Annotated in this window: 56 protein-coding genes and 1 pseudogene (1 of these 57 cut by a window edge); 30 read left to right on the top strand and 27 right to left on the bottom strand. The window is 70.5% G+C overall.

Annotated features, from left to right (window positions below; genetic code table 11):
- The 3 genes from ACTMVF_RS37910 to ACTMVF_RS37900 all read left to right on the top strand — a co-directional run.
- Positions 1-586, top strand: the final stretch of a protein-coding gene (locus tag ACTMVF_RS37910; protein ID WP_441275628.1) for an ABC-F family ATP-binding cassette domain-containing protein. Its footprint begins 1,013 nt before the window's first position; 586 of the gene's 1,599 nt are visible here — the last part of the coding sequence; the start codon falls outside the window, past its left edge; its stop codon occupies positions 584-586.
- 335 nt (positions 587-921) lie between these two features.
- A complete protein-coding gene (locus ACTMVF_RS37905; protein ID WP_019758351.1) occupies positions 922-1,140 on the top strand; it encodes a helix-turn-helix domain-containing protein in 219 nt (72 codons plus the stop codon).
- A gap of 131 nt (positions 1,141-1,271) precedes the next feature.
- Positions 1,272-2,075 carry an enoyl-CoA hydratase/isomerase family protein gene (locus ACTMVF_RS37900; RefSeq protein ID WP_441275627.1) on the top strand — a complete coding sequence of 268 codons (804 nt, stop codon included), beginning with the start codon at positions 1,272-1,274 and terminating at the stop codon, positions 2,073-2,075.
- A gap of 27 nt (positions 2,076-2,102) precedes the next feature.
- Here ACTMVF_RS37900 and ACTMVF_RS37895 read toward each other — a convergent pair whose 3' ends face one another.
- Positions 2,103-2,825 carry a nucleopolyhedrovirus P10 family protein gene (locus tag ACTMVF_RS37895; protein WP_441275626.1) on the bottom strand — a complete coding sequence of 241 codons (723 nt, stop codon included), beginning with the start codon at positions 2,823-2,825 and terminating at the stop codon, positions 2,103-2,105.
- 87 nt (positions 2,826-2,912) lie between these two features.
- Here ACTMVF_RS37895 and ACTMVF_RS37890 point away from each other — a divergent pair, with 87 nt between their 5' ends.
- The 5 genes from ACTMVF_RS37890 to amaP are packed head-to-tail and all read left to right on the top strand — an operon-like array spanning position 2,913 to position 5,279.
- A complete protein-coding gene (locus ACTMVF_RS37890) occupies positions 2,913-3,392 on the top strand; it encodes an Asp23/Gls24 family envelope stress response protein (protein ID WP_441275625.1) in 480 nt (159 codons plus the stop codon).
- A gap of 57 nt (positions 3,393-3,449) precedes the next feature.
- A complete protein-coding gene (locus tag ACTMVF_RS37885; protein WP_441275624.1) occupies positions 3,450-3,635 on the top strand; it encodes a hypothetical protein in 186 nt (61 codons plus the stop codon).
- Positions 3,632-4,015, top strand: a complete 384-nt coding sequence (locus tag ACTMVF_RS37880; RefSeq protein WP_441275623.1) for an Asp23/Gls24 family envelope stress response protein — start codon at positions 3,632-3,634, stop codon at positions 4,013-4,015. The genes ACTMVF_RS37885 and ACTMVF_RS37880 overlap by 4 nt, the downstream gene beginning before the upstream one ends.
- Entirely contained in the window at positions 4,012-4,695 is a 684-nt protein-coding gene (locus tag ACTMVF_RS37875; protein WP_441275622.1) for a DUF6286 domain-containing protein, read from the top strand. The genes ACTMVF_RS37880 and ACTMVF_RS37875 overlap by 4 nt, the downstream gene beginning before the upstream one ends.
- Before the next feature lie 5 nt (positions 4,696-4,700).
- On the top strand, positions 4,701-5,279 hold the full coding sequence (gene amaP, locus ACTMVF_RS37870) for an alkaline shock response membrane anchor protein AmaP (protein ID WP_441275621.1): 579 nt from the start codon (positions 4,701-4,703) through the stop codon (positions 5,277-5,279).
- Between the two features lie 69 nt (positions 5,280-5,348).
- Here the strand turns inward: amaP and ACTMVF_RS37865 are convergent, their stop codons facing one another.
- The 5 genes from ACTMVF_RS37865 to ACTMVF_RS37845 form a co-directional block, all read right to left on the bottom strand.
- Positions 5,349-6,104, bottom strand: coding sequence for an SDR family oxidoreductase (locus ACTMVF_RS37865; protein WP_441275620.1), 756 nt, complete (start codon positions 6,102-6,104; stop codon positions 5,349-5,351).
- Positions 6,105-6,109: 5 nt separating this feature from the next.
- Positions 6,110-7,897, bottom strand: a complete 1,788-nt coding sequence (locus ACTMVF_RS37860; protein WP_441275619.1) for a glycoside hydrolase family 15 protein — start codon at positions 7,895-7,897, stop codon at positions 6,110-6,112.
- A 189-nt stretch (positions 7,898-8,086) separates the two neighbouring features.
- Positions 8,087-8,431 (bottom strand): hypothetical protein, encoded by a 345-nt coding sequence (locus ACTMVF_RS37855; RefSeq protein ID WP_441275618.1) that lies wholly within the window; start codon positions 8,429-8,431, stop codon positions 8,087-8,089.
- Positions 8,428-9,015 carry a sigma-70 family RNA polymerase sigma factor gene (locus tag ACTMVF_RS37850; protein WP_441275746.1) on the bottom strand — a complete coding sequence of 196 codons (588 nt, stop codon included), beginning with the start codon at positions 9,013-9,015 and terminating at the stop codon, positions 8,428-8,430. The genes ACTMVF_RS37855 and ACTMVF_RS37850 overlap by 4 nt, the downstream gene beginning before the upstream one ends.
- A gap of 17 nt (positions 9,016-9,032) precedes the next feature.
- Positions 9,033-10,571, bottom strand: coding sequence for a sodium:solute symporter family protein (locus tag ACTMVF_RS37845; RefSeq protein ID WP_441275617.1), 1,539 nt, complete (start codon positions 10,569-10,571; stop codon positions 9,033-9,035).
- Between the two features lie 236 nt (positions 10,572-10,807).
- Between ACTMVF_RS37845 and ACTMVF_RS37840 the strand changes: the two genes are divergently transcribed.
- A complete protein-coding gene (locus ACTMVF_RS37840) occupies positions 10,808-12,961 on the top strand; it encodes a carbon starvation CstA family protein (RefSeq protein WP_441275616.1) in 2,154 nt (717 codons plus the stop codon).
- Positions 12,962-13,188: 227 nt separating this feature from the next.
- On the opposite strand, the gene ACTMVF_RS37835 is transcribed toward ACTMVF_RS37840, so the two are convergent.
- The 3 genes from ACTMVF_RS37835 to ACTMVF_RS37825 form a co-directional block, all read right to left on the bottom strand.
- On the bottom strand, positions 13,189-13,977 hold the full coding sequence (locus ACTMVF_RS37835) for an SURF1 family cytochrome oxidase biogenesis protein (RefSeq protein ID WP_441275615.1): 789 nt from the start codon (positions 13,975-13,977) through the stop codon (positions 13,189-13,191).
- A gap of 71 nt (positions 13,978-14,048) precedes the next feature.
- Positions 14,049-14,282 (bottom strand): hypothetical protein, encoded by a 234-nt coding sequence (locus ACTMVF_RS37830; RefSeq protein WP_079051088.1) that lies wholly within the window; start codon positions 14,280-14,282, stop codon positions 14,049-14,051.
- A gap of 79 nt (positions 14,283-14,361) precedes the next feature.
- Entirely contained in the window at positions 14,362-15,372 is a 1,011-nt protein-coding gene (locus ACTMVF_RS37825; RefSeq protein WP_441275614.1) for a DEDDh family exonuclease, read from the bottom strand.
- A gap of 199 nt (positions 15,373-15,571) precedes the next feature.
- Here ACTMVF_RS37825 and ACTMVF_RS37820 point away from each other — a divergent pair.
- Both ACTMVF_RS37820 and ACTMVF_RS37815 read left to right on the top strand, forming a co-directional pair.
- Positions 15,572-15,996, top strand: a pseudogene (locus ACTMVF_RS37820) (VIT1/CCC1 transporter family protein); the annotation flags it as partial.
- 109 nt (positions 15,997-16,105) lie between these two features.
- Positions 16,106-17,149 (top strand): zinc-dependent alcohol dehydrogenase family protein, encoded by a 1,044-nt coding sequence (locus tag ACTMVF_RS37815; RefSeq protein WP_441275613.1) that lies wholly within the window; start codon positions 16,106-16,108, stop codon positions 17,147-17,149.
- Between the two features lies 1 nt (position 17,150).
- On the opposite strand, the gene ACTMVF_RS37810 is transcribed toward ACTMVF_RS37815, so the two are convergent.
- The 3 genes from ACTMVF_RS37810 to ACTMVF_RS37800 all read right to left on the bottom strand — a co-directional run bounded on the left by ACTMVF_RS37810 (position 17,151) and on the right by ACTMVF_RS37800 (position 21,286).
- Positions 17,151-18,158, bottom strand: a complete 1,008-nt coding sequence (locus ACTMVF_RS37810; protein WP_441275612.1) for a CopD family protein — start codon at positions 18,156-18,158, stop codon at positions 17,151-17,153.
- 135 nt (positions 18,159-18,293) lie between these two features.
- On the bottom strand, positions 18,294-19,661 hold the full coding sequence (locus tag ACTMVF_RS37805) for a CoA transferase (protein ID WP_441275611.1): 1,368 nt from the start codon (positions 19,659-19,661) through the stop codon (positions 18,294-18,296).
- A 95-nt stretch (positions 19,662-19,756) separates the two neighbouring features.
- Entirely contained in the window at positions 19,757-21,286 is a 1,530-nt protein-coding gene (locus ACTMVF_RS37800) for a S8 family peptidase (RefSeq protein ID WP_441275610.1), read from the bottom strand.
- Between the two features lie 389 nt (positions 21,287-21,675).
- Here ACTMVF_RS37800 and ACTMVF_RS37795 point away from each other — a divergent pair, with 389 nt between their 5' ends.
- From ACTMVF_RS37795 to moaA, 3 genes are all read left to right on the top strand, one after another.
- Positions 21,676-22,032, top strand: a complete 357-nt coding sequence (locus ACTMVF_RS37795; RefSeq protein WP_403345698.1) for a DUF485 domain-containing protein — start codon at positions 21,676-21,678, stop codon at positions 22,030-22,032.
- Positions 22,029-23,657, top strand: a complete 1,629-nt coding sequence (locus tag ACTMVF_RS37790; protein WP_441275609.1) for a solute symporter family protein — start codon at positions 22,029-22,031, stop codon at positions 23,655-23,657. Before ACTMVF_RS37795 ends, ACTMVF_RS37790 begins: the two co-directional genes overlap by 4 nt.
- Positions 23,658-23,828: 171 nt before the next feature.
- Positions 23,829-24,818: a GTP 3',8-cyclase MoaA gene (gene moaA, locus ACTMVF_RS37785; RefSeq protein WP_441275608.1), complete on the top strand. Its 990-nt coding sequence runs from the start codon at positions 23,829-23,831 to the stop codon at positions 24,816-24,818.
- A gap of 92 nt (positions 24,819-24,910) precedes the next feature.
- On the opposite strand, the gene ACTMVF_RS37780 is transcribed toward moaA, so the two are convergent.
- Both ACTMVF_RS37780 and ACTMVF_RS37775 read right to left on the bottom strand, forming a co-directional pair.
- A complete protein-coding gene (locus ACTMVF_RS37780; RefSeq protein ID WP_441275607.1) occupies positions 24,911-25,126 on the bottom strand; it encodes a hypothetical protein in 216 nt (71 codons plus the stop codon).
- Between the two features lie 214 nt (positions 25,127-25,340).
- Entirely contained in the window at positions 25,341-25,739 is a 399-nt protein-coding gene (locus tag ACTMVF_RS37775; protein WP_441275606.1) for a DUF3099 domain-containing protein, read from the bottom strand.
- A 245-nt stretch (positions 25,740-25,984) separates the two neighbouring features.
- Here ACTMVF_RS37775 and ACTMVF_RS37770 point away from each other — a divergent pair, with 245 nt between their 5' ends.
- Positions 25,985-26,263, top strand: coding sequence for a GlsB/YeaQ/YmgE family stress response membrane protein (locus ACTMVF_RS37770; protein WP_441275605.1), 279 nt, complete (start codon positions 25,985-25,987; stop codon positions 26,261-26,263).
- Between the two features lie 66 nt (positions 26,264-26,329).
- Here the strand turns inward: ACTMVF_RS37770 and tyrS are convergent, their stop codons facing one another.
- From tyrS to ACTMVF_RS37755, 3 genes are read right to left on the bottom strand one after another with little or no spacing between them, the layout of a single operon-like run.
- Positions 26,330-27,598 carry a tyrosine--tRNA ligase gene (tyrS, locus tag ACTMVF_RS37765; RefSeq protein WP_441275604.1) on the bottom strand — a complete coding sequence of 423 codons (1,269 nt, stop codon included), beginning with the start codon at positions 27,596-27,598 and terminating at the stop codon, positions 26,330-26,332.
- Between the two features lie 56 nt (positions 27,599-27,654).
- The gene (locus tag ACTMVF_RS37760; RefSeq protein ID WP_441275603.1) at positions 27,655-29,049 is read right to left on the bottom strand and encodes a metallopeptidase TldD-related protein; all 1,395 of its coding nucleotides are present in this window, start codon (positions 29,047-29,049) and stop codon (positions 27,655-27,657) included.
- The gene (locus tag ACTMVF_RS37755) at positions 29,046-30,602 is read right to left on the bottom strand and encodes a TldD/PmbA family protein (protein WP_441275602.1); all 1,557 of its coding nucleotides are present in this window, start codon (positions 30,600-30,602) and stop codon (positions 29,046-29,048) included. The genes ACTMVF_RS37760 and ACTMVF_RS37755 overlap by 4 nt, the downstream gene beginning before the upstream one ends.
- A 207-nt stretch (positions 30,603-30,809) precedes the next feature.
- Here ACTMVF_RS37755 and fabG point away from each other — a divergent pair, with 207 nt between their 5' ends.
- The 3 genes from fabG to ACTMVF_RS37740 all read left to right on the top strand — a co-directional run bounded on the left by fabG (position 30,810) and on the right by ACTMVF_RS37740 (position 32,801).
- A complete protein-coding gene (gene fabG / locus ACTMVF_RS37750; RefSeq protein WP_441275601.1) occupies positions 30,810-31,514 on the top strand; it encodes a 3-oxoacyl-[acyl-carrier-protein] reductase in 705 nt (234 codons plus the stop codon).
- 5 nt (positions 31,515-31,519) lie between these two features.
- Positions 31,520-32,290 (top strand): enoyl-ACP reductase FabI, encoded by a 771-nt coding sequence (gene fabI, locus ACTMVF_RS37745; RefSeq protein ID WP_441275600.1) that lies wholly within the window; start codon positions 31,520-31,522, stop codon positions 32,288-32,290.
- A 160-nt stretch (positions 32,291-32,450) separates the two neighbouring features.
- Positions 32,451-32,801, top strand: coding sequence for a hypothetical protein (locus ACTMVF_RS37740; protein ID WP_403345678.1), 351 nt, complete (start codon positions 32,451-32,453; stop codon positions 32,799-32,801).
- Here ACTMVF_RS37740 and ACTMVF_RS37735 read toward each other — a convergent pair.
- Positions 32,779-33,471 (bottom strand): FadR/GntR family transcriptional regulator, encoded by a 693-nt coding sequence (locus tag ACTMVF_RS37735; RefSeq protein ID WP_441275599.1) that lies wholly within the window; start codon positions 33,469-33,471, stop codon positions 32,779-32,781. The two genes, ACTMVF_RS37740 and ACTMVF_RS37735, sit on opposite strands and share 23 nt — an antisense overlap.
- A 70-nt stretch (positions 33,472-33,541) precedes the next feature.
- On the opposite strand from ACTMVF_RS37735, the gene ACTMVF_RS37730 reads away from it, so the two are divergent.
- The 4 genes from ACTMVF_RS37730 (at position 33,542) to ACTMVF_RS37715 (ending at position 36,014) form a co-directional block, all read left to right on the top strand.
- Complete coding sequence (locus ACTMVF_RS37730) at positions 33,542-34,837, top strand: CynX/NimT family MFS transporter (protein WP_441275598.1); 1,296 nt, start codon at positions 33,542-33,544, stop codon at positions 34,835-34,837.
- 49 nt (positions 34,838-34,886) lie between these two features.
- Positions 34,887-35,006 carry an SGM_5486 family transporter-associated protein gene (locus ACTMVF_RS37725; RefSeq protein ID WP_441275597.1) on the top strand — a complete coding sequence of 40 codons (120 nt, stop codon included), beginning with the start codon at positions 34,887-34,889 and terminating at the stop codon, positions 35,004-35,006.
- Between the two features lie 217 nt (positions 35,007-35,223).
- Positions 35,224-35,430, top strand: coding sequence for a hypothetical protein (locus ACTMVF_RS37720; RefSeq protein WP_441275596.1), 207 nt, complete (start codon positions 35,224-35,226; stop codon positions 35,428-35,430).
- A gap of 65 nt (positions 35,431-35,495) precedes the next feature.
- Positions 35,496-36,014 carry a SixA phosphatase family protein gene (locus ACTMVF_RS37715; protein WP_441275595.1) on the top strand — a complete coding sequence of 173 codons (519 nt, stop codon included), beginning with the start codon at positions 35,496-35,498 and terminating at the stop codon, positions 36,012-36,014.
- A gap of 73 nt (positions 36,015-36,087) precedes the next feature.
- Here ACTMVF_RS37715 and serB read toward each other — a convergent pair whose 3' ends face one another.
- Both serB and ACTMVF_RS37705 read right to left on the bottom strand, forming a co-directional pair.
- Positions 36,088-37,296, bottom strand: a complete 1,209-nt coding sequence (serB, locus tag ACTMVF_RS37710; protein ID WP_441275594.1) for a phosphoserine phosphatase SerB — start codon at positions 37,294-37,296, stop codon at positions 36,088-36,090.
- Positions 37,297-37,500: 204 nt separating this feature from the next.
- A complete protein-coding gene (locus tag ACTMVF_RS37705) occupies positions 37,501-39,636 on the bottom strand; it encodes a streptophobe family protein (protein WP_441275593.1) in 2,136 nt (711 codons plus the stop codon).
- Between the two features lie 242 nt (positions 39,637-39,878).
- On the opposite strand from ACTMVF_RS37705, the gene ACTMVF_RS37700 reads away from it, so the two are divergent.
- Positions 39,879-42,446, top strand: a complete 2,568-nt coding sequence (locus ACTMVF_RS37700) for an FHA domain-containing protein (protein ID WP_441275592.1) — start codon at positions 39,879-39,881, stop codon at positions 42,444-42,446.
- Between the two features lie 105 nt (positions 42,447-42,551).
- Here the strand turns inward: ACTMVF_RS37700 and ACTMVF_RS37695 are convergent, their stop codons facing one another.
- The 3 genes from ACTMVF_RS37695 to ACTMVF_RS37685 form a co-directional block, all read right to left on the bottom strand.
- Positions 42,552-43,325: a transglycosylase SLT domain-containing protein gene (locus ACTMVF_RS37695; protein ID WP_441275591.1), complete on the bottom strand. Its 774-nt coding sequence runs from the start codon at positions 43,323-43,325 to the stop codon at positions 42,552-42,554.
- Positions 43,326-43,623: 298 nt separating this feature from the next.
- Entirely contained in the window at positions 43,624-44,748 is a 1,125-nt protein-coding gene (locus ACTMVF_RS37690) for an S-adenosylmethionine:tRNA ribosyltransferase-isomerase (protein ID WP_441275590.1), read from the bottom strand.
- On the bottom strand, positions 44,745-45,443 hold the full coding sequence (locus tag ACTMVF_RS37685; protein ID WP_441275589.1) for an SDR family NAD(P)-dependent oxidoreductase: 699 nt from the start codon (positions 45,441-45,443) through the stop codon (positions 44,745-44,747). Before ACTMVF_RS37685 ends, ACTMVF_RS37690 begins: the two co-directional genes overlap by 4 nt.
- A gap of 241 nt (positions 45,444-45,684) precedes the next feature.
- Here ACTMVF_RS37685 and ACTMVF_RS37680 point away from each other — a divergent pair, with 241 nt between their 5' ends.
- The 3 genes from ACTMVF_RS37680 (at position 45,685) to ACTMVF_RS37670 (ending at position 47,878) form a co-directional block, all read left to right on the top strand.
- The gene (locus ACTMVF_RS37680) at positions 45,685-46,830 is read left to right on the top strand and encodes a GAF domain-containing sensor histidine kinase (RefSeq protein WP_441275588.1); all 1,146 of its coding nucleotides are present in this window, start codon (positions 45,685-45,687) and stop codon (positions 46,828-46,830) included.
- On the top strand, positions 46,823-47,464 hold the full coding sequence (locus ACTMVF_RS37675) for a response regulator (RefSeq protein ID WP_441275587.1): 642 nt from the start codon (positions 46,823-46,825) through the stop codon (positions 47,462-47,464). Before ACTMVF_RS37680 ends, ACTMVF_RS37675 begins: the two co-directional genes overlap by 8 nt.
- A gap of 168 nt (positions 47,465-47,632) precedes the next feature.
- A complete protein-coding gene (locus tag ACTMVF_RS37670; protein ID WP_302001738.1) occupies positions 47,633-47,878 on the top strand; it encodes a chaplin in 246 nt (81 codons plus the stop codon).
- A gap of 188 nt (positions 47,879-48,066) precedes the next feature.
- Here the strand turns inward: ACTMVF_RS37670 and ACTMVF_RS37665 are convergent, their stop codons facing one another.
- Entirely contained in the window at positions 48,067-48,855 is a 789-nt protein-coding gene (locus ACTMVF_RS37665) for a hypothetical protein (protein WP_441275586.1), read from the bottom strand.
- Positions 48,856-49,001: 146 nt separating this feature from the next.
- Here ACTMVF_RS37665 and ACTMVF_RS37660 point away from each other — a divergent pair, with 146 nt between their 5' ends.
- The 3 genes from ACTMVF_RS37660 to ACTMVF_RS37650 all read left to right on the top strand — a co-directional run bounded on the left by ACTMVF_RS37660 (position 49,002) and on the right by ACTMVF_RS37650 (position 51,415).
- Complete coding sequence (locus ACTMVF_RS37660; RefSeq protein WP_441275585.1) at positions 49,002-49,799, top strand: ABC transporter ATP-binding protein; 798 nt, start codon at positions 49,002-49,004, stop codon at positions 49,797-49,799.
- 94 nt (positions 49,800-49,893) lie between these two features.
- Entirely contained in the window at positions 49,894-50,325 is a 432-nt protein-coding gene (locus tag ACTMVF_RS37655; RefSeq protein WP_181449778.1) for an NfeD family protein, read from the top strand.
- A gap of 133 nt (positions 50,326-50,458) precedes the next feature.
- Complete coding sequence (locus ACTMVF_RS37650; protein WP_441275584.1) at positions 50,459-51,415, top strand: SPFH domain-containing protein; 957 nt, start codon at positions 50,459-50,461, stop codon at positions 51,413-51,415.
- 137 nt (positions 51,416-51,552) lie between these two features.
- On the opposite strand, the gene ACTMVF_RS37645 is transcribed toward ACTMVF_RS37650, so the two are convergent.
- The 3 genes from ACTMVF_RS37645 to ACTMVF_RS37635 form a co-directional block, all read right to left on the bottom strand.
- On the bottom strand, positions 51,553-52,059 hold the full coding sequence (locus ACTMVF_RS37645; RefSeq protein ID WP_441275583.1) for an HNH endonuclease: 507 nt from the start codon (positions 52,057-52,059) through the stop codon (positions 51,553-51,555).
- Between the two features lie 145 nt (positions 52,060-52,204).
- A complete protein-coding gene (locus ACTMVF_RS37640; RefSeq protein ID WP_441275582.1) occupies positions 52,205-52,744 on the bottom strand; it encodes a YbhB/YbcL family Raf kinase inhibitor-like protein in 540 nt (179 codons plus the stop codon).
- A gap of 43 nt (positions 52,745-52,787) precedes the next feature.
- Positions 52,788-53,570, bottom strand: a complete 783-nt coding sequence (locus tag ACTMVF_RS37635) for a sporulation protein (protein WP_441275581.1) — start codon at positions 53,568-53,570, stop codon at positions 52,788-52,790.
- A gap of 140 nt (positions 53,571-53,710) precedes the next feature.
- Between ACTMVF_RS37635 and ACTMVF_RS37630 the strand changes: the two genes are divergently transcribed.
- Positions 53,711-54,361 (top strand): DNA-3-methyladenine glycosylase, encoded by a 651-nt coding sequence (locus tag ACTMVF_RS37630; RefSeq protein WP_441275580.1) that lies wholly within the window; start codon positions 53,711-53,713, stop codon positions 54,359-54,361.
- Positions 54,362-54,727 lie beyond the last annotated feature (366 nt).

Below are 54,727 nucleotides of genomic sequence, written 5' to 3'. Positions count from 1 at the left end.
GGAGATCTTCACCGACGTCGACCTGGCCATCGACAAAGGCTCGCGCGTGGTCATCCTGGGCCTCAACGGCGCGGGCAAGACGACCCTGCTGCGCCTGCTGGCCGGGGCCGAGCAGCCGGACACGGGCGCGGTCGTGCCCGGCCACGGCCTCAAGCTCGGCTACTACGCCCAGGAGCACGAGACCCTCGACCCCGAGCGCACCGTCCTGGAGAACATGCGCTCGGCGGCCCCCGACCTCGACCTCGTCGAGGTGCGCAAGACGCTCGGCTCGTTCCTCTTCTCCGGCGACGACGTCGACAAGCCCGCCGCCGTCCTCTCCGGCGGCGAGAAGACCCGCCTCGCCCTCGCGACCCTGGTCGTCTCCTCGGCGAACGTCCTGCTCCTCGACGAGCCCACCAACAACCTCGACCCCGCCAGCCGCGAGGAGATCCTCGGCGCGCTGCGCACCTACAAGGGCGCGGTCGTGCTCGTCACCCACGACGAGGGCGCCGTCGAGGCGCTCCAGCCGGAGCGGATCATTCTGCTGCCGGACGGTGTCGAGGACCTGTGGGGCGCCGACTACGCGGATCTCGTCGCCCTGGCTTGATCGAATGCGTGATCACCGGCGTATGGATCATTCGGCCTATCGGTGATCCATCATCTGTGTGAGATCTCCTCGTACCGAGGTGTGTACTACATCGATTTCACGGCCGAGTCCTTTATCGACAAGGGCTCGGCCGTCGCGCGTCCCTGACCTGGCATTTCGCGAAAGAACCCGTTCGGCCGTACGGACAAGTCGCGGCGGAATTGCAGATTCCGCATGTGGGGATGTGCTCCTGTCGTCAAAACCATGTCTCACGGACCTTGCCGAATGGGTGGCCATGAAGGCCCGGAGGGGTGATCATGAGGAGACCAGAGCGCACTTCCCATGAGGAGGCACGGGTGGCCGAGACTCTGAAGAAGGGCAGCCGGGTAACCGGCGCCGCGCGCGACAAGCTCGCGGCAGACCTGAAGAAGAAGTACGACTCCGGTGCGAGCATTCGGGCACTGGCCGAGGAAACCGGCCGCTCGTATGGCTTCGTGCACCGGATGCTCAGCGAGTCGGGCGTCACGCTCCGTGGGCGTGGCGGTGCGACGCGAGGCAAGAAGGCCGCCGGCTGAGACCGGGCGGCCCATCGGCTTCGATGGTGGCCACCCGGTCGGTCGGTTGATCGGCCGGGTGGTTACTGTGCAGTCACTTAGGGGGTGCCCTCCGGGCATCCCGTGATGACCGCACGCATCGGAGGCACCCCATGGCTTCGGCCGACCAGGAACTCGCTCCCCTGCTCGACAAGAACGGCGTACGGCTCACCGTCGACGGCGCGATCGCCACGGTGACGCTGAACAACCCGGCCAAGCGCAACGCGCAGAGTCCCGCCATGTGGCGGACGCTCGCCGAGGCCGGGCAGTTGCTGCCGGGCAGCGTGCGTGTCGTCGTGCTGCGCGGTGAGGGCAAGTCCTTCTCCGCGGGGCTCGACCGGCAGATGTTCACGCCCGAGGGGATCGAGGGCGAGCCTTCGTTCATCGAGCTCGCGCGCAGCAGCGACGCCGAACTGGACGCTGCCATCGCCGAGTTCCAGGAGGGCTTCTCCTGGTGGCGGCGCAACGACATCGTGTCCATCGCCGCCGTACAGGGCCACGCCATCGGGGCGGGCTTCCAGCTCGCGCTCGCCTGTGACGTGCGCGTCGTCGCCGACGACGTGCAGTTCGCCATGCGCGAGACCAGCCTCGGGCTGGTGCCGGACCTGACGGGCACGCATCCGCTGGTCGGGCTGGTCGGATACGGCCGTGCGCTGGAGATCTGTGTCACCGGCCGTTTCGTGCTGGCCGAGGAGGCCGTGAGCAGCGGCCTGGCCAACCTCGCGGTGCCCGCCGAGCAGCTCGACGACGCCGTACGGGATCTGGCGGGGGCCGTCGTGGCCGCGCCGCGGGATGCCGTGATCGAGACCAAGGCGCTGATTCGTGGTGCCGTGGACCGGACGTACGACGAGCAGCGCGGCGCCGAGCGCGCTGCGCAGGCGCGGCGGCTGCGGGACCTGGCCGGCCTCGGCGACTGAGCCATGCGCTGCTGAGCCATGCCCTGATCAGCCGACGGCCGTGACCAGTACCGCCACCGTCGGGCGATCGGCCAGCGCCTCGCCCACCCACTCGCGGACCTCCCGGGCCACCTCCACGGACCGGCGGTCCGCGCTCACCGCGATCTCCACGCGCACGTGACGGCGCGGCAGGGCGGCCTCGTCCTGCCGCTCCTCGATGTGCACGGCACGGCCCAACCCGCCCAGAGCGCCCGTCAGCTCGGTCACGCCTGGTACCGCCAGGGCCGCGGCGGCGACGCGCTCCTCGTCGGGGCTCCCGGGCTCGGCGGCCCGCGTCGGCTCGGGCTGCCGTACAGGAGCGGGTTCCGCGTCCTCGTCGAGCAGGGCCGTCACCCGTAGGTCCACCTCGGTCACTGTCAGGCCAAGGCCTTCCGTGGCCGCGGTGGCCAGCAGGCCACGCAGCCGATCCGCCGTCGTGGGCAGCGCCTCGGCCGCCGTCGCCGCGAAGTCCGCCGTCACCCGTAGGGGCCCGGGCGGCAGTGCGCTCGGCGGCGGCGGTACGGCCGCCTCGTCGGCGTCGTCCGGGTCGATGAGCGCGATCCGGAGCGCGTCCAGCCGTACCCCGCGCATGTCCTCGGCCGCGCGCCGCAGTACCAACTCGGCCGCCTCCTCGGAGATCCACGCGCCGTCGTGCGGGCCGCCCAGGGGCAGGAGCCTGCCGAGGCGCAGCTGTCGTTTCACTGCCTGTGTCCACCGGTCCGTCGTCGTCATTCCTCCAGCCTGCCGCATCCCTGGCGCGCGATCGCGTAACCGCGATTAACGTGGTCAAAGGACGACAACCGAAAAGGATGTACGGCCATGACTGAGACGTCGGAGCAGACCCGGGGGACGGAGGGCGAGGCCCTCAGCACACGAAAGACCCAGGCGCCCAGGCGCGGCGGGGGAGACCCCGGTGCCCGGGGGCGGACGACCATCGCGGACGGCGTCGTGGAGAAGATCGCCGGGATGGCCGCACGTGATGTGGACGGCGTGCACGCCATGGGCAGCGGACTGTCGCGGACCTTCGGGGCCGTGCGCGACCGGGTGCCCGGCGGTGGGCCGAAGTCGGTGACGCGGGGCGTGAAGGCCGAGGTCGGCGAGGTACAGGCCGCGCTCGACCTGGAGATCGTGGTCGAGTACGGCGTGTCGATCGCCGACGTGGCCCGGGACGTCCGCGAGAACGTGATCACCGCCGTCGAGCGGATGACCGGCCTCGAAGTGGTCGAGGTCAACATCGCGGTGAGTGATGTGAAGCTTCCGGAGGAAGAGGAAGAGGAACCGGAGCGCCGGATCCAGTGAGGCATCGGCGACCGACAACTCGGCGGCGGCGGCCGCTGAGGAGCTGAGGAGCGCACCATGAGCATGGCCGTGGTCGGCATGATCGCCGGCATGGCACTGGGCTTCGCCGGATACTTCGGCGGATTCGGCGCCTTCCTGCTGGTGGCGGCCCTGGGCGCCGTCGGTTTCGTCGTCGGGTGGTTCCTGGAGGGCGAGTACGAGCTCGGTGACTTCTTCCGGCGCCGTGACGAACGGCGGCGGTGAGGCCGGTGAGCACGGGGGCCGGTGAGCTCGGCAGACCCCTTCCCGTCGTTCCGCCGGGTGAGCGCGGGGCGACCCGGATCGCCGACCGGGTCGTCGCGAAGATCGCCTCGCAGGCCGCACGCGAGGCGGTGGGCAAGCCGGCCGAGGACGCCAACCGGCCCTACGCCGACGTCGTCGTCGCCCACGACACCGCCCGCGTCCGTGTCCACCTCGAACTCGACTACCCCACCGACATCGGCGCCCGATGCGCCGCCGTGCGTCGGCATGTCGCGGAGCGGGTAGGCGCGTTGGTGGGCATGGAGGTGCCGGAGGTCGCCGTGCACGTGGAGCGGCTGCACCCGGCGCCCGGACAGGGCGCGGCACACGGGAGGACGCGATGAGCGAGTCCCAGGGCTCCGAGGGCACCACACAACGACTGCCGGTCATGGAGAAGACGACCGAACCCGACCACCCCCTCGATCAGTCGGCGTCGGCGGCGGACTACGATCCGCCGCCCCCGGTCGACGACAAGGGCGGCGGCGAGGGCCGCTTCTGGTCCGTACGCCGGATCCCGGCCGCGATCACAGCGCTGCTGCTCCTCCTCGGCGCCGGCGTCTTCCTGTACGACATCGCCGCCGTGCGGGCCGACCGGACCGCCATGCGCTGGCGCCGCGAACTGGCCCACCAGCTCGCCGAACGCCCCCTCGACGACATCTGGGTACTGGTCGGCGCGGGCGTCGCCGCGGCCCTCGGCCTGTGGCTGCTGGTCCTGGCCACCACGCCCGGCCTGCGCTCGGTCCTGCCGATGCGGCGCACCCACCCCGACGTCCGCGCCGGCCTCCACCGCGACCTGGCCGCCCTCGTCCTGCGCGACCGGGCCATGGAGGTCTCCGGGGTCCAGTCCGTACGGGTACGGATGGGCCGCGCCAAGGCCGATGTCCGCGCGGTCTCGCACTTCCGCGACCTGGACGACGTACGCGCCGAACTGGACGCCGCGCTCGCCGACGCGATCAGGGGCCTGGGGCTGGCCCGGCCGCCCTCGCTGTCGGTGCGGGTACGGCGGCACGGACGGAAGGGGTGAGGGCCGTGCTCAGGGTGGTCAACCGGGTGTTGATCGGGCTCGTCGGACTGGTGCTGCTCGTGATCGGCGGCTCCGTACTGGCCGTGGGACTGGGGCTGGAGCCCCCCTCCTGGTGGATCCACGACAGTCGGCACGACGTCCTGCTCAGCGACGCCGAGCGGACCCGCTGGCGAGACGACGGCTGGTGGTGGCCGACCGTGATCGCCGTGCTCGCCGTCCTGGTCCTGCTCGCCCTGTGGTGGCTGACCTCGGTCCTGCGCCGACGCCGCCTCGCCGAGGTCCTGGTCGACACCGGCGACGGCGAGGGCGCCCTGCTGCGGGGCCGGGCCCTGGAGGGCGTACTGGCGGGCGAGGCGCAGGGCCTGGAGGGCGTCCACCGCGCCCACGTCCACCTGCGGGGCAGGCGCAGCACCCCCGAGACTCAGGTACGGCTCCACCTGGAACCGCACGTGGACCCGGGCACCGCTCTGAACGACCTCACGGCCCAGGCCCTGACCCACGCCCGCAATTCGGCGGGCCTCGCATCATTGCCGACAGAGGTCCGCTTGCGGGGCGTCAAGCACCGTGCTGAAAGGGTCAGTTGACGTCCCTGAGGCAAGGGGCGCGCGGAAGTGCGCGACAAGCCCCCACGAACCGTTGGACGGCAACGGCGCTCAGAACCCGTGCCGCATCCCGCCATCCACGGGCAACATGATCCCCGTCAGATAAGACGCAGCCGGAGACAACAAAAACGCCGCCGCACGCCCGAACTCCTCCGGCTTCCCATACCGCCGCAACGGAATCCGCGACTCGTTGGCAGCCCGAGTGGCGTCAGGATCCGCCGACATGCCATCCAGCTCCCGCACGCGATCCGTGTCAATGCGGGACGGAAGCAGTCCCACGACCCGAATCCCCCGCGGCCCCAACTCATCCGCAAGGGACTTGGCGAACCCGGCCAGCCCGGGCCGCAGCCCATTCGAGATGGTCAGCCCCGGAATCGGCTCATGCACCGACCCCGACAGCACGAACCCGATGACCCCGCCCTCGTCCAGTTCCGCCGCTGCCGCCCGGGCAAGCCTCACAGCGCCCAGAAACACCGACTCGAACGCGGTCTGCCACTGCTCATCCGTGTTGTCCGCGACAAACCCGGCAGGCGGCCCGCCGACGCTCACGAGAATGCCGTCGAACCCACCGAACCGCTCACGCGCGGTGGCGATCAGCCGGGCCGCCGCCGCCGGATCGGCGTTGTCGACGGCCACCCCCACGGCATTCGGCCCCAGCTCGGCAGCCGCGGCGACGGCCCGCTCGGTGTCCCTCCCGGTCAGAACAATCTTCGCTCCGTCGGCCACGAGCTCCCGTGCCGCCGCGTTGCCCAGTCCACGGGTGGCCCCCGTGACGACGTACACCCGGTCCTTCAGTCCAAGATCCATGGCCCCTATCCTGCCCCGTCGTCCCCGAACAGGGCGAGGGCGGTGTTCACCAGGCCGATGTGACTGAAGGCCTGCGGGAAGTTGCCGAGCTGGCGTTCGGCCACCGGGTCGTACTCCTCGGACAGCAGGCCCACGTCGTTGGCGAGCCCCACCAGCCGGTCGAACAGCTCGCGTGCCGCCCGCGTACGACCCGTCATGTGCAGCGCCTCCGCGAGCCAGAACGAGCAGGCCAGGAACGTGCCCTCGCCGCCCGGCAGCCCGTCGATCGTCGTCTCGTCGGTGCTGTAGCGGCGCAGGAAGCCCTCATGGCTGAGGTCGGCGCGGATCGCGTCGATGGTGCCGGTGACGCGCGGGTCGTCCGGCGGCAGGAAGCCGACCCGCGGGATGAGCAGCAGCGCGGCGTCGAGTTCGCGGGAGCCGTAGGACTGCGTGAAGGTGTTCCGCTCGGCGTCGTAGCCCTTCTCGCAGACCTCGCGGTGCACCTCGTCACGCAGTTCGCGCCAGCCGTCGAGGTCGCCCTTGAGCTTCGGGTTCTTCTCCAGGGTGCGCACGGCCCGGTCCGCGGCCACCCACACCATCACCTTCGAGTGCACGAAGTGGCGGCGGCCGCCGCGCACCTCCCACAGCCCCTCGTCCGGCTGCCGCCACTCCGAGCGCAGCCACTCCATGAGGGAGGACTGGAGCGCCCACATGTGCGGCTTGATGGGCAGGCCTGCTTCCCGGGCCAGTGCCAGGGTGTCCATGACCTCGCCGTACACGTCCAACTGCAGCTGTTTCACGGCCTCGTTGCCGATGCGTACGGGGCCGGAGCCGGCGAAGCCGGGCAGCCACGGCACCTCGAACTCGGGCAGCCGACGCTCGCCCGCCAGGCCGTACATGATCTGCAGGTCGGCCGGGTCGCCGGCGACCGCGCGCACCAGCCAGTCGCGCCAGGCCTTGGCCTCCTCCCGGTAGCCCGCCGACAGGCCCACGTTCAGCAGGAGGGTGGAGTCGCGCAGCCAGCAGTAGCGGTAGTCCCAGTTGCGCACGCCGCCCAACTCCTCGGGGAGCGAGGTGGTGGGGGCGGCGACGATGCCGCCGGTGGGCCGGTAGGTGAGGGCCTTGAGGGTGATCAGGGAGCGGACGACGGCGTCGCGGTACGGGCCGTCGTAGCGGCACTGCCCCGCCCACTTCCGCCAGTCCCGGACGCTGGCGTGCAACGCCTCGTACGGGTCGATGAGCGGCGGGCGCGGCTCGTGCGAGGGGTGCCAGGTGAGGACGAACGCGACCGTCTCCCCCTTCTCGACCGTGAACTCCGAGTGCGTACCGAAGTTCTTGCCCCAGGTGTGCACATGGGGTTCGCTGCGCAGCCAGACCGAGTCGGGGCCGGCGACGGCCACCCGGTGCCCGTCGGTCTTGCGCACCCAGGGCACGATCGAGCCGTAGTCGAAGCGGAGCCGCAGGGTGCTGCGCACGGTGACGCGGCCGTCGAGGCCCTCCACGATGCGCACGAGGTCGGGGGCGCGGTCACGTTGGGGCATCAGGTCGGTGACGCGTATCGCGCCCTCGTCGGTCTCCCACTCGGTGTCGAGGACCAGCGTGTCGCGGCGGTAGGCGCGGCGGGCGCAGGGGCCTTTGACGTGTTTGGGGGCGATGCGCCAGTGGCCGTTGTCGCTGTTGCCGAGGAGTCTGGCGAAGCAGGCTCCCGAGTCGAAGCGGGGCAGACACAGCCAGTCGACGGAGCCGTCCCTGCCGATCAGAGCGGCCGTCTGTTCGTCGCCGATGAGGGCGTAGTCCTCGATGCGCCGGTGCACGCAATTGCGGGTTCCCCAAGGGCCGGTGGGCCAATCCGGGTGCGGCCGGGGGAGTGATACGCCCGGCTGGGGCCCGGTGACCGACATGCCTGCCCGGGATCCGGTGGCCGAAATGTCTGCCCAGGATCCGGTGGCCGAAATGTCTGCCGGGGATCCGGTGAGTCATGTGCCCGCCGGGGATCCGGTGAGTCATGCGCCCGCCGGGGATCCGGCGAGTGATGCGCTCGCCGGGGCCGAGGTGAGTGACAAGTCCGCCGTGGACCCCGTGCCGGAGAAGATCACGCCGGGATCGGCCGGGGTCTGATTGAGGACCCACAGTCCGATCAGCGTGGCCAGGGCGAACACGACCGCGACGAGGACGGCGAGGACGAGCCGGCGCCGGCGTTCCCGGCGCAGCCACTCACCGCGCGCCGTGCGGTAGGCGTCGGGCGCCGCCTGCACCCCGTCGGCGAGCGCGGAGAGCGCCTCGCGCAGCTCCCGCTCCGTGCGGTCCGCACTGGTGCCACGCGACCCAGTCGCATCTCGATGCGTCATCGCCGGGCCTCCATTGCCTGGGTCAGGGCGGCAAGGCCGCGCGCCGTATGGGTCTTGACGGATCCACAGGAGATTCCCATGGCCGCGGCGATCTCGCTCTCCTTCAGCCCGAGCCAGTGCCGCAGCACCAGCGCCTCGCGCTGCCGGGCCGGCAGCTGCTGGAGCGCGTCGATCAGCACACGCTGGTCGTCGCGCAGGAGCGCGGTGCTCTCGGCGGAGGCGACGAGCTCGTCGGCCGGCTTCTCCACATGTCTGCGGGCCACTTGGAGGTGCCGTATCCGCATCCGCGTCAGATTGCACACGGTGGAGCGCAGATAGGCCTCCGCCGCCTCGGTGTCCCTCAGGCGCCGCCACTTCCGGTAGATCTGGTAGTAGGCCTCGGCGACCACGTTCTCCGGATCGTCGGCGCCGAGCAGGACGGCGAGGCGCAGCATCGAGGAGTAGTGCAGCTCGAACAGGCGGGCCAGGCCCGCCTCCCGCTCCAGGTCCGCGGGATCGCTCACCGTCGGGGCGAGGGGCACGGCCGGCACGGGGGTGCTCGCGGCGGCGGTGCCGCCGAGCGGCGGAGCCGCATTCCGGTGCAGTGCGTCTCGGTGCTGTCTCACGGTTGGTTCGCTCCCGTCTCGGGGCGCCGCCTGACGCTCAGGCGTGACGGCAGGTCGGTGAGGTCGGCGCCGCGCGGGACGCCGAGACGTTCGAGCACCGCGGTACCGGCCACGGCGACGGTCAGGTTGAGGACCAGGGCGGCGAGCCCGGCGTAGATCTCCGGCCCGGAGCCCAGGGGCACGATCGACGAGAACCCCTCCCTTACGACCATGAAGGTCCCCGCCACCATGCCCACGCCCCACCCGGCGAGCAGCGCCCGCGGATGCAGCCGCCCGGTGAACAGCCCCACCGCTACGGCCGGGAAGATCTGCAGCATCCAGACCCCGCCCAGGAGCTGGAGGTTGATGGCGTCCTGGTCACGCAGCCCGAACACGAACGCCACCGCGCCCACCTTCGCGGTGAGCGACACCGCCTTGGCGATGCGCACCTGCCGTTTGGGCGTGGCCGTCGGATGGACGTACTCCACGTACACATTGCGTACGAAGCTGGTGGCGGCCGCGATCGACATCACCGCCGCCGGGACCAGTGCCCCCACGGTGATCGCCCCGAACACCAGCCCGGCCAGCGGGGCCGGCATCAGCCGGTCGACCAGCATCGGTACGGCGGCCTCGGCGCCGCCCGCCGGGGCGCGCACGCCCGTCGCGAGGGCCGCGATGCCGAGGAAGCCGAAGAGGGCGAGCAGCCCGGTCCAGGCGGGCAGCGCCACGGCCACCTTGCGCAGCGTCTGCGGGCCGTCGGCGGCGAAACCGGCGGTGAGCACGTGCGGGTACATCAGCAGGGCGAGCGCGGAGCCGAGGGCGAGGGTGGTGTAGGCGGGCTGCTGCTCGGGGGTGAGGAGCAGCGCCGGGCCGCCGATGCGCTCGGCCGCCCCGTCGAAGACGGCACCCGGGCCGCCGAGCCGTGCGAGGACCAGCCAGGTCACCGCGGTCAGCGAGACGAAGACGGCCACGGCCTTGAGTGCCGAGATGACGGTGGGGGCACGCAGCCCGTGCCGGTAGGTGGCGACGGCCAGCCCCGCGAACAGGGCCACCATCACCAGATCACCGGCCGCGCCCCGCGGATACACGCCCCCGGCCGCCAGCACCGCCCGTATGCCGAGCAGCTGCAGCGCGAGATACGGCATCGTCGCGAGGATCCCGGTCAGCGCGACCACCAGGGCCAGCGGCGGCGAGCCGTACCGGCCGCGCACGAAGTCGGCCACCGTGACGTAGCCGTGCCGGCGGGCCACGGTCCACAGCCGGCTCAGCAGCACGAAGGCCAGCGGGCAGACGATCACCGTGTACGGCACCGCGAAGAAGGCGGGCGCGCCGTTGCCGTACGCCAATCCCGGTACGGCGGCGAAGGTGTACGCGGTGAAGATCGTGCCGCCGAGCAGCAGCCAGGTCCACACCGGGCCGAGGCTGCGGTCGGCCAGCGCCCAGCCCTCCAGGGAGGGCAGCTTCTCGCTCGGGTGCAGGCGCCGCGCGGTCACGGCGAGCAGCGACGCCCCGCCGATCACGGCGAGGAACGTCGCGGTCATGGCGCCGTCGGCCATGGGTCACCGTCCTTGGTGTGCCTGGGCCTGTGACTGTGCCCTTGCGCGAGAGTTGCGCGGGCGGCCCGAACGGATGACAGAAGACGGGCGGGAAATTTCCCGGAAATTCGCTGTCAACCGGTCCGAGGGGGTGGGCAACTCTTGCACAGACCGACAGCGAGCGGGAGGGGAGCTCCGGCCCCCGCCTGCCTGTCGAGCTGCTGAGTCACCTCTGACTCGTCTTCCAAGGAGCCGCCATGCCCACATCAGCCCTGCCCGAAAACGGCCGTCCAGTGCCGGAAAGGTCCGGGATATCCCCGCGCTCGATCCTCCTCTGGACCACCGTCTCCCTCCTCGGCGCCATCGCCTGGGGCGTCCTCGCGCTGGCCCGGGGCGAGGAGATCTCCGCGGTCTGGCTGGTGGTCGCCGCGCTCGGCTCCTACGCCATCGCCTACCGCTTCTACTCCCGCTTCGTCGCGCGCCGCGTACTGAAGCCGGACGACCGCCGGGCGACCCCCGCCGAACGCCTGGAGGACGGCGTCGACTTCCAGCCCACCGACCGCCGGGTGCTGCTCGGCCACCACTTCGCGGCGATCGCGGGCGCCGGGCCGCTGGTCGGTCCCGTCCTCGCGGCCCAGATGGGCTACCTGCCCGGCACGCTCTGGATCGTCGCCGGGGTGATCTTCGCCGGGGCGGTGCAGGACATGGTCGTGCTGTTCCTGTCCATGCGGCGGGACGGCAAGTCGCTGGGGCAGATGGCCCGCGAGGAGATCGGCCGGGTGGGCGGCGCGGCGGCACTGACAGCCGTCTTCGCGATCATGATCATCCTGCTGGGCGTGCTGGCCCTGGTCGTGGTCAACGCCCTCGCCCACTCCCCGTGGGGCACCTTCTCCGTGGCCATGACCATTCCCATCGCCCTGTTCATGGGCTTCTGGCTGCACCGCATCCGCCCCGGCCGGGTCGTCGAGACCAGCCTCATCGGCGTCGTGCTGCTGCTGCTCGCGATCGTCGGCGGCAGCTGGATCCAGGAGTCCTCGCTGGCCGGCGCCTTCACCCTCAGCCCCACGACCCTCGTGCTGTGCCTCGTCGGCTACGGCTTCGTCGCCTCCGTCCTGCCGGTGTGGATGCTGCTCGCCCCGCGCGACTATCTGTCCACCTTCATGAAGATCGGCACCATCGCCCTGCTCGCGGTGGGTGTCGTGGTCGCCGCCCCCGTGCTGCGCGCGGACTCCGTGACCGACTTCGCCTCGACCGGCGCGGGCCCGGTCTTCGCCGGATCCCTCTTCCCCTTCCTGTTCATCACCATCGCCTGCGGCGCGCTGTCCGGCTTCCACGCGCTGGTCGCCTCCGGCACGACTCCGAAGCTGATCCAGAAGGAGTCCCAGGTCCGGCTGATCGGATACGGCGCGATGCTGATGGAGTCGTTCGTCGCGATCATGGCGCTGATCGCGGCGGCGACCCTGGAGCCGGGCCTGTACTACGCGATGAACGCCCCCGCCGGTCTCCTCGGTACGACCGCCGAGTCGGCGTCCCAGGCCGTGGCGGGCCTCGGCTTCTCCATCACCCCCGACCAGCTGACCCAGGCGGCCAAGGCGGTCGAGGAGCAGACGCTGATCGCCCGCTCCGGCGGCGCCCCGACCCTGGCGGTCGGCATGTCGGAGATCTTCTCCGGCGTCTTCGGCGGCACCGCGATGAAGGCCTTCTGGTACCACTTCGCGATCATGTTCGAGGCCCTGTTCATCCTGACCACCGTCGACGCCGGCACCCGCGTCGGGCGCTTCATGCTCCAGGACGTGCTCGGCAACGTCTGGAAGCCCATCGGCCGGGTCAACTGGAAGCCCGGGATCTGGCTGTGCAGCGGCCTCGTCGTGGCGGCCTGGGGCTACTTCCTCTACACCGGCGCCACCGACCCGCTCGGCGGAATCAACCAGCTCTTCCCGCTCTTCGGCATCGCCAACCAGCTCCTCGCGGCCGTGGCGCTCACCGTCTGTACCACGGTCCTGATCAAGTCCGGGCGGCTGCGCTGGGCCTGGGTCACGGGCATCCCGCTCGCCTGGGTCGTCGCGATCACCTTCACTGCGGGCTGGCAGAAGATCTTCTCCGACGACCCCAAGATCGGCTTCTTCGCCCAGCGCGCCAAGTACGCCGACGGCATCGACGCCGGCCAGGTCCTGCCGCCCGCCAAGACCCTCGACGAGATGCACACCGTGGTCACCAACTCCACGGTCGACGGCGTACTGATCGCGCTGTTCCTGCTGCTGGTCGCGGCCGTGATCGTCAACGCGGCGGTGGTCTGCGTCCGCTCGATACGCCGTCCCGGCTCACTGCCGACCACCGAGGCACCGTACGTCGAGTCCCGCATCGACGTGCCCGAGCAGGCGGGTGAGCCGCTGGTGGGGGCACGGTTGTGAGGGCGGTGCGCTGGGTGCGCTGGTATGTACAAGAGCTGGCCGAGGTACTGGGTCGACAGCACCGAGAGGGTCACGGACAGGGGCGCTGCTGCTGAAGCGAGGGTCGGTGGACGTCCTCGAGGGGCGCGGGGCTCTGTCCGATGTGCGGCTCCGCCGCGTGGGCGCGACCAGCCCCCACAACCCGCAGTCGCCGGACTTTCCGGCCAGCCATGGCGAGTAGGCGGACCCTACACACCCACCGGCTCCGCCTCGACCGCCTTCTCCTGCCCCGCCGCCCGGTCACGAGCCTCGCGGCGGGCCAGGATCATCCACCCGACGGGCACCCCGGCAGCGAACAGCCACCACTGAAGGGCATACGCGTAATTCAGCGGAGCGTTCTCCTCGCCGGGCTTCCCGATCAGCTCCGGCGTATCGCCCTTCGGCGCGGGCGCCGTCTGCACCACGTACCCGCCGAGCACCCGAGCGTCGAGCCGGGAGGCCTCCTGCTCGCTGTTGATCAGCATGACCTGCCGGTCGGGGAGCCCCTTGAGGTCCTTGATACCGCTCGCCTCGGTCGTCTCGTCGGGCATCAGCCGCCCGGTGACGGTGATACGCCCGCTGGGCGGCGCCGGGATCTCGGGGAACGCCGTCTGGCTGGGACCGTCCGCGGGGATCCAGCCACGGTTGACCAGCAGCACCTTGCCGTCCGTCAGGACGAAGGGCGTGAGGACGTGGAAGCCGACCTCTTCGTCGGCGTTGACGCGCCGCCTGACGACGACTTCCCGGTCGGTGTCGAAGCGGCCCACGGCGGTCACGGGGCGGTACCGCTCCTTGGTGGTGACCGTGTGCCCCGGGGAGGTCAGCTTCTCCACGGGCACCGGCTTCGCGCCCAGCGCGTCGGCAACCAACTGGTTGCGGGCGGAGCGCTCCTCGTAACGGTGCATCTGCCAGATGCCCAGCCTGATCATCGTGGGGATGAGGACGAGGGCGACCAGCGTGAGGATCACCCACTGCCGGGACAACAGGAAGCGGTACACCCCACGACCGTACAACTCGGTCGTGGGGTGCTTTCAGGCGGGTACGGGTCGGGGCCGGAACCGGGACCGCGTCACACTTTGTCGACGATCCCCACCTTCCCCTCCTCGCGGGCGCAGTGGGCACCGCAGTACCAGTGGCCCTCGACCTCGACGCCCTGCCCGATGATCTGGACGCGGCAGTGCTCGCAGACCGGTGCCATACGGTGGATCGCACAGGAGAAGCAGTCGAAGACGTGCACCGCGCCCTGCGCGTGCACCTCGAAGGTCATGCCGTAGTCGTTTCCGCATACTTCACATGTCGCCATGCGCCACAGGGTGAGCCGTCACCGCGGCCCGGGCGAGGCGGCTCCGGGCGAGTCGCGCGGCAATCACCCGTCCGTACGGTCACGGCTCCGACGCGGGTTCCACGTCCCTCAGCAACTGCCCGAACGCCGCTTCGTCGATCACCGGCGTCCCGTACTGGCGGGCCTTGACCACCTTCGACGTGCCCGCGTCCGGGTCGTTGGTGACGAGCAGGCTGGTGAGCCGGGACAGGCTCGTCGACACATGCAGGCCGGCCTCGATCGCGCGGTCCTCCAGCAGGTCGCGCTCGATCGAGGTGTCGCCGGAGAAGGCGACCCGCATGCCTTGTCTGAGCCGCTTGCCCTCTTCGTAGCGCCCTGGGTTGGGGTAGGGACACGCGGGCCTCTTGCGGGACGGACGCCAACTGGTCGGCCGATAGCCGCTGGAGCCGCCGTAACCGCTGAAGCCGCCCGCCTGCTGTCCGATCCGGGGAGCGGCGGTGTCCCGCCACTCGGTCAGCGGCCGGCACTCCTGCAGCGGCAGCCGCACACTGCCCGCCGCCGCGGCCCGCAGGCTCGGCCGGAACGCCTCCGCCAGCACGCGCGCGTCGTCCAGCGCGTGGTGCGCGCGCTGCTGTACGACGCCGAAGTGCGCGGCGAGCGACTCCAGCTTGTGGTTGGGCAGCGGCAGGTCCAACTCCTTGGAGAGCGCGATGGTGCACAGCCGCTGCCGTACGGGGGCCTCGCGCTCCGCGCGCGCGTACTCGCGCGCGATCATCTGCCAGTCGAAGACAGCGTTGTGCGCGACGAGCACCCGGCCGTCGAGCCGGGCCGAGAACTCCTCGGCGATGTCCTGGAAAAGGGGCGCCGCTTCGAGCACGTCGCTCGTCAGACCGTGGATCCAGACCGGGCCCGGGTCCCGCTCCGGATTGACCAGCGTGTACCAGTGGTCCTCGACCTCGCCGCGCGCGTCCAGCCGGTAGACGGCCGCGGAGATTATCCGGTCGTCCCGGGCCAGGCCCGTGGTCTCCACGTCAACGACCGCGTATCCCTGGGGATACGCGGCCGGCCAGGCTGTGGCGGAGGGCGCTGCGGCAGTACGGTCTTCGAGCATGGTCACTGAGGATACGGGCCGGGACTGACACTCCTGGCCGTCAGGTGCCTTGCCCCGTCCGCCCGTTCGAGCGCCGCGAACGTCAGCGCGTCAACCGGTGGGCGCGTACAGGGTGTTGCCGTCCCCCCCCCGTGAGCCCGGTACCTGACCGGGAGCGTCGGTACGTCCTGGATGACTGCTTGGGGGCAATCCTCCGCATCTGACCGAACCAACGCATGCCGAGGCCCACGGTGGCGCGCTGGGGGAGCGGCTGAACTGGCTGCGGGCAGCCCTTCTCGGGGCGAACGACGGCATCGTGTCGACCGCGGGACTCGTCGTGGCCTTGAGGCGGCCCTGGAGACGGCGGTCCAGCTGACGGAAAGGGACGCGCTACGGGCGTACGCGCGCGTGGAGCCCGGTATCGACCCGGACGAGCGGACGAACCCCGTGGCACGCGGCCTGGGCGAGCTTCCTCGCGTGCACGGCCGGGGCACTGCTGTCCTGCCGGCGATGGTGCTGCCGCCGGCGAACTGGCGCCTGGCGGTCACCGTGGCCGCGTTACCGGCCGCCCTCGCCCTGACCGGCTGGAGCGGCGCACGCCTGGGCGCCGCCGCCCCGCCCCGAGCCGTACTGCGCAGTATGGCGCCGCCCTGGCCATGAAGCGCGCCGGGCGCCGACGGCTGCGTACCGTGGGACGCGCGCTCGACCATCCCCTCGGCGCACGTACGACCAAGAGACGAGAAGGACCCACGCCATGCGCGCCACCACCATCCACGCCCCCTTCGACATGCGTGTGGAGGATGTCCCCGATCCCGTGGTGCGGCAGCCCACCGACGCCGTGGTGCGGGTGCTGCGCGCCTGTATCTGCGGCAGCGACCTGTGGGCGTACCGGGGTGAGGCGGCACGGGAGGCGGGGCAGCGCATCGGTCATGAGTTCCTCGGCGTCGTCGAGGAGACCGGCTCCGAGGTGACCGGCGTCGAGCGGGGCGACCTCGTCGTCGCGCCCTTCATGTGGTCCGACGGGGTCTGTGACTACTGCCGCGAGGGCCTGACCACCTCCTGCGAGCACGGCGGCTTCTGGGGCACCGTCGGCTCCGACGGCGGCCAGGGCGAGGCCGTGCGCGTCCCCTACGCCGACGGCACCCTCGTCCAGTTGCCCAAGGACGCGGCCTCCGACGACCACCTGCTGTCCGCCCTGCTGACCCTGTCCGACGTCATGGGCACCGGCCACCACGCGGCTCTCGGCGCCGGAGCCCGCCCGGGCGCCACGGTCGCCGTGGTGGGTGACGGCGCCGTGGGCCTGTGCGCGGTGCTCGCGGCCAAGCGGCTCGGTGCCGAGCGGATCATCGCGCTGGGCCGCCACCAGGTCCGCACGGACATCGCGCGCCGCTTCGGTGCCACCGAGGTCGTCGCCGAGCGCGGGGACGCGGCCGTCGAGGCCGTACGCGAACTCACCCGCGGGCAGGGCGCACACGCCGTCGTCGAGGCCGTCGGAACCGAACAGTCCATGCGTACGGCGGTCGGCATCACCCGGAACGGCGGCGCCGTCGGCTTCGTCGGTGTGCCGCACGGCAGCGGCACCGGGCTCGACCTCGGCGTCATGTTCGACCGCAACATCGCGCTCCGCGGCGGCGTCGCACCGGTCCGCGCCTACATCCCCCAGCTGCTGCCCGACGTCCTGAACGGCACGATCGACCCGTCGCCCGTCTTCGACCTGACGGTCGGACTGGGGGACGTCCCCGCAGGCTACAAGGCGATGGACGAGCGCACGGCGCTCAAGGTTCAGGTCACCCTCTGAGTCACCAGCGGATCGGCACCGGCAGCGCCGTCAGCAGTCCCGACAGCGCCACCACCACGCCCAGGGCGACGACCTCCGCCCGCGCGGGAGAGCAGGCCGTCAGTGGGTCGGCCGCCCGGCCCAGCCCGATCCGGGCCCACAGGGCGAGCGCGGCCACGGCCGCCACCAGGATCACCTTGGCCAGCAGGGCACGCCCGTACGCCGTCTCGGTCAGCTGCGCCAGGATCGTGTCCGACGGCATCCGGCGCAGCGAGCTGCACACCCCCGTCGCCGTGATGGCGGCGAGCAGTACGGCCGCCACGCGCGCGTAGAGCCCCAGCAGGGCCGCGCCCGCCTGCGCGCCGCCCCATCCGCGCAGGGTCCGCAGCGCGTGCAGCAGCCCGCCGACCCAGAGCGACGCGCAGGCCAGGTGCACCAGCGTCAGCCCGGAGCCGAGCAGTGGGCTGTGCTCGGTCGTGGGGTGCGCACGCAGTGCCTCGGCGGCAACGACCGCGGCCAGCGGCCAGACCTGGGTGGCGGGCCGGCGCGAGAGGGCGCACAGCCCGGCCACGGCGAAGGCGTTGACCTCCAGCAGCGCGAGCTTGCCGTCGCGTGACGCGTAGAGACCGCCGACGTCGAGGTCGGCAGGGCTGTGCGGCACGAGGTTGCCCGTGGACACCACCGAGGCCAGGCCGAGCGCGGCGACGAAACCGGCGCCGGCCGCGTACGGCGCCCAACTGCGGGGCATCTCCGGGGGAGCGCCGGGCACATGACGGGCCAGCCGGTTCACGAACAGCTCGCCCAGCGGGACGCACAGCGCCGCGAACAGCACCGTACGCAGCAGCCCGATCCCAGCGGTGCCGGGCGCGGCGGCCTCCCCGGTGCCGTCCAGCGCGGCCGACGGCCCGAGCAGCGGGATCAACGCCGCCAGCGCCACCAGGACGACAACGGCGACGGCTCGGCCCACCCCGAGGCGCGGTCTGGGCGCACTCCCGTCGGACACGCCAAGGGAGGGTCTCGTCAACGTCACCTCATGATCTTCACAAAGTGTCACAGAGTCGGGCAAGTGCTGGAAAACAAGTGGTGGTACGGCATTCCGCCCCTGAGTACGTTTCCGGTGCCCCCGGTGCTCAGGCCCACCGAGCGGAATCAAGCCCTCCGCTGCTCAGATCCACCGAGCCGGATCCGCGCCCCAACCCCCCGGCGGCCGCGCCCAGTCGACCGGGCCGCCCGCGAACGACACCGGCGACAGGGCGTACCGCAGCCGCCCGAGCGCGCTGTCCCGCTCGGTGAGCCAGGCGTCGGGCCCGTCGTACGCCACGTCCCCCGCCGGGCCCGGCTCGATCTGGTTCGTCAGCCATGCCGCCGTGCGCGCCAGCGACAGCCGTACCCACCGGCCGTCCCCCTGCTCCGCCCGCTCGGTCAACGCCCGCAGCACGGCCGCCGTCAGCAAATACCCCGTCCCGTGGTCGAGGGCCTGGGCGGGCAGCGCGCCGGGCCGCTCGGTCGATCCCTGGATCGCGGCGATGCCGGTGGCGGCCTGCACGAGGCTGTCGAACCCGCGCCGCCCGCTCCACGGCCCGTACGAGCCCCACGCCGACAACTGCGCGACGATCAGCCCGGGCCACCGCTCGGCCAGTTCCCGAGCCGACAGTCCGAACCGGTCCAGGGCGCCCGGCCGGTACCCGATGACGACGACGTCCGCCGCCGCGAGCAGTTCCTCGAAGGCACGCCGGTCGGCCACCAGGTCCAGCGTCGCCGAGCGCTTCCCGAAGCCCGTGTCGGCGTGCTGGTCGGCCAGTTCCGGCAGGTGCGGCGCGTCCACGCGCAGGACGTCCGCGCCGAGCAGCGCGAGCGTGCGCGTGGCGACGGGGCCCGCGATGACCCGCGTCAGATCCAGTACGCGCACTCCGGCGGCGGGCAGCAGGGGCGCGCCGTCGAGCGGCGGCAGCGCACGCGCGCGTGCCGTGTCCAGCCGCTCGCGCTCGACGAGCGGCCGCCGGGCCACCGCGGCGGCCTGCTCGTGCACCGCCCACTCCTCGGGCGTACGCAGCGCCACGGCCAGGCCGCCGGCCGCGTACACGGACTCCTCCACCTCGCGCGAGGATCGCTCGGCGAGCGCCGCCCCCACGGCATCCGGATCCTCCTCCGTCACCCCCAGCGCGGTCAGCAGCCGGGCCCGGTGATGCGGATAGTTGGCATGCGTGCGCACCCAGCCGTCCGCCGTCCGCCAGAACCGCGACAGTGGCGCGAAGGCGACCGGCGCGCGCCCGTCGACCAGGAGATGCCGTTCACTCACGAACGCCGTGGCGATCGCCCCATCGTGCAGCCGCACGCCCGGCACCTTGGCGAGACCGGCCCGACGCGCTCCCAGCTCGGCCGCGGCCAACGCGCACGCACCCACACAGGCGCGCGCCAACTCCCGTACGGGAAGGCGTGCATGGAGCGCGCCTTCCCGCAGCACGGTGGACACCCGCGGGAGAAGGGCGGGGTCGCCGCCCACCGCGGACCAGGCGGACTTGATTCCAATCATGACTGCACTATGCAGTATTGATTCGCTCAATATATTGACCGGAGGTGTCGCCCTATCGACCGGAGGTGTTGCCGCCGTACATCCGGCCTACCCCATCAATCAACGGCGTCCAGTGCGTCGACGATGCCGAACCCGTAGAACCCGTTGAACCGCTTGCCGCCCTCGCACACCGCGTCCTGCGTGCCGTCGCCGTTCTGGTCGTAGGACTCCGGGCAGCCCGGGTTGTCCGCCTCGGCCTTCAGCAGCGCCTTCAGCTGGGCCGGAGTCGCGTACGGGTACCGGGACTTCAGCAGCGCGGCCACGCCCGCGGCGTGCGGGGAAGCCATTGACGTGCCCTGCAGGAAGCCGTACTTGCCGTTCGGGACGGTGGACAGGATGCGGCCGTTCTTCGACGGAGTGTCCGGGATCTGGTGGAGCCGATCGCCGCCGGGGGCCGCGATGTCGACGACGCCGTAACCGTACGAGGAGTAGTAGGACTTGAGGTTCTGGACGCCCGTGGCGCTGACCGTGACGACGCCCGGCAGCTGCGTCGGTACGTCGAAGCACTCGTGCGGGTCGACCGTCCGCTTGACCGCGGTCGAGTCGTCGGGGCTGCTCTCGTCGACGATCGCGTCGGAGTCCAGGTCGTGGGCGGAGTTGCCGGCCGACGCGAGGTTGAGCGTGCCCTTCCTCTCGGCGTACAGCTGGGCCCTGTTGACCGCATCGACGATCGCCCGCTGGTCAGGATCGTCCATGCAGTTGTACAGCCATGGATCAACGTAGTAGCTGTTGTTCGTGATCTCGACGCCGTGATCGGCGGCGAACACGAAGGCGCACACGACGCTCTCGGGGTAGTAGAGCCCGTTGACCGGATCGCTCACCTTGATCCCGGAGACCTTGACGCCGGGAGCGACGCCGGCGATACCGATGCCGTTGCGGGGCGCGGCTATCTCGCCCGCCACATGGGTGCCGTGGGCGTCGTCGCTCGTGTACGGCCGCCAGGCGCCCTCACGGGTGTCCGCCCTGCCGCCGGCGCAGTTCGCGGACTGGGCGGCGGAGAAGTTCGGCGCGAGGTCGGGGTGCGTGTCGTCGACGCCGTTGTCGATCACGGCGACGGTCACCCTGCCGCTGCCCGGGTTGATCTTCGCTGCCCGGTCGGCGCCGATGGCGCGCAGGTTCCACTGGTCGGCCTCGAGGGGCTCGCTCTCGTCCGCCCCGGCGGCCGCGCTCGTCGTCCTCGCGGCCTGGCCCCGCGTCATGAGCTGGAGGGGGCCCTCGTCCGTCGCCCCGGCGGCGGTCAGGGGCGCCGTACGCGTCGCCCCTGCCGACTGGACCCCGCGTACCGCGCGTATCGCCTTGGCGAAGTCGGGGTTCGCGGAGTGGACGACGATCACGCCGATCCGCGCGTACGTGATCACCACCGTCCCGTCGGCCGCGGCGATCGCCTTCTTCACCGACTCGATCGTGCGATGGTCCGGCCGGGTGTTGACGACATACGCCAGTGAGGACGCGTCCGCGCCCCGCACGGCCGGCTTCGCGGGCGGTGCCGCCGAGGCCCCTGCCGGCAGGAAGCCGACCAAGGCGGTCAGTGACAGAACGAGGGATACGGCGAGGCCGAGTCGGCGTCTGGACCGCAGATGAGCCATGGGATCTCCACATCATCCGGAACGAGACCGCCCGAGACGCGGGTGGGCGCTCGGGCAGGTACATGACCAGTGCTGCAGAGGCGAAGCTATCCCCGAACCTACTGGTCAGCAATCTGACCCGGGACGACTTCGGAAAGAAGCCCTGGGAGTTGAACCGGTCCTCGCGCGGCGCCGTGACGTTGAACAGGAGGCGCGAGCACGATCGAGCCCCCTGTCGGATCACGCGCCGGGGCCCTAACATCGCCACCCGGCTCAAGTGATCCATGTCACTGCGAGGAACAGAGCCGTCCATGCCCGTACCCGATTCGTCCCCGACTTCCGATTCGCCCCCCACCCCCGATCCATCCCCGTCCACTGCCGCAAAAGCGCCCGCAACGCGAGGAGACTCCGTGGCCACCGACGCACCGCCCCCCTCGAAAGAGACACACAAACTCCCCTCCACCGAGGAGTTCACCGAGGTGCAGGAGAGCGCGGAGTTCGGTGAACTGCGCCGTTCCTACCGCTCCTTCGCCTTCCCCCTGACCGTCGCCTTCATCGTCTGGTACCTGCTGTACGTCCTGCTCTCCAACTACGCGGGCGACTTCATGGGCACCAAGCTGTTCGGCAACATCAACATCGCGTTCGTCTTCGGTATCGCCCAGTTCGTCACCACGTTCCTCATCGCCTGGTGGTACGCGCGGCACGCCGGTGCCAAGCTCGACCCCAAGGCCGAGGCCATCAAGACTCGTATGGAGGGCGGCGCATGAGCCCCGCGATGACCCATGTGCAGCTCGCCGCCAACGAGGCCAGCCAGCACCGGCCGTTGATCATCACCCTGTTCGCGCTCTTCGTGGTCGCGACCCTGTTCATCACCGTCTGGGCGGGCCGCCAGACCAAGGACGCCGCGGACTTCTACGCGGGCGGCCGGTCCTTCAGCGCCTTCCAGAACGGCCTCGCCGTCTCCGGCGACTACATGTCCGCCGCGTCCTTCCTCGGCATCGCGGGCGCCATCGCCCTCTTCGGCTACGACGGCTTCCTTTACTCCATCGGCTTCCTGGTCGCCTGGCTGGTCGCCCTGCTCCTGGTGGCCGAGCCGCTCAGGAACTCCGGCCGCTACACGATGGGCGACGTCCTCGCGTACCGCATGCGCCAGCGCCCGGTCCGTACGGCGGCCGGCACCTCCACGATCGTCGTGTCGATCTTCTACCTGCTGGCCCAGATGGCGGGCGCGGGCGTCCTGGTCTCACTGCTGCTCGGCATCACCTCCGACGCGGGCAAGATCCTCATCGTTGCCCTCGTCGGCGTCCTGATGATCGTGTACGTCTCCATCGGCGGCATGAAGGGCACCACCTGGGTCCAGATGGTCAAGGCCGTGCTGCTCATCGGCGGCACCATCCTGATCACCTTCCTGGTGCTGCTGAAGTTCAACTTCAACATCTCCGACCTGCTCGGCAAGGCCGCCGAGAACAGCGGAAAGGGCGCCGCCTTCCTGGAGCCCGGCCTGCAGTACGGCGCGACCGGCCTCTCCAAGCTGGACTTCATCTCCCTCGGCATCGCCCTGGTCCTCGGCACCGCCGGCCTGCCGCACATCCTGATCCGCTTCTACACGGTGCCCAACGCCAAGGCCGCCCGTAAGTCCGTGAACTGGGCCATCGGCATCATCGGCGGCTTCTACCTGATGACCATCGCCCTCGGCTTCGGCGCCGCCGCGCTCATCTCGCAGGACGAGATCATCGCCTCCAACCCGTCCGGCAACACGGCGGCACCACTGCTCGCCCTGCACCTCGGCGGCGTGGACTCCGCCTGGGGCGCGATCCTGCTCGCCACCATCTCGGCGGTGGCCTTCGCGACGATCCTCGCCGTGGTCGCCGGCCTGACCCTGGCCTCGTCCTCGTCGTTCGCCCACGACATCTACGCGAACGTCATCAGGAAGGGCCAGGCCACCGAGAAGGAGGAGGTCCGGGCGGCCCGCCTCGCGACCATCGGCATCGGCGCCGTCTCCATCCTCCTCGGCGCCCTCGCCCGCGACCTGAACGTCGCCGGCCTGGTCGCCCTGGCCTTCGCGGTCGCGGCCTCCGCCAACCTGCCGACGATCCTCTACAGCCTGTTCTGGAAGAAGTTCACCACCCAGGGCGCGCTGTGGTCGATCTACGGCGGCCTGATCGTCGCCGTCGGCCTGGTGCTGTTCTCGCCCGTCGTCTCCGGCGACCCCAAGGCGATGTTCCCCGACGTCGACTTCGCCTGGTTCCCGCTGAAGAACCCGGGCATCATCTCCATCCCGTTCGGATTCCTCATGGGCTGGCTCGGCACGGTCCTGTCCAAGGAAGAGCCGGACGCCGGCAAGTACGCGGAGCTGGAGGTCCGGTCCCTGACCGGCACCGGCGCCCACTAGGCCCTGTCGTTCGGATCAGGAGGCACGCCCCCTGAGCGGCCGCGTCGTAGATGTCTACGACGCGGCCGCGTCGTAAGTCGTGGGATCGGGCCGGTGTCGCTGTCAGTGCCGTCACGTAGGCTCGCAGGTAAGACGGAAGTTGAATCTGGTCGTGACGAGGGAGGGGGCCCAGTGCTCATCGACACCTACGGCCGTGTGGCGACCGACCTGCGGGTCTCGCTGACCGACCGCTGCAATCTGCGGTGCACGTACTGCATGCCCGAGGAAGGGCTGCAGTGGCTGGCCAAGCCCGACCTGCTCACGGACGACGAGATCGTCCGCCTGATCGACATCGCCGTCAGCTCCCTCGGCATCGAGGAGGTCCGCTTCACCGGCGGCGAGCCCCTGCTGCGGCCCGGCCTGGTCGGCATCGTCGAGCGGGTCGCGGCCCTGGAGCCCCGCCCCCAGATGTCCCTGACGACGAACGGCATCGGCCTCAAGCGCACCGCGTCCGCCCTGAAGGCGGCGGGCCTGGACCGGGTCAACGTCTCCCTGGATACCCTGCGCCCGGACGTCTTCAAGACCCTCACCCGCCGTGACCGCCACAAGGACGTCATCGAGGGCCTGCACGCGGCCCGCGACGCCGGCCTGACCCCGGTCAAGGTCAACTCGGTCCTGATGCCGGGCCTGAACGACGACGAGGCCCCGGACCTGCTCGCCTGGGCGGTGGAGCACGACTACGAGCTGCGCTTCATCGAGCAGATGCCCCTGGACGCCCAGCACGGCTGGAAGCGTGACGGCATGATCACCGCTGGGGACATCCTGACCTCCCTGCGCACCCGCTTCGAGCTGACCGAAGAGGGCGAGGAGAAGCGCGGCTCGGCCCCGGCGGAGCGCTGGATCGTCGACGGCGGCCCGCACGTGGTGGGCGTCATCGCTTCCGTCACCCGCCCGTTCTGCTCGGCCTGCGACCGCACCCGCCTGACGGCCGACGGCCAGGTCCGCACCTGCCTCTTCGCCACGGAGGAGACGGACCTGCGCGCGGCCCTGCGCTCGGGAGCCCCGGACGAGGAGATCGCCCGCATCTGGCGGTTGGCGATGTGGGGCAAGAAGGCGGGAGCGGGCTTGGACGACCCGACGTTCGTGCAACCGGACCGGCCGATGTCTGCTATCGGGGGTTAGTGAAGCGCGCCGTAAGGGGCGCGGGGCTGTATCGATTTGCGGCTCCGCCGCGTGGGCGCGACCAGCCCCCACCGGTCCGCAGCCGAAAACCCTCAGACGTCCTTCGTTTCCCAGTCCTTCAGCACGACCACGTCCTTCAAAAACCCCCGCACCCCAAGGAACTGGGACAAGTGCTCCCGGTGTTCGTCGCACGCCAGCCACGTCTTCCGCCGCTCCGGCGTATGAATCTTCGGGTTGTTCCACGCCAGCACCCACACGGCGTCGGCGCGGCACCCCTTGGCAGAGCAGATCGGCGTCTCGTCACTCACAGATTCGTCTCACAAGTTCGCGCATAAAAAGGCGACGCCGAGCAGCCACGGGGGGAGCTGCCCGGCGTCGGTCCGTCGCTCCGACGGGGGATGCGGAGCGCCTACGAAGTATGTCACGGGTAACCCGTCGCCCGGCACCGGAACAACACTATTGATCTGAGCTTTTCCTGAGCTTGGCGCGGACTCGACTTTCGGAGGGAAGCGGTCCGCAGGCTCACACCTCGTCGTGCGGTTTCCTTTGTGCGCCCGGCGCGGAGTCGTCCGTGACATCTTCCGGGACGGATTCCGCGAAACCGTCATTCGTCCGCGGCGGCGTGATCATCGGCCGCATCGGCGCGGCCACGAACGTCGACGGCAAGGACGGCGCATTTTCCCGCCCGGCGTTGGCGATCACCACCGCGATGTACGGCAGGATCGCGCCGAGCACCAAAGCCACGATCGCGACGTGCCGTTCGACGTTCCACAGTGTGGCCGCCAGGATCACCGACACCGTACGGACCGACATCGAGATGATGTACCGACGTTGCCGCGCACGTACGTCGTCGTGGAGGCCCGCCCGGGCCCCGGTGATCCGGAACACCTCGGTGTTGCCGCCCGCATGCAGCTTCCGCATCACATTCCACCATCCGCCCGCATCGGACTCTCCCCCTGCCCGTACCCGTCCGCCCCCGGTCGGGGACCCGGGCCAGGACACCTCCCACGGTACGCCTCGTCTCCGCCGCCTTCGAGACCGGGGCCCCTGTCACCTGGGGGAACGCCCTCAGCCGTAACACGTACGGCCCTGCCCGGCATGCGACGTACCACGTCCGGACCAACACTGGGCGTAATGCTCACCCCGAGCCGTACGAGGAGGCAGCCATGGGCTGGTTGTGGGCGATCATCGTGGGATTCGTGCTGGGTCTGCTCGCGAAGGCACTCATCCCGGGCAAGCAGCACAGCCCCCTCTGGCTGACCACCATCTTCGGCATGCTCGGCGCCATCGTCGGCAACGCCGTCGCCCGTGGCTTCGGCGTCGAGTCGACCCGCGGAATCGACTGGAGCCGGCACATCTTCCAGATCGTCGCCGCGGTGATCATCGTGTACGCGGGGGACATGCTGTACATGGCGACGCTGGGCCGGCGGAAACAGCGGCGCTGAGGCTGATCATGACGACGGGGCGGCCTCCCTGCCGGGAAGCCGCCCCCTGGCCGTGCGTACGTCCGTTCAACCCCCGGTGACCTCGACCGCCGCCAGGTTCTTCTTTCCACGCCGCAGCACCAGCCACCGCCCGTGCAGCAGGTCCTCCTTCGCGGGCACCGCGTCCTCGCCGGCGACCTTGACGTTGTTCACGTAGGCGCCGCCCTCCTTCACGGTGCGCCGCGCGGCGGACTTGCTGGCCACCAGGCCGACCTCGGCGAAGAGGTCGACGACCGGGCCGAGCTGCTCGACCTGGATGTGCGGCACCTCGGAGAGGGCCGCGGCCAGCGTCCGGTCGTCCAGCTCCGTCAGCTCGCCCTGGCCGAAGAGGGCCTTGGACGCGGCGATCACGGCGGCCGTCTGGTCGGCACCGTGCACCAGCGTCGTCAGCTCCTCGGCCAGCGCACGCTGCGCGGCACGGGCCTGCGGCCGCTCCTCGGTCTGCTTCTCCAGCTCCTCCAGCTCCTCACGGGACTTGAAGGACAGGATGCGCATGTACGTCGAGATGTCCCGGTCGTCCGCGTTCAGCCAGAACTGGTAGAACGCGTACGGCGTCGTCATCTCCGGGTCGAGCCAGATGGCGCCGCCCTCGGTCTTGCCGAACTTGGTGCCGTCCGCCTTGGTCATCAGCGGGGTCGCCAGAGCGTGCACGCTCGCGTGCGGCTCCAGCCTGTGGATCAGGTCCAGACCCGCCGTGAGGTTGCCCCACTGGTCGCTGCCGCCCTGCTGGAGCGTGCAGCCGTGCCGCCGGTACAGCTCCAGGAAGTCCATGCCCTGGAGCAGCTGGTAGCTGAACTCGGTGTAGCTGATGCCCTCTTCGGACTGGAGGCGACGGGCGACCGAGTCCTTGGTCAGCATCTTGTTGACGCGGAAGTGCTTGCCGATGTCCCGCAGGAACTCGATGGCCGACATGCCGGCCGTCCAGTCCAGGTTGTTCACCATCGTCGCGGCGTTGTCGCCCTCGAAGGACAGGAACGGCTCGATCTGCGCGCGCAGGCGGTTCACCCAGTTCGCGACCGTCTCCGGGTCGTTCAGCGTGCGCTCGGCCGTCGGGCGCGGGTCGCCGATCTGGCCCGTGGCGCCGCCGACCAGCGCCAGCGGGCGCAGGCCCGCCTGCTGGAGGCGGCGCATGGTGAGGACCTGGACCAGGTGGCCGACGTGCAGGCTGGCCGCGGTCGGGTCGAAACCGCAATAGAACGTGACGGGACCGTCCGCGAGCGCCTTGCGCAATGCGTCCTCGTCAGTGGACAGGGCGATCACGCCGCGCCACTTCAGCTCGTCGACGATGTCCGTCACGGTTCTCGTGTCTCCTCGATGATCTTCGGGCAGTCGGGTGACAGCCGACTACGAGGTTATACGCCCTGACTGACAGAGCTCATGTTGAAATCGGGGACGCGCAGCGCCGGCATCGCCGCCCTGGTGAACCAGTCACTCCATTCCCGGGGCAACGTCTTCTCCGTACGGCCCGCCTCCGTGGCCCGCCCCAGCAGGTCGACCGGCGACTCGTTGAACCGGAAGTTGTTGACCTCGCCGGTCACCTCACCGTTCTCGACGAGGTACACCCCGTCCCGGGTGAGGCCCGTCAGCAGCAGCGTCGCCGGGTCGACCTCGCGGATGTACCAGAGGCAGGTCAGCAGCAGCCCGCGCTCGGTGTTCGCGACCATCTCATCGAGGGAGCGGTCGTCCCCGCCGTCCAGGATCAGGTTGTCGATGCCCGGCGCCACGGGCAGAGCGGTCAGCCCAGCGCTGTGCCGGCTGGTCATGAGGTGCTTCAGCTCGCCCTCCCGCATCCACTCCGTGGCCGCGAGCGGCAGACCGTTGTCGAACACCGACTGGTCGCCCCCGGAGGAGTGCGCGATCACGAACGGCGCGGACTCCAGACCCGGCTCGTTCGGGTCACTGCGCAACGTCAGCGGCAGCTCGCTCAGCTTCTCGCCGACGCGCGTCTTGCCGCCCGGCTTGGAGAACACCGTCCGGCCCTCGACCGCGTCCCGCCCCGACGCCGACCACATCTGGTAGATCAGCAGGTCGGCCACGGCAGTCGGCGGCAGCAGAGTCTCGTACCGGCCCGCCGGCAGCTCAAGGCGCCGCTCGGCCCAGCCGAGGCGTACGGCCAGCTCCGCGTCGAGCACCGTCGGGTCGACGTCCTTGAAGTCCCGTGTGGAGCGCCCCGCCCACGCCGAGCGCGTACGGTCCGGCGACTTGGCGTTCAGCTCCAGCGTCCCGTTGGGCTGATCGTGCCGCAGCCGCAGCCCGGTCGAAGTGCCCACATAGGTCGACACCACCTCGTGGTTGGCGAAGCCGTACAGCTCCCGTACGCCTGCACGCGCGCGTGCGAACGCCTCACCGAGCGCCGGGGCGAAGTCGGCGAACACGGTGGACGACGTCTCGGCCGGGGCGTCCGTGAAGTCCGGCGACGCCGGTACGTCCGTCACCAGCGGCTGCGCGTCCTCGGCGGGCCCGGCACCGCGCGCGGCGGCCTCGGCGGCCCGCACCAGCGGCTCCAGCTCGTCGGCGGTCACGGCCGACCGCGACACGACCCCGGAGGCCGTGCCCTCCTTGCCGTCGACGGTCGCGACGACGGTGAGCGTCCGCCCGCGCGTGACACCGTTCGTGGTCAGCGCGTTGCCCGCCCAACGCAGGTTGGCGGTCGACTGCTCGTCGGCGATGACGACACACCCGTCGGCCCGGGACAGCTCCAGGGCCCGCTCGACGATCTCGTGCGGCTTGCTCGTACGGGCGCTCATCGACCGGCCTCCTGGGTGGTGTTAAGGATGTTGACGCCCTTGAAGAGGGCGGACGGGCAGCCGTGCGAAACCGCCGCGACCTGCCCCGGCTGGGCCTTGCCGCAGTTGAACGCGCCGCCGAGTACGTAGGTCTGCGGACCACCGACGGCCGCCATCGAGCCCCAGAAGTCGGTGGTGGTCGCCTGATAGGCGACATCCCGCAGCTGCCCGGTGATCCGCCCGTTCTCGATCTTGAAGAACCGCTGCCCGGTGAACTGGAAGTTGTAGCGCTGCATGTCGATCGACCACGACCGGTCGCCGACGACGTAGATCCCTCGGTCGACGCTCCCGATCAGATCCTCGGTCGACATCCCGGCCGGATCCGGCTGCAGCGACACGTTGGCCATGCGCTGCACCGGCACATGGCCGGGGGAGTCGGCGAAGGCGCACCCGTTGGACCGCTCGAACCCGGTCAGTTTCGCGATCCGCCGGTCCAGCTGATAGCCGACGAGGGTGCCGTCCTTCACCAGGTCCCAGGACTGGCCCTCGACGCCCTCGTCGTCGTACCCGATGGTCGCCAGGCCGTGCTCGGCGGTGCGGTCACCGGTGACGTTCATCAGGTCGGAGCCGTACCTGAGCTTGCCGAGCTGGTCGAAGGTGGCGAAGGAGGTGCCGGCGTAGGCGGCCTCGTAGCCGAGGGCGCGGTCCAGTTCGGTGGCGTGGCCGATGGACTCGTGGATCGTCAGCCACAGGTTGGAGGGGTCGACGACGAGGTCGTACGGCCCCGCCTCGACGCTGGGCGCCCGCATCTTCTCGGCGAGCAGCTCCGGGATCTGGGCCAGCTCGGAGTCCCAGTCCCACCCCGTTCCCGTCAGGTACTCCCAGCCGCGTCCCACGGGCGGCGCGATGGTGCGCATGGAGTCGAACTCGCCGCTCGACTCGTCGACCGACACGGCGGTCAGCTGCGGGTGCAGCCGCACGCGCTGCTGCGTGGTCACGGTCCCGGCGGTGTCGGCGTAGAACTTGTTCTCGTGGACGGTGAGCAGCGAGGCGTCGACGTGATTGACCCCGTCCGCCGCCAGCAGCCGCGCGCTCCAGTCCGCCAGCAGCGACGACTTCTCCTCGTCGGGCACGGTGAACGGATCGATCTCGTACGACGAGATCCACGTCTTCTCGGAGTGCACGGGCTCGTCGGCGAGCTCCACCCGCTCGTCCGACCCGGCGGCCTTGATCACCTGGGCGGACAGCTTCGCCATCGCCACCGCCTGCGAGGCGACCTTGGCGGCGGCGTCCAGGGTCAGATCCACCCCGGACGCGAACCCCCAGGTCCCGCCGTGCACCACCCGCACCGCGTACCCGAGGTCGGTGGTGTCCGACGACCCGGCGAGCCTGGCGTCCCGCAGGCGCCAGGACGCGCTGCGCACCCGCTCGAACCGGAAGTCCGCATGCTCGGCGCCCAGCGCACGCGCGCGTGCCAGCGCGGCGTCGGCCAGGGCGCGTAGGGGAAGTGCCGTAAAGGCTTCGTCGATCGTATGAGGCACGGAGGTCTCCCTGCTGTCGTGGCCTGTCGGCATCGATCATGTCGCGCGGGCGGGGCCGTGGACCACACGTTTCCGGCTGGAGTGCGCATCTTTCTGTAGAGACCCGACAGCGACACCCCTACGCCACTGTCGGTGCCCGAATGTCCCCGGCCGGGACCCGACCGATAGGTTTTCGGTGAAGCCGCCTGCCATCGAGGTGTTCGGGCGGGTGTGTCAGACCCCTATCGAAAGGGTGATCCGTTGAGCCGCTCGGTTCTCGTCACCGGAGGCAACCGGGGCATCGGCCTCGCCATCGCCCGCGCTTTCGCCGACGCCGGCGACAAGGTCGCGATCACGTACCGCTCGGGTGAGCCGCCGGCCGGCTTCCTGGCCGTCAAGTGCGACATCACCGACACCGAGCAGGTGGAGCAGGCCTACAAGGAGATCGAGGCCGAGCACGGCCCGGTCGAGGTTCTGATCGCCAACGCCGGCATCACCAAGGACCAGCTCCTGATGCGCATGTCCGAGGAGGACTTCACCTCGGTCATCGACACCAACCTCACCGGCACCTTCCGTGTGGTCAAGCGCGCCAACCGCGGCATGCTGCGGGCCAAGAAGGGCCGCGTGGTGCTCATCTCGTCGGTCGTCGGCCTGTACGGCGGCCCCGGCCAGGCCAACTACGCCGCCTCCAAGGCCGCCCTGGTCGGCTTCGCGCGCTCCCTCGCCCGTGAGCTGGGCTCGCGCAACATCACCTTCAACGTCGTCGCGCCCGGCTTCGTCGACACCGACATGACCAAGGTGCTCACCGACGAGCAGCGCGAGGGCATCGTGAAGCAGGTGCCGCTCGGCCGGTACGCGCAGCCGGAGGAGATCGCCGCGGCAGTGCGGTTCCTCGCCTCGGACGACGCCTCGTACATCACTGGAGCCGTCATCCCCGTTGACGGCGGACTGGGAATGGGTCACTGATCACCATGAGCGGAATTCTCGAGGGTAAGCGCATCCTGATCACCGGTGTGCTGATGGAGTCCTCCATCGCGTTCCACGCCGCCAAGCTGGCCCAGGAGCAGGGCGCGGAGATCATCCTCACCGCCTGGCCCCGGCCCACGCTGACCGAGCGCATCGCCAAGAAGCTGCCCAAGCCGGCCACGGTCCTGGAGCTCGACGTCTCCAACGACCAGCACCTCGCCCGCCTGGAGGGCCAGGTCCGCGAGCACCTGGGCGACCGGCTCGACGGCGTCGTCCACTCCATCGGCTTCGCGCCCCAGGACGCGCTCGGCGGCAACTTCCTGAACACGCCGTTCGAGTCCGTGGCCACGGCGATGCACGTCTCCGCCTTCTCCCTGAAGTCGCTGACCATGGCGCTGCTGCCCCTGATGAGCGAGGGCGGTTCCGTCGTCGGCCTCACCTTCGACGCGCAGTTCGCCTGGCCGCAGTACGACTGGATGGGCCCCGCCAAGGCCGCCCTGGAGGCCACGAACCGCTACATGGCGCGTGACCTGGGCAAGCACGACATCCGCTGCAACCTGATCTCGGCGGGGCCGATCGGCTCCATGGCCGCGAAGTCCATCCCCGGCTTCGCCGAGCTGGCGTCCGTGTGGGACAGCCGCTCCCCCCTGGAGTGGAAGCTGGAGGACCCGGAGCCGGCGGGGAAGGGCATCGTCGCCCTGCTGTCGGACTGGTTCCCGAAGACCACCGGCGAGATCATCCACGTGGACGGCGGCCTGCACGCCATCGGCGCCTGATCCTCGGTACGTCGTCGACGCCCCGTTTCCCGCCCCGCGCGGGGAGCGGGGCGTCACCCGTTCGGCCTACCCGGCCGGGCGGGGGGAGCCACAACTGCGCACTCTGGATTACGCGTTCACTACGCGAGCCCCTCCCCAGTACGGCCGAGGAGGTCCCCTTGTGCGCTTGTTCCGCAGCCTGGCCTCAACGACCGTCGTCGTCGCTCTCGTACTGGTCGTGTCGTACGAGTCGATACCCCACGCGCGCGTGCATGCAGCGGAGGTGGAGTCCGCGGAGCCGTTCGGCGCCGCCTGCCGGATCCGCGTCAGCGGCTCCCATGTGACGGCGTACTGCCACAACCCCTATCCAGGCACCGACCGGGTGACCCTGCACGTCGAGTGCGCCCGCTGGTGGGATCTCGACAGCGACAGCTCTCCGGTCGAGGCCGGCCCCGCGCAGACCGTGCGGCTGACCGGGCGCTGCTGGAAAGAGGTCGGCTCGGTGTGGATCAGCCACCGTCGGGAGCGCTGAAGCGCCCCGGACGGCACAGGAACGGATAGCTCGCCGCCTCCGCCGCGGCCGCCGCCGAGTCCCCCGCGCGGATCGCGTCGACCAGCCGAGCGTGGTCCATGTGCGTCTCCGGCGTCAGCTCCTCGCCGATGTCCTCGCGCAGCCAGTCCCGCAGCACCTCGCCCAGGTCGGCGTACATCGCGGTCATCACGTCGTTGTGGGAGGCCGCCACCACCGCCAGATGGAAGGTCGCGTCGGCCGCCACGAACGCCTCCGCGTCGCCCGACTCCCAGGCCTCCTCGCGCCGCACCAGCAGCGCGTCCAACTGCTTGAGGTCCTTCTCCGTACGCCGCTCGGCGGCCAGCTTCGCGGCGGCGGACTCCAGCGTGGAACGCAGTTCGGCGATGTGGCGGGGGTCGGCGTCGGCGAAGCGGCGGTGCATGACGCCGGCCAGCTCGCTGGTCGCCACCACGTAGGTGCCGGAGCCCTGGCGGATGTCCAGCAGGCCGTTGTGCGCGAGCGCGCGAACCGCCTCGCGGACGGTGTTGCGGGCCACGCCGAGCTGTTCGACCAGCTCGGGCTCGGTCGGGATGCGGGAGCCGACGGGCCATTCACCCGAGGCGATCTGGTTCCGCAACGCCGCGATGACCTGCTCGGACAGCGCCGAGCGGCGGGGGTGGCTCAAGGGCATGGCACACCTTCGCACGGGAAGGCCGGGACCGCGTAGCCCCGAGGTGGACAGTCAATCATCCTATGATTCTATGATGGGTCTCATGGCAGCACGCGAGAAAACCCGGACGGCGACGTCCACGCCCATACGCACCCCTGAGGCAAGCACTCCCACAGCGCCCGCCACGCGCGCGTGGACGATGCGGCTGCTCGTGCTCGGCATCGTGCTGACCGCGCTGAACCTCCGCCCCGCCATCACCAGCCTCGGCGCCCTCCTCGAAGAGGTCCGCGACGGGCTCGGCATGAGCGGCAGCGTGGCCGGACTGCTCACCTCCGTGCCCCCGCTCTGCTTCGCCGTCTTCGGCGTCACGGCCCCGCGCCTGGCCCGCCGCTTCGGCCCGGGAGCGGTGGTGTGCGCGGGCATGGCCGCCATCACCGCGGGCCTGCTCATCCGGCCGTACGCGGGCAGCACGGCCGGCTTCCTGGCGGCCAGCGCGCTCGCCCTCATGGGCATCGCCGTCAGCAACGTCCTGATGCCGGTCATCGTCAAGCGCTGGTTCCCGGACCGGGTCGGCTCCATGACCGGCCTGTACTCGATGGCCCTCGCGCTCGGCACCTCGTCCGCGGCGGCCGTGACGGTGCCCATGACCGAGGCGCTGGGTGGGAATTGGCAGACCGGACTCGCGGTGTGGGCGGCGCTCGCGGTGGCGGCCGTGCTGCCGTGGGTTCCCTTCGTACGGAACCGGGGGGCGGCGCCCGCCGCCTCCGGGCAGGAGAGCCACACGCGCGTGGGCGCACCTCCGCTGCGGATCACCAGGAGCCGCACCTCCTGGGCCCTCGCCGTCTACTTCGGCCTCCAGGCCACCGGCGCCTACATCACCATGGGCTGGATGGCGCAGATCTTCCGCGACGCGGGCGTGCACGCCGGCACGGCGGGGCTGCTGCTCGCCGTCACGATGGTGATGGGCGTGCCGCTGGCCTTCGTCATCCCACGCGTCGCCACCAGGCTGCCGCACCAGGGGCCGATCGTGCTCGTGCTGGGCGCCTGCGGCCTCGTCGGCTACGCCGGCCTGTACCTCGCGCCGGCCGCCGGATCCTGGGCCTGGGCCCTCCTGCTCGGCGTCTCCAACTGCTCGTTCCCGCTGGCCCTCACGATGGTCGGGATGCGGGCGCGGACCAGTGCGGGCGTGGCCCAGCTGTCGGGCTTCGCGCAGAGCACCGGCTATCTGATCTCCATTCCCGGCCCGCTCCTGGTGGGTGTGCTCTACCAGCACAGCGGCGGCTGGGGGCTGCCGATCGCGCTCATGGCGGGCCTGATGATCCCGCAGATGGCGGTGGGGGTCCTGGCGGGACGCGACCGTACGGTGGAGGACGAGGCGGCCCCCTGAGCCGCACCCCGGAGGGCCGCGCCGGGGCGGAGGGTGCGAGACTTGCCGTATGTCGCCAGTGCTCGACCCGAACCCCCAGAACGGCCAGAAGAAGATGCTGCTCGTCTTCGGCGCGTTCTTCGCCATCTTCGTGATCATCGCCGTCGTCGCGACGATCGCCTCTCCCTGACGCCTCTCTCGGAAGCCTCTCCCTCGCGCCTCTCTTGGCGCACGGCCCGACGCACGTCGTCCCGCCGATGGTGGGGCTAGCACCCCCATCCCCTAGGGGGCGAGTGTCAGGGTCAACTGGGTGGATCACCGGATGGGTTGAGGGTCGAAGAGTCCGTAACTTCGAAGTGTGGCCGCGAGAGGCGGGCACGGACCACTCGAAGACCCACGGAGGCGTCATGTCGGCCCGCACGCACACCCCGCCCCACCCGGCGTCCACGGGCCGTGCCGACATCCGGCTGCCCTGGTGGGCCCTCGCCCTGCCGACGCTCGCCTTCGTCGCGCTGCTGATGCTGATCATCAACCCGTCCGACGCGCAGGCGGCGACCGCCGAGCCCGCGATCACCCAGCTCTTCGAGCACATACAGCAGTTGATCACGCGCTGAGCACTACAGAAGCCGCCCGTCAACTCCCTGCGCCCCGTGGCCTGTTTCATGCGAAGCTGGATCTCATGAGCGTCGCAGAACCCCGCAGGATTGTCCTCTTCCGGCATGCGAAAGCCGACTGGCCACAGGTGAACGACCACGAGCGGCCACTCGCCGATCGGGGCCGAATGGACGCGGCAGAGGCCGGACGCAGGCTGGCCGACACCGCGATCCCCTTCGATCTGGCCCTGTGCTCCACCGCCACCCGGACTCGGGAGACCTGGAAGCTCGCCGTCCACGAGTTCCCGCACCGGCCGAAAACGATCTACGAAGAGCGGGTCTACGAGGCCTCACCCGGCGAGCTGATCGCCGTGCTCAACGAAACACCCGACGACGTGCAGAGCGTCCTGCTGATCGGCCACAACCCGGGCGTGCAGGGACTCGCCGAGATCCTGTCCGGCTCGGCCGACAGTGACGCGCGCGAGCGGATGAGCCGCCGCGGCTTCCCGGCCGCCGCCTTCGCCGTCCTCTCCTTCAGCGGCACCTGGAAGACGCTGGAGCCCGGCGTGGGCACACTGCTGGACTACTGGGCACCGTCCGAGTGACCGACCCTGCGAAGGGGCTTGGCGCCGTCGCGGTGCCGGGCCCCTTCGCACGTAGGGCGTCAGGTGCGGGCCATCAGGCCTCGTCGTGCATGTCCGCCGCCTCGACCTCTTCACGGGTGACGCCCAGCAGATACAGGACCGTGTCCAGGAACGGCACGTTCACCGCCGTGTGCGCCGCCTCCCGCACCACCGGCTTGGCGTTGAAGGCGACGCCGAGACCGGCCGCGTTCAGCATGTCCAGGTCGTTGGCGCCGTCGCCGATCGCCACAGTCTGCGACAGCGGCACCCCCGCCTCCGCGGCGAACCGGCGCAGCAGCCGCGCCTTGCCCGCCCGGTCCACGATCTCGCCGGTGACCCTGCCCGTCAGCTTCCCGTCGACGATCTCCAGCGTGTTCGCCTGGGCGAAGTCGAGTCCGAGCCGCTCCTTCAGATCATCCGTGACCTGGGTGAACCCACCCGAGACGACCCCGACTTGATAGCCGAGCCGCTTCAGCGTACGGATCAGCGTGCGCGCGCCCGGCGTCAGCCGCACCTCGTTGCGCACCTTCTCCACCACCGAGGCGTCCAGCCCCTCCAGCAGCGCCACACGCGCGTGCAGCGACTGTTCGAAGTCCAGCTCCCCGCGCATCGCGGCCGCCGTCACCTCGGCCACCTTGTCCTCACAGCCGGCGTGCGCGGCGAAGAGTTCGATCACCTCGTCCTGGATGAGGGTCGAGTCCACGTCCATGACGACCAGGCGCTGCGCCCGCCGGTGCAGACCGGCCGCGACGACCGCGATGTCGACACCCAGTGCCGCCGCGTCGGTCACCAGGGCGGTGCGCAGCGGCTCCGTCTCCACGCCGGACACCGCGAACTCCACTGCCGTCACCGGGTACTTGGCGAGCCGGAAGATACGGTCGATGTTGCCGCCGGACTTGGTGATCCGGGCCGCGATCGCGGCCGTCGCCTCCGCGGTGAGCGGGTGCCCGAGCACGGTCACCAAGGAGCGCCCGAGGCCGCGTGGCCGGTTGTCGCCGAGGCCGGAGATGATCTCCGCCTGCATCTTCATCGACTCGGCCCAGCTGTGGACGGTCGCCCGGAGGTCCCCCTCCAACCCGGCAGGAGGCTGCGTCACGAGCGCGCACAGCGTGATCCGGCCCCGGGTGAGGACCTGCTCGATGTCGACGACGTCGACGGAGTAGGCGGCCAGGGTGTCGAAGAGGCCGGCCGTGATGCCCGGCCTGTCCTTCCCGAAGATCTTGACGAGAAGGGTGGGGATGTCGGAGGTCTGCGAAGCGCTCATGGTGCTTCCACCGTATCCGGCACCCAGTGCCTGCCGCCGCTGAGGTCCGTCTGGCGGACACGGAACAGTGGGTGTCGGTCGGGTGGCGTGAGCCTTACATTCCGGCCACGGCCGGGCCACCCGACTCGCGCCGTCCGCGACTGCGGATGTGGCGGGCAGGTCCGAGGGCGTAGGAGGACCCCGCAGCCCCACCCCGGCTCGGGATCAGGAGCGCCCCTTCGGCCTCCCCGGTGGCGGGGGAGGGGGAGGCGGTGGTGGCGGAGGCGGTGGCCCTTCGTCCGCTCCGGACGACGACCGGTTCCCACGCCGCCGAGGCGGGCGGGGCGACCTCGGGGGTGGTGCGAACGGCCGGGCGACGGTAGGGGCGCCGTACATGTCGTCGTCACCGGGGCGGGGCGGCTCGCCCGGCGGCGGGTTACTGGGCGGTGGCTCGGCGGATTGCGCATCACGGGAATGCGGGCCAAGGGAATGTGGGTCAAGGGATTGCGGGTCAAGGGATTGCGGGTCACGAGGCTGCCATGCATGGTCGCGCCCCCACCTCGCATCACGCTCCGGCGCCTCCTCGAACGACCGGGCGCCCCCCGGTGGCGGGGCCGTGCCCGGCGGCCGCGCGTCCTCCGGCTCGCGCAGGTGGTCCGGCGCACGCAGATACGGGTTCGTCGCCGGGTTCGGTGGCCGGTACGGGGTGCCGGGCGTGTACGGCCCGGACCGGCTCCCAAACGACGAAGCGCCGGCCTCCTCGGCCGCCGGTCCCGCCGATGCCGGGCCACCCGCCCACGCACGCCCCGCCACCTCACCTCGAGCCGGCGGCGCCGCCCGCTGTCCCGCGGCCCCGGTCGCCCAGGCCAGCAGCGCCCCCACGGCACCCGCCCCCGCCCCCCAGGCCGCCCCCAGGAGCAGCGCCATACCGAGGTTCCCTCGCACCTCCACCCCGGCGCCGAACGCGTCGAAGCCCAGCACCGACAGTGAGGCGTCCACGGACAGCTCCGTCAGCCACGCGAGCAACGGCAGCGTCAACGCCGTGGCGGTCCCCAGCCGCAGCGCACACTGCCCTGCGAAACCGAGGGGCCCTGGATCCCGTACGCCCCCGGAAACCGCACCTCCTGCGGCGCCGGCTCCTGATGGCCGTAGGGCACCCGAAGCCACCCCACCTCGCAGGCCAGGAGCCTCGCCGGACCCGTCGCCCCTGCCCCCGTACCGGCCGCCCCCGCCCACCACCGGCGTCCGCACCGCCGTAAGCACCCCCGCGAGCAGCATCATCAGTGCCGCCGCGACCGCCAGCAGCCACACCCGCCCGTCCAGCTCCGCCAGCCTGCCCAGCGTCACGGGCTGGTCGGCGCCGCCGTTCAGGAGGTCGTCCAGGGGAGCGGGCAACAGCCCTGCCAGCACCCCCGTCGCCCGGCCGTCGAACGGCGCGAACAGGCCGATCGGGATGCCGAGCCACACGCCGTTCGGGGCGCCGAGCAGGGCGGCGCCCGCGATCCGCTGGGGATGGTCGTCACCGATCGCCGCGTACACCGCAGCCGCGAGCCCGGCGGCGACCGCCACCAGCAGCACCGTGACGACGGCGGACGCGGCGGGGCGTACGACGCGGTGGACGGCCTCCCAGCCGGCCGGCAGCGGGGTGCGGCGCGAGCCCAGCAGGGCGATCAGCAGGATGCCCGCGGACCAGCCCATGCCGCCGAGGAGCGTCGGTGCGGTGTCCACCGTGAAGCCGACCGCCGCCTTCGCGTCGATGAGGTCACCGATCCGGTCGGGCAGCAGCCCACCTATGCCGCCGATGTCCCCGATGTCACCCACGCCGGGGATCTCGATTCCGGCGCCATCCCCGCCCCCGCCACCACCGGGCAGGTCGTCGAGCCCCAGCGAGCTCCCGTCGATCGTGATGACGTCGTGTCCCGCCCAGGCCAGCCCGCCCAGCATCGCCACGAACAGCGCCACCACCGCGCCCGCGCGCGCGAGGAGTTCGGCCGGCGCGATCACAACTCCCGCGCCCCGCAAGGACCGTAGGAAGAACCACGACAGCAGCACCGCGCCGACCAGGCTCACCCCCAGTGGCGTGATCTCGATGGCCGTCGCCGCCTCCGCGCCCGTCAGCCCGAAAGCAGACACATCACCGGACGGCGTGACGGATCCACCCGCCCCAAGGGCCACCACCGCCGCGGTCATCGGGCCCAAAGAGCCCGCCGCGTCCGCCTCCAGCAGACGCAGACCGAGTGCCGCCGTGCCCGCCATCCCGATCAACGCCCAGCTCACGGAGGCGATCGCGGACAACAGGATGTCTCCCCACGGCAGCCGTGTGCCGTGCCTCGCGGACTCGACGTTCGTGGACGCGCTCATGGCAGACCCCCCGATCCGCGGCGCGGCGACTGTTCGCCGCGCATGTCCCCCTCGCGTGGATTACCACTCTCCGGACTGATTTCAACCCCGTCAACGGAACCAGTCGAAGCGCGCAGGCGTGGTCCTCACAAGGCCCGACTTTCGGTCAGGGGGCGGAGCCTGAAATAGTTCCCGACGATGTTCGACATCCCTAGACTCCCTGTGTTGGGGGTAACTCGGGGGACTACTCAGTGGGGCATGGAGTGCCGGAACTCGTACTGGAATTCAACGGACGGACCTGGACGCTCGATCCGTCCAGGTCCTACAACCTCGGACGCGATCCGCAGGGCGACATAGTCTTCGACGACGCCAGGGTCTCCTGGCGGCACGCCACCATCAGCTGGAGCGGCCGTAGTTGGGTCATCGAGGACAACGGCAGCACCAACGGCACGTTCGTGCACGGCCAGCGGATCCACCAGCTGGAGATCGGCCCCGGCTCGGCCGTGCACCTGGGCAACGCGACCGACGGACCGCGCCTGGACCTCTCCGGCACCGCGGCCGCCGTCGCCTCACCGCAGGCCCAGCCGCAGCAGCAGCCCCAGCAGCAGCCGTACGCCGCGCAGGGCGCGCCGGCGGGCTGGGCCCAGCAGGCACCGGCTCCTCAGCAGGCGCCGGCCCAGCAGGCTCCGTACCAGCAGGCCCCGCAGGCCGGCTGGCAGCAGCCGCAGCAACAACAGCCGCAGTCCGTCGCGAAGGTCCCGCAGCAGCAGGGCCCCGGTGGTGGCGCGGGGGCGCCGCCGGTCTACGGTGACCGCAGTCCCACCACGTTCCACCAGTTCTCCGTCGGCCGTGTCATGCGCATCGGCCGTGCCCTGGAGAACGAGCTGGTCGTCTCCGACCTGCAGGTCTCCCGCCACCACGCCGAGTTCCACTCGACGCCCGACGGCCGTATGGAGATCCGCGACCTCGGCTCCCACAACGGCACGTACGTCAACGGCCAGCCGATCGCCAAGGGCGGCTCGGCGATGCTCGGCCCGGCGGACATCGTCGGTGTCGGTCACTCCACGTTCCGTATCGTCGGCGACCGCCTCGAGGAGTTCGTCGACACCGGTGAGGTCTCCTTCTCCGCGCGCCACCTGACCGTCACGGTCGACGGCGGCAAGCAGATCCTCAAGGACGTCTCCTTCGGCGTCCCCGAGAAGTCCCTCATCGCGGTCATCGGACCGTCCGGTTCCGGCAAGTCGACCCTGCTCAAGGCGCTCACCGGCTACCGCCCCGCCAACCAGGGCGACGTCCTCTACGACAACCGGAACCTGTACAAGCAGTTCGCCGAGCTGCGCCAGCGCATCGGTCTGGTCCCGCAGGACGACATCCTGCACAAGGAGCTGACCGTCAAGAAGGCCCTCAAGTACGCGGCCAAGCTCCGCTTCCCCGCCGACACCACGGCCAAGGAGCGCGAGGCCCGCATCGACGAGGTGCTGCGCGAGCTGAAGCTCGACATCCACAAGGAGAAGAAGGTCACCTCCCTCTCCGGCGGCCAGCGCAAGCGCGTCTCGGTGGCCCTGGAGCTGCTCACCAAGCCGTCGCTGATCTTCCTCGACGAGCCCACCTCCGGTCTCGACCCGGGCATGGACCGCGACGTCATGCAGCTGCTGCGCGGCCTCGCCGACGACGGCCGTACGGTCCTCGTCGTCACCCACTCCGTGGCCGAGCTGGCACTGTGCGACAAGCTCCTGGTGATGGCGCCGGGCGGTGCGGTCGCCTACTTCGGCCCGCCGGAGGAGGCGCTGAACTTCTTCGGCTACGACACCTGGGCCGACGTCTTCTCCGCCTTCGAGAACTACCGCGACTACGACTGGGCGGGACGCTGGAAGGGCTCGCAGCACTACCAGATGTACGCCGCGGACATCGACGCCGTCGCACCACAGTCCGTACAGATGCCGCCGATGCAGGCGATGAAGCCGCCGAAGCCCCAGGGCTGGCTGTCCCAGTTCCTGACCCTGGTGCGCCGCTACGTCGCGGTGATCGCCTCCGACAAGGGCTTCCTGGCCCTGATGGTGATCCTGCCGGGCGTCCTCGGCGCGGTGAGCCTGCTCATCGACGCGGGCAAGGACCTGCTGCCCAACCCGGCCAACCCGCAGACCGGCCGGATCATCCCGAACGGCACGGCCACCACCGTTCTGCTGATCCTCGCGGTCGGCGCCTGCTTCGCCGGCGCCGCGAACTCCGTGCGTGAGCTGATCAAGGAACGGGTCATCTACGAGCGGGAGCGCGCGACGGGCCTGTCCCGCTCCGCGTACCTGATGTCCAAGGTGTTCGTGCTCGGCATGATCACCGTGCTGCAGGGCCTGATGGTCGGCGTGATCGGCTTCGCCAGCCGGGAGATCCCGGAGGAGGGCCTGGTCCTCGGCAAGCTGACGCTCCTGGAGCTCTCCCTGCCGATCATGGCGCTGGGCTTCACCTCGATGATGTTCGGCCTGATCATCTCGGCGCTGGTGAAGACCGCCGAGAAGACGATGCCGCTGCTGGTCATGTTCGCGATCATCCAGGTCGTCTTCACGGGCTGCCTGTTCGCCCTCAACGGCTCGATCGGCGTCAACCAGTTCTCGTACCTGATGCCGTCGCGCTGGGCGGTGGGTGCCGCGGGCGCCACGCTCGACTTCAACAGGATCAGCCCGCCCGACAAGGGCGAGAGCAACGACCCACTGTGGGAGCACACCGTCGGCGCCTGGACCATGGACATGCTCGCCCTGATCGTCCTCGGCGTGATCTGCGGCATCTTCGTGGCCCGCTTCCTGCGCCGGCACGAGCCCGAGGTCATGCGCAAGTAGCCGCTGTCGTACGACTGGTCCGTGTCGTACGACGCCCGAAGGGCGGCACCCCGTCAGGAGGGTGCCGCCCTTCGGCGTACGGAGAGAGGCCCGTGCCTACCTCGGTCAGTACGCGCTGTCGACGTTGTCGATCGAGCCGTACCGGTCGGCCGCGTAGTTGGCGGCGGCGGTGAGGTTGGCGACCGGGTCGTACTGGCTGAAGGCCGTGCCCGGGACGTGGTACGCGTCGAAGGTCGGCTTGATGACCTGCAGCAGACCGATCGACGGAACGCCGTTCTGTGCGTTGATGTCCCAGTTGTTGATCGCGTTCGGGTTGCCCGAGGACTCCCGCATGATGTTGCGGTACAGGCCGTTGTAGGTGCCCGGGATGTCGTGCTTCTTCATGATGTCCAGGGCCTCGCGGATCCAGCCGTCGAGGTTGTTGGCGTAGGTCTTGGCGGCGACCGGCTTGACCTGGACCCGCTCGGTGGACCGGCTGGCGGCCTCCTTCGCCTTGCGCGCGGCCTCGGCCTTCTTCTTGGCGGCAGCCTCGGCGGCCCTCTTCTTGGCGGCGGCTTCGGCGGCCACGTGCTTGTCGTGGGCCACCGCGGCCCGGTGCTTGGCGGCGGCCACGGCGGCCTTGTGCTTGGCCGACATCTCCTCGGCCTTCACCGTGTCGCCGGCGAGCTGGTCGGTGACGCTGCCCTTGACGTCCTTTATCTGCTCACTGCTGTACGCCACCTGGCCCGCGGGGGCCTCGGCCGTGGTCGTCCCCGCGTTGCCGGGAACGGCCGAGAAGGCCAGGGCGGCGGCGCCGAGCGTGGCGACACCGGCGATCGCGATCTTGTGCCGCTTGTTCAGCGCACGACTGAGACCACGGTTGTTGGTGTTCTTGAGCATGGCAGATGGACCTCTTCGAATAGCGCGGAGGTCGCTCGCTGTCCGACGGGGGACACGGGTGCTTCCTGCACAAACGCCGCGGGCGGAACCCGCGGCGTTGAGCGACGTGAGCAATTCTTAGCGGCCGCAAAATGGACAGGCAAAGGTGTGACGTACGATCCCGGGTAGTTGACCCAGGAAGGGCAAAAGCGGACAGATAGGGCTGTCTGTCCCGCTCAAATAGGGCGTCTTATCTCCTATCGTCCTTCGTACGTGACGTGCGCCCTATGTGCGGGCTCACATCGACCCCGTAACAGTCTCACCAGCAGTTGCTGGCGCAATGCTCTGAGTGAGGGCTCTCCGCGGGGAGGATGAGGTGCACGTCGCCGAACTCGTGCCACAGGTAGAGCCCGCGCAGCGCCTCCGCGTAGCTGCGGTCGATCGCAGCTCGCCCCGCGACCGCCTCCAGCATCAGCAGATGCGAGGCCTCCGGCTCGTGCAGCCCGGTCAGCAGCCCGTCCACCACCTGCACCCCGCGCTCCGGAGTGACGACGAGATCCGTCCACCCTTCACGCGCGCGTACGACCCCGTCGGCGCCCGCCGCCGACTCCACGGCCCGCACGGCCGTGGTCCCGACGGCGACGATCCGCCCGCCTGCGGCCTTCGCCGCGTTGATCAGCCGCGCCGACGCCTCCGGCACCGCGAACCGCTCCGGATACGGCGGCTCGTGCGCCTCCGCGGAGGCCACCCCGGTGTGCAGTGTGATCGGCGCGAACTGCACACCCCGGCTCACCAGCTCCGTCACCATCCGCAGCGTGAAGGGCCGCGCCGCACTCGGCATCTCCGCGCTGCCCGCCCCGTCGGCCGACGGCAGCGCGAACACCGTCTGGTACACGGACAACGGCTGGTCCCGCTCCGTATAGGAGTAACGAATCGGCCGCCCGTGCTCCCGCATCAGACCGAGGACTCCCGTGTCCTGGGACCTGGTCCTCCCCGTGCCGGCCTCCCGGGGTCCGGCGACCCGCGCCCACCACAGCCGCTCGCTCCCCGCGCTCAGCGGCTCCTCCAGCACCAGCCGCAGCCCACCCGGCAGCCGCACCTCAGTCCCCGCGGGCCCACCCGCACGCGCGCGCGTGGTGCCCCGCTCGTCGGGATCCCGCAGCTCGACCGCCCACCGCCCGTCGTCCCCGCGCGTGGAGAAGTGCACCACCACGCGCGCGTCCCCGATCCGCCCGTCCACGGCGGCGGCCAGCGTCTCCGACGTGTTGACGACCAGAAGATCCCCGGCCCGCAGCAGCCGCGGCAGCTCGCCGAACGCGTGATGCGACACCTCGGTCCCACGCGACACCAGCAGCCGTACGGCATCGCGGTCCAGCCCCGGCCCCCGCTGCTCGGCCGGCACCCGGGCCGACAGCTCCTCCGGCACCTGCACCGCCAGCGTCATCGCCGTCCCTCCAGCAGAGCCGGAGCCGCGTAGCGTCCGCTCGCCGGACGCTCCTCCAGCAGCCGCAGGAAGGCCGGCACCACACCGGCCGGCGTCGGCCGTGGATCGTCGTCGTCCGGTACGGCCGCCGTGTACAGGTCCGTGGCCATGTCCCCGGGATCGACCGCCCACACCCGCAGCCCCGGCTCCTCCTCGCCGAGCACCGCCGCGAGATGGTCCAGGGCGGCCTTCGACGCCCCGTATCCACCCCATGTCTCGTACGCCTCGACGGCCGCGTCCGAGCTGACCGTGATCACCGCGCCCGTCCCGGACGCCCGCAGCAGCGGCAGCGCCTCCTGGGCCAGGCCCAGCGCGGCGACGACGTTCACCTCCAGCGCCCTCCGCAGCCCCTCCAGAGGCAGCTCGTCCAGCCGTACCAGCGGCTCGGCGCCCAGTGCGCTGGCGTTGCTGACCAGCAGGTCGACGCCGCCCAGCCGCCATGCGGCCGCCACCAGCTCGGACCTGTGCCCGGCGTCCGTGACATCCCCCGGCACCGCCGTCACGCGCGTGCCGTACGCCTGAAGCCCGGCCGCCGTCTCATGGAGCACCTCGGGGGTCCTGGCATCGAGCACCAGATCCCAGCCGCGCGCGGCCAGCCCCTCGGCGAGCGCCCGCCCCAGCCCCTTCGATGCCCCCGTGATGATCGCTACCGGCATGACAACCGTCCCCTCGTTCCAGGCCGCCTCGGTCGGCGGTGTCCTCAACGTAGGAACCCGCAGACCCGCCCCGCCTCGGACGCGGGCCGCAAAGCCGCGGGGCACTTCGTCCTACGCCGCTCATCCGGGGCCGTTCGCCCTACGACCCGGAACCCGGGACCAGAGGACTAGGACCGCCGCCCCAGTCGGCCGCCGTCACAGGTCCGATCCGCCTGTCGTACCCCGCCGGTACCGTGAGGGCATGAGTCAAGGCCCCAGGTCCGGCCTCGCCGCGGTGAGCTCCGCGTTGCTGGCCATGAGCAGGCATCTCGAGGTGCGCGACGTCCTCAAGACGATCGTCGCCTCGGCCCGCGAGCTGCTCGACGCGCAGTACGCCGCGCTCGGCGTCCCGGACGACCACGGCGGCTTCGCCCAGTTCGTGGTCGACGGCGTCAGCGACGAGCAGTGGAAGGCCATCGGGCCCCTCCCGCGCCAGCACGGCATCCTCGCCGCGATGCTCCAGGAGGCCGAGGTCGAGCGCCTCGCCGACGTCCGCGAGGACCCCCGCTTCGAGGGCTGGCCGACCGCCCACCCCGACATGTCCGACTTCCTCGGCCTGCCCATCCGCGACGGGGACGAGGTCATCGGCGCACTCTTCCTGGCCAACAAGAACTGCCCGAAGCCTGAGGGAAGCTGCGGCTTCACGGAGGAGGACGAGGAACTCCTCGGCATCCTCGCCCAGCACGCCGCGATCGCCCTCACCAACGCCCGCCTCTACGAACGCAGCCGCGAGCTGACCATCGCCGAGGAACGCTCCCGCCTCGCCCACGAACTGCACGACGCGGTCAGCCAGAAGCTGTTCTCCCTGCGTCTGACGGCCCAGGCCGCCGCCGCCCTGATCGACCGCGACCCGTCCCGCGCCAAGGGCGAGCTGCACCAGGTGGCCGCGCTCGCCGCCGAGGCCACCGACGAACTGCGTGCCGCGGTCGTCGAGTTGCGCCCCGCCGCCCTCGACGAGGACGGCCTCGTCGCCACCCTGCGCACCCAGATCCAGGTCCTCGACCGCGCCCACACCGCGCGCGTGACCTTCGCCGGCCGTGGCGTGAAGGCCCTGCCCGCCGCCCAGGAGGAGGCCGTACTGCGCGTCGCCCAGGAGGCCCTGCACAACGCCCTGCGGCACTCCGGAGCCGAGCACGTCGACGTGACACTGGACCGGCGCGGCAGCGGAGCCGTCCTGCGGGTCACGGACAACGGCACCGGCTTCGACCCGAAGGCGATACGCCGAGCCGGCCGCCACCTCGGCCTGGTCTCCATGCGGGACCGCACGAACGGGGTCGGCGGCACGCTGACCGTGGAATCGGCGCCCGGCAAGGGCACCACGATCGAGATGGAGGTCCCCGGTGGCTGACGCAATCAGGGTGCTGCTCGTCGACGACCACCAGGTGGTCCGCCGGGGCCTGCGCACCTTCCTCGAAGTGCAGGACGACATCGAGGTCGTGGGCGAGGCCGCCGACGGCGCCGAGGGCGTGGCCCGCGCGCAGGAACTGAAGCCCGACGTGGTCCTCATGGACGTCAAGATGCCGGGCATGGACGGCGTCGACGCCCTGCGCAAACTCCGCGAACTGGACAACCCCGCGCGCGTGCTGATCGTCACCAGCTTCACCGAACAGCGCACGGTGATCCCGGCCCTGCGCGCGGGCGCCGCCGGGTACGTCTACAAGGACGTGGACCCGGACGCCCTCGCCGGAGCCATCCGCTCGGTCCACGCCGGCCACATCCTGCTCCAACCCGAGGTCGCCGGTGCTCTGTTGTCCCAGGAAGAGGCCAACTCGGGGCAGGGGAGAGCCGGTTCCCTGACGGAGCGCGAGCGCGAGGTCCTCGGCCTGATCGCGGACGGCCGCTCGAACCGCGAGATAGCCAGAGCTCTGGTCCTGTCGGAGAAGACCGTCAAGACACACGTCTCGAACATCCTGATGAAGCTCGACCTGGCGGACCGCACACAGGCCGCGCTGTGGGCCGTACGCCATGGCGTGACCGGCTGAAACGCTCTCCGTAGGACGTGACGGACGGCAATACGGAGGGTTCCGCTCCGGACTGAGATTCATACCGTCGTGGGAATGTCCCCCAGATGGCGCATCCTCCGGGGCTCTCCGCCGTTTTCCAGTGCGTGCTGCGGCGACTGCCGCGGCAATCGCAAGGAGGACTCAGAAGTGAAGAACCTGAAGAAGGCAGCGGCCGTGACGATGGTGGCGGGTGGCCTGCTGGCCGCCGGGGCCGGTATGGCCTCCGCCACCAGCGGCGCGCACGCCGACGGCAAGGCCGTGGGCTCCCCGGGCATCGGCTCGGGCAACCTGGTCCAGGCCCCGGTGCACATCCCGGCCAACGTGTCGGGCAACACCGTGAACGTCGTCGGCCTGCTGAACCCCGCCTTCGACAACCTGGCCGTCAACCGCTGACGACCACCCCGAAGCGAGCAGTGACCTCCGGCCTCCCGGGTTTCCCGGGAGGCCGGTCTGTTTGTCGAGGCTCGCCCAGTCTGCGGGCAGTCGTGCCGCTGGGGCGGCACGGGTGGACGCAGGCGGCACCTCGTCGCGCCGAGTTGCCCGACCCAGGCCACAGCGCCGCCCACCAGCACACCCGACGCTCACCTCACGCCCCGCTCCCGCTCCTCCACAACGGAGTTGTACGCAGCGACCTGCGCCCGCCGGGCAACCCGCTCCACCGGCCGCAACGCCTCAGCCCGCGCCCCCATCTCCGAGGCACTCATCGCTGCGCCGTGCCCGTTCTCATACGCCAGCGAAACCAACAACCCCACCCGCTGCGCAAGCTCCAGCACCCGCACCGCCCGCGGCGGATACCCCGGCGCCAACACCTCCCGCCCCCGCTCGGCCCGAGCCCGATACGCATCGATCGCCGCCTCGGCCACCGGCCCCGACCCGGCCACATCCAGCCGCGCCAACACCTCCGTCGCATCCCGCAAGGCCTCGGCCAGCTCCCGCTCGGCCTCACCCAGCGACGGCACATCCGCAGGCGGGGCCTCCCGCACGGGCAGCACATGCCAGACGACCTCGACATGTACATCACCGTCGGGCCCGGCCTCGTACACCTCGGGCACCAACCCCCACGCGGCGCCGTGACAGATCACCGCCTCCTCGGCATCCAGCGCCCGCGCATTGAACTCCGGCGGCCCACTCAGCCCCAGCGGATGCCCCGGCGCCGGCAGCGCGACCCGCAGCCCGCTCGCCCCGAGCGTCCGCAGCCGCCCCAACGCCAGCGTGAGCCCGACGGGCGCCGACTCACCCGGCAGCCCCTCCACCCGGTGCACGGCATCGTCGCCGACGATCTCGAGCACGGCGTCATCCGGCGAGACAAGTCCGGCCAAAAGGGCATTTCCCCAAGCGGCAAGGCGTCCTGAACGTGGTTCCGAGAGCATGCCTCCACCCTAAGGACAGGACCGATGGAATGAAGCGCCCGACCGGTGGCGTAGATTTCCTTGAGGGCTGCGCCCACAGGCGCACGCGACCACCGAGACGCCGAGACGCCGAGACCGGTCACACTGCAAGGGGAGACAACGCGCTCATGAGCGATGTTCTGGAGCTTCAGGACGTATCCGTGGTCCGCGAGGGCCGGGCTCTGGTGGACCAGGTCTCCTGGTCGGTCAAGGAGGGCGAACGCTGGGTCATCCTCGGCCCCAACGGCGCCGGCAAGACCACGCTCCTGAACCTCGCGTCCAGCTACCTCTACCCCACCCAGGGTTCCGTCTCCATCCTCGGCGAGACCCTCGGCAAGCCCGGCACCGACGTCTTCGAGCTGCGCCCGCGCATCGGCATGGCCGGCATCGCCATGACCGAGAAGCTGCCCAAGCGCCAGACCGTCCTGCAGACCGTGCTGACCGCCGCGTACGGCATGACCGCCACCTGGAACGAGGACTACGAGGAGATCGACGAGCAGCGCGCCCGCGCCTTCCTCGACCGCCTCGGCATGAGCGAGTACCTCGACCGGAAGTTCGGCACCCTCTCCGAGGGCGAGCGCAAGCGCACCCTCATCAGCCGCGCCTTGATGGCCGACCCCGAGCTGCTCCTCCTCGACGAGCCCGCCGCCGGCCTGGACCTCGGCGGCCGCGAGGACCTCGTCCGCCGCCTCGGCCGACTCGCCCGCGACCCGATCGCCCCTTCGATGCTCATGGTCACCCACCACGTCGAGGAGATCCCCCCGGGCTTCACCCACGTCCTGATGATCCGCCAGGGCAAGGTCCTCGCCGCCGGCCCCATGGAACTCGAACTCACCTCCCGCAACCTCTCCCTGTGCTTCGGCCTCCCGCTCGTCGTCGAACAGGTTGGCGACCGCTGGACCGCACAGGGCCTCCCGCTGGCCTGACCCAGTCCTTCACCCCGCAAAACCCTGGTAAGAAGGGCCTTTCAAACGATCGGCGCCCTGTCCGCGACAGGGCCCGCAGCCCTACCATGACCATGTGGAAATCGACGCGTGGGTTTGGTGGTTGATCGGCGCGGCAGCGCTCGGCATCGGGCTCGTGATCACGGCGATGCCCGAACTCGGCATGCTGGCGGTGGGTGCGGTCGCGGCCGCGGTGGTCGCCGGCATCTTCGGCGGTGACGCCGTCGTCCAGGTCGTGTCCTTCGTCATCATCTCGACCGCGCTCATCGCCGTCGTACGGCCCATCGCGAACCGACATCGCGCACAGCGACCCCAACTCGCCACCGGCATCGAGGCATTGAAGGGCAAACAGGCCGTCGTACTGGAGCGGGTCGACGCCTCCGGCGGCCGGATCAAGCTCGCCGGAGAAGTCTGGTCGGCGCGCTCCCTCGACACCGACCGCGCCTACGAAGTAGGCCAGGAAGTGGACGTCGTGGACATCGAGGGGGCCACGGCGATCGTCATGTGACCTCGCACGACGTAAGTGGCGCGAACGCGCCACGGGCCACGCGACGGTCTGTCAGACTCGACCAGCAAGATCTTCAACAAACGTAAGATCTGCCGAAGTTGCCGCAGCGGAGAAGGGGTACGGGGAAACGACGATGGAACCGGTCATCATCGTCTTGATCATTCTGGTGGTGTTGGTCTTCATCGCCCTGATCAAGACGATCCAGGTCATCCCACAGGCGAGTGCGGCCATCGTCGAACGCTTCGGCCGTTACACGCGGACACTCAACGCGGGCCTCAACATCGTGGTCCCGTTCATCGACACCATCCGCAACCGCATCGACCTGCGCGAACAGGTCGTGCCGTTCCCGCCGCAGCCGGTGATCACCCAGGACAACCTGGTCGTGAACATCGACACGGTCATCTACTACCAGGTGACCGACGCCCGCGCCGCCACCTACGAAGTCGCCAGCTACATCCAGGCGATCGAGCAGCTGACGGTCACCACACTCCGCAACATCATCGGCGGCATGGACCTCGAACGGACCCTGACCTCCCGCGAGGAGATCAACGCGGCCCTGCGCGGCGTCCTCGACGAGGCAACGGGCAAGTGGGGCATCCGAGTCAACCGCGTGGAACTCAAGGCGATCGAGCCCCCCACCTCCATCCAGGACTCGATGGAGAAGCAGATGCGCGCCGACCGCGACAAGCGCGCCGCGATCCTCACCGCGGAAGGTACGCGCCAGGCCGCCATCCTCACCGCCGAAGGTGAGAAGCAGTCCCAGATCCTGCGCGCCGAGGGTGAAGCCAAGGCAGCCGCCCTGCGCGCGGAAGGCGAAGCCCAGGCGGTCCGTACGGTCTTCGAAGCGATCCACGCCGGCGACCCCGACCAGAAGCTCCTCTCCTACCAGTACCTCCAGATGCTCCCGAAGATCGCCGAAGGTGACGCCAACAAGCTCTGGATCGTCCCCAGCGAAATCGGCGACGCCCTCAAGGGCCTGTCGGGCGCGATGGGCAACCTGGGTGGCTTTGGCGGAGGTTCGGGAGGCAACGGCTCCTCCGGCAACACCGGCACAGGCACGGAACGCCGAGAGAAGCCGTCGATCGACTGACGGTTCTTTCTATCGCCGGGCGGTCCCGCGCCCCTTGAGGGGCGCGGGCCGTGCCGATATGCGGCTCCGCCGCGTGGGCGCGACCAGCCACAAATCGCTCGCAGCCAACGAACGAGTCAAGGTCCCACGGCGATTGGCTACGCAGCGTCCACTGCCAGCCAATCCGGCAGCGCAGCAAGGTCGTCGGCCCCCAGCGCCAGCAACATCGCATCGGCCGGCGTCGGCTCGAACGGCTCCCGAAGCAACGGCATACCCGCCTGCTCAGGCGTCCGGTCCGCCTTCCGATGATTGTCCTCCGCACACGAGGCGACCGTATTCAGCCACGTGTCCTGCCCGCCCCGCGACTTTGGCACCACATGGTCCACAGTCGTGGCCCTGCGCCCGCAGTACGCGCACCGGTGCCGGTCCCGTACCAGCACACCCCGCCTCGACCACGGCGCTTGTCTTCGGAACGGCACCCGTACGTACCTGCAGAGCCGAATCACCCGGGGCGCCGGTATGTCGACCGCGGCTCCACGCATGCGCAGTTCGGGGTGGGTCTGCTCGACGACGGCCTTGTCCTGAAGCACCAGAACGACGGCTCTGTTCAACGTCACCGTCGACAGCGGCTCGAAGCTCGCGTTCAGTACCAGCGTGTCACGCATAACAGCCCACCTCCCGTGCGCACCTGCCCACCCCCTGGCGGGCTGGGATCAACTCTGGCCGGGCACGCCGAGATGGACAACGAAATAAAAAATGCCCGCCCCTGATCACTTCCAAGACCAGGGGCGGGCAAACGTTCCATGAACGTCAGGCTTCGGCGGCCACCTCGTACTCACCGATCACATGGGCACGCGCGATCGTGTGGAACCGCAGGTTGAACCCGACGACGGCCGGGCTGGCGTCCTCGTCCGGCCCGAGCTTCTCCTGGTCCACGGCGTACACCGTGAACACATAGCGGTGCGGCCCGTCCCCGGCCGGCGGCGCGGCACCGCCGAAGTCCTTGGACCCGTAGTCGTTCCGCGCGTGTACGGCACCCTCCGGCAGCCCCTCGAACTTGCCGCTGCCCGCCCCCGCCGGCAGCTCGGTCACCGAGGCCGGGATGTCGAAGACGACCCAGTGCCAGAACCCGCTCCCCGTAGGGGCATCGGGGTCGTAGCAGGTCACGGCGAAGCTCTTGGTCCCTGCCGGGAAGCCCTCCCAGCGCAGCTGCGGCGAGGTGTTGCCGGCCGCGTAGACCTGAGCGTCCTTGAGGGTCCCGCCTTGCTCGACGTCCTCGCTCGTGACCGTGAAGGACGGCACGGGCGGATGGAAGTCGTGGGGCAGCGGCCGCCTCTTGAGCTCGGTCACTTCGATACCTCCTGACGAAACAGCGGAATCAGTGGTTCCGAGCCTAGGACCAGTTGCGCTTGCTGCCGACCTCGGACAGCCACTGGTTGAGATAGGCCGCCCAGTCGGTCCCATGGAAGTCGTTCAGACCCACCTGGAACGACCGGAAGGTGTCGCTGCCCGCGCTGAACAGCCCCGGCTTCTTGTCCATCTCGAGGACGACGTCCATCGTGTGCTCGTCCGCGACGAAGCTCAACTCGACCTGGTTGATACCGCGGTACTGCTGCGGCGGGAAGAACTCGATCTCCTGGTAGAACGGCAGCTTCTGCCGCGTACCCCGGATGTGGCCGCGCTCCATGTCCGCGTTCTTGAAGCGGAAGCCCAGCTGGATGAAGGCGTCGAGGATCGCCTTCTGCGCGGGCAGCGGGTGCACGTTGATCGGGTCCAGGTCGGTGGAGTCCACGGCCCGCGCGATCGACAGCTCCGTCGTCACACCGATGTTCATGCCGCGCAGAGTCTGACCGTCGATCGTGGTGATCGGCGTCTCCCACGGGATCTCCAGCCCGAAAGGCACCGCGTGCACGGCCTGAGCCTGCAGCTCGAAGGCACCACCCAGCGGCATCTTCGTGAACTCGATGTCCTGCTTGTACTCCGAGTCCTGGCTCTCGACCTCGACCCGCGCCTGCAGGCCCACGGACAGGCCCTCGATGTCCTGCTTCACGGACCCGCCCTGAATCCGCACCTCACCCTGGACGACACCGCCCGGGACGACATTGACCTCCGTCAGCACCGTCTCGACCGAAGCCCCACCGGCCCCCAGGCTCGCGAGCAGCTTCTTGAACGCCATGACTCTCCTCTTTTCAGAGTGGATCCTTGATCCCTACAAACGCGATCCGGCCGTGGCCGGTTCCGCGCCCCCACCCTGGCAAGGCGCCGGCCCCCTGACCACCCCGTTGCGACCACCCGTCTGCACTACCCTCGGACGGCATGATCGTGACCCCCGACCGTACGCCCCTCCCCAGGAACTTCTTCGACCGACCCGTCCTGGAAGTCGCCCCCGACCTCCTGGGCCGCCTCCTGGTACGCACGACCCCCGACGGTCCGATCACCCTCCGCCTCACGGAGGTCGAGGCCTACGACGGCCCGAACGACCCGGGTTCCCACGCCTATCGCGGCCGCACCCCCCGCAACGACGTGATGTTCGGTCCTCCCGGACACGTCTACGTCTACTTCACCTACGGCATGTGGCACTGCATGAACCTGGTGTGCGGCCCCGACGGCCAGGCAAGCGCGGTCCTGCTGCGCGCCGGCGAGATCGTCGAGGGCGCCGAGCTGGCTCGCAAGCGTCGACTCTCGGCCCGCAACGACACGGAACTGGCCAAAGGCCCGGCCCGCCTGGCCACCGCTCTGGAGGTGGACCGAGCCTTGGACGGCACGGACGCGTGCGCCTCCGGCGAGACACCGCTGAGGGTCCTCGCCGGCACCCCCGCCCCCTCCGACCAGGTACGGAACGGCCCACGCACGGGCGTGGCAGGCGACGGCGGCAACGGGGACGTCCACCCCTGGCGCTACTGGGTCGCCAACGACCCGACGGTGAGCCCCTATCGGGCCCACGTCCCTAGGCGCCGCCGAAGTTGACGCGCCTTGGCGAGGGGCGTAACGTGGCCCGAGCCGCTGAACCGGGTACTGCGAAGTCAGCAGCCGGAGCGGCCAACCCACTACCTACGAACACCCTCAACGGGGTCGTTTTTCGGCGTGCCCGCATGCCCGAATTCGAGCCCACGGAGCCCGATTATGAATCGGGCGGGGGAATCGGCTAACGTAGTGAATGTCGAAAGGCCGACGGGCGAAAGCCCAAGGCCGCACGGCAATCCCTCCCGACAGGGAATCGGATCTGAAAAGGATCTGATAGAGTCGGAAACGCAAGACCGAAGGGAAGCGCCCGGAGGAAAGCCCGAGAGGGTGAGTACAAAGGAAGCGTCCGTTCCTTGAGAACTCAACAGC

Origin of the sequence: Streptomyces sp. SD31, assembly GCF_052068475.1 — a bacterium.
In the GTDB taxonomy this organism is placed as follows: Bacteria; Actinomycetota; Actinomycetes; order Streptomycetales; family Streptomycetaceae; genus Streptomyces.
This window is presented reverse-complemented; position numbering and strand designations above follow the sequence as displayed.

Bases quoted from the DNA above. Each gene is read 5' to 3' on its own strand.
- ACTMVF_RS37900 (WP_441275627.1), top strand. From the start codon at position 1,272: ATGGCTTCGGCCGACCAGGAACTCGCTCCCCTGCTCGACAAGAACGGC.
- ACTMVF_RS37895 (WP_441275626.1), bottom strand. From the start codon at position 2,825: ATGACGACGACGGACCGGTGGACACAGGCAGTGAAACGACAGCTGCGC.
- ACTMVF_RS37890 (WP_441275625.1), top strand. From the start codon at position 2,913: ATGACTGAGACGTCGGAGCAGACCCGGGGGACGGAGGGCGAGGCCCTC.
- ACTMVF_RS37885 (WP_441275624.1), top strand. From the start codon at position 3,450: ATGAGCATGGCCGTGGTCGGCATGATCGCCGGCATGGCACTGGGCTTC.
- ACTMVF_RS37875 (WP_441275622.1), top strand. From the start codon at position 4,012: ATGAGCGAGTCCCAGGGCTCCGAGGGCACCACACAACGACTGCCGGTC.
- ACTMVF_RS37865 (WP_441275620.1), bottom strand. From the start codon at position 6,104: ATGGATCTTGGACTGAAGGACCGGGTGTACGTCGTCACGGGGGCCACC.
- ACTMVF_RS37855 (WP_441275618.1), bottom strand. From the start codon at position 8,431: ATGACGCATCGAGATGCGACTGGGTCGCGTGGCACCAGTGCGGACCGC.
- ACTMVF_RS37845 (WP_441275617.1), bottom strand. From the start codon at position 10,571: ATGGCCGACGGCGCCATGACCGCGACGTTCCTCGCCGTGATCGGCGGG.
- ACTMVF_RS37840 (WP_441275616.1), top strand. From the start codon at position 10,808: ATGCCCACATCAGCCCTGCCCGAAAACGGCCGTCCAGTGCCGGAAAGG.
- ACTMVF_RS37830 (WP_079051088.1), bottom strand. From the start codon at position 14,282: ATGGCGACATGTGAAGTATGCGGAAACGACTACGGCATGACCTTCGAG.
- ACTMVF_RS37825 (WP_441275614.1), bottom strand. From the start codon at position 15,372: ATGCTCGAAGACCGTACTGCCGCAGCGCCCTCCGCCACAGCCTGGCCG.
- ACTMVF_RS37815 (WP_441275613.1), top strand. From the start codon at position 16,106: ATGCGCGCCACCACCATCCACGCCCCCTTCGACATGCGTGTGGAGGAT.
- ACTMVF_RS37805 (WP_441275611.1), bottom strand. From the start codon at position 19,661: ATGATTGGAATCAAGTCCGCCTGGTCCGCGGTGGGCGGCGACCCCGCC.
- ACTMVF_RS37800 (WP_441275610.1), bottom strand. From the start codon at position 21,286: ATGGCTCATCTGCGGTCCAGACGCCGACTCGGCCTCGCCGTATCCCTC.
- ACTMVF_RS37790 (WP_441275609.1), top strand. From the start codon at position 22,029: ATGAGCCCCGCGATGACCCATGTGCAGCTCGCCGCCAACGAGGCCAGC.
- ACTMVF_RS37775 (WP_441275606.1), bottom strand. From the start codon at position 25,739: ATGCGGAAGCTGCATGCGGGCGGCAACACCGAGGTGTTCCGGATCACC.
- ACTMVF_RS37770 (WP_441275605.1), top strand. From the start codon at position 25,985: ATGGGCTGGTTGTGGGCGATCATCGTGGGATTCGTGCTGGGTCTGCTC.
- ACTMVF_RS37760 (WP_441275603.1), bottom strand. From the start codon at position 29,049: ATGAGCGCCCGTACGAGCAAGCCGCACGAGATCGTCGAGCGGGCCCTG.
- ACTMVF_RS37755 (WP_441275602.1), bottom strand. From the start codon at position 30,602: ATGCCGACAGGCCACGACAGCAGGGAGACCTCCGTGCCTCATACGATC.
- fabI (WP_441275600.1), top strand. From the start codon at position 31,520: ATGAGCGGAATTCTCGAGGGTAAGCGCATCCTGATCACCGGTGTGCTG.
- ACTMVF_RS37735 (WP_441275599.1), bottom strand. From the start codon at position 33,471: ATGCCCTTGAGCCACCCCCGCCGCTCGGCGCTGTCCGAGCAGGTCATC.
- ACTMVF_RS37730 (WP_441275598.1), top strand. From the start codon at position 33,542: ATGATGGGTCTCATGGCAGCACGCGAGAAAACCCGGACGGCGACGTCC.
- ACTMVF_RS37725 (WP_441275597.1), top strand. From the start codon at position 34,887: ATGTCGCCAGTGCTCGACCCGAACCCCCAGAACGGCCAGAAGAAGATG.
- ACTMVF_RS37720 (WP_441275596.1), top strand. From the start codon at position 35,224: ATGTCGGCCCGCACGCACACCCCGCCCCACCCGGCGTCCACGGGCCGT.
- ACTMVF_RS37715 (WP_441275595.1), top strand. From the start codon at position 35,496: ATGAGCGTCGCAGAACCCCGCAGGATTGTCCTCTTCCGGCATGCGAAA.
- serB (WP_441275594.1), bottom strand. From the start codon at position 37,296: ATGAGCGCTTCGCAGACCTCCGACATCCCCACCCTTCTCGTCAAGATC.
- ACTMVF_RS37705 (WP_441275593.1), bottom strand. From the start codon at position 39,636: ATGAGCGCGTCCACGAACGTCGAGTCCGCGAGGCACGGCACACGGCTG.
- ACTMVF_RS37695 (WP_441275591.1), bottom strand. From the start codon at position 43,325: ATGCTCAAGAACACCAACAACCGTGGTCTCAGTCGTGCGCTGAACAAG.
- ACTMVF_RS37690 (WP_441275590.1), bottom strand. From the start codon at position 44,748: ATGACGCTGGCGGTGCAGGTGCCGGAGGAGCTGTCGGCCCGGGTGCCG.
- ACTMVF_RS37685 (WP_441275589.1), bottom strand. From the start codon at position 45,443: ATGCCGGTAGCGATCATCACGGGGGCATCGAAGGGGCTGGGGCGGGCG.
- ACTMVF_RS37680 (WP_441275588.1), top strand. From the start codon at position 45,685: ATGAGTCAAGGCCCCAGGTCCGGCCTCGCCGCGGTGAGCTCCGCGTTG.
- ACTMVF_RS37665 (WP_441275586.1), bottom strand. From the start codon at position 48,855: ATGCTCTCGGAACCACGTTCAGGACGCCTTGCCGCTTGGGGAAATGCC.
- ACTMVF_RS37660 (WP_441275585.1), top strand. From the start codon at position 49,002: ATGAGCGATGTTCTGGAGCTTCAGGACGTATCCGTGGTCCGCGAGGGC.
- ACTMVF_RS37650 (WP_441275584.1), top strand. From the start codon at position 50,459: ATGGAACCGGTCATCATCGTCTTGATCATTCTGGTGGTGTTGGTCTTC.
- ACTMVF_RS37645 (WP_441275583.1), bottom strand. From the start codon at position 52,059: ATGCGTGACACGCTGGTACTGAACGCGAGCTTCGAGCCGCTGTCGACG.
- ACTMVF_RS37635 (WP_441275581.1), bottom strand. From the start codon at position 53,570: ATGGCGTTCAAGAAGCTGCTCGCGAGCCTGGGGGCCGGTGGGGCTTCG.
- ACTMVF_RS37630 (WP_441275580.1), top strand. From the start codon at position 53,711: ATGATCGTGACCCCCGACCGTACGCCCCTCCCCAGGAACTTCTTCGAC.